This is a genomic window from Altericroceibacterium indicum (assembly GCF_009828105.1).
GTDB lineage: Bacteria > Pseudomonadota > Alphaproteobacteria > Sphingomonadales > Sphingomonadaceae > Altericroceibacterium > Altericroceibacterium indicum.
Genome location: NZ_WTYQ01000005.1, coordinates 1 through 57,671, shown reverse-complemented (window position 1 = coordinate 57,671; position 57,671 = coordinate 1). Strand labels below are relative to the sequence as shown.

Sequence of the window (57,671 nt, the reverse complement as noted above, 5' to 3'; positions counted from 1 at the left end):
CGCGCTTTCTTCGCCGCGAGCAATATCAATAATGTCCGCCATCACAGCACTCGCAGTCGGACCATCTCCGGCTCCGGCACCTTGAAAGAGCAGACGCCCCACGAAATTCCCTTCCAGCACAACCGCATTGGTCGGGCCGTCAACCGCCGCCAGGGGGTGATCGAGTGGCACAAGATAGGGCTGCACGCGCTGAAACAGGCGCAGCGGTCCGTCCGCTGCACGATCTGTATCCGCCATACCGATCAAACGAATGACATAGCCCAATGACGATGCCTCAGCGATATCAGCTGCGCGGATGCGCGTAATGCCGGATTTGTCGATCGCATCGAAATCAACCCGCGCGCCATAGGCAATAGCCGAAAGAATGGCGAGCTTATGTGCCGCATCAACGCCTTCAATATCAAATTCAGGATCAGCCTCAGCATAGCCGAGATCCTGCGCCTCTTTCAGCACATCGCCAAAATCGCGCCCGGTATCTTCCATCGTAGAGAGCACATAATTGCAGGTGCCATTAAGAATACCGTAAATGCGGTCAATCTCATTGGCCGCTGCGCCTTCGCGCAAGCCCTTCACAACAGGAATACCGCCAGCCACCGCCGCTTCAAATTTGAGCGACAGCCCACGGCTCTCAGCCTCCTCAGCCAATGACAGGCCGTGATGGGCGATCATAGCCTTATTTGCCGTCACGAGCGACTTGCCGGCCCGTAGCGCATTGCGGGCAAGAGTCAGCGCCGGGCCGTCCGATCCGCCTACCAGCTCGACCACCAGATCCACGTCATCGCGCGCTGCCATGACAGTCATATCGTCTTCCCACGCATAGGAGGACAGATCGACCCCACGATCCTTGCTGCGATCACGCGCGCTCACGGCTGTAATCTGAATCGGCCGCCCAGCACGCTTTTCAATCAGAGTGCCATTAGCCTCCAGCAGCTTGATGACGCCAGCGCCAACAGTTCCAAGCCCGGCCAGTGCGATACGAAGCGGTTCAGCCATGAAATCCCTTTCTGTTTCGGGCCGCGGATTAGGGACCGAAGCCCGCCTTGGCTAGGCCGATTTCATAGAAATGGCTCCGGAAAGTAATATTCTTTCATTTTTGACGGGATTTTGGCGCCCAATCATGCTTTCTCGTGCATTCACCGAGATCCTGCAAGATGAGCGAGTAATCCACTTCGGCCCTGTATCTTTTCGCAGTGCCTGACTGAACAAAGGCCGTATCAGGCAATTGGCGGGGAAGTGAGCAAGCCAGACGGTACCACGCAATTGTATCGTGCGCGGGCGGCTGAGCAGACTGATCTACAATCTCTGACCACGACACACCCCATCGTGGCGGCTGCCCGGGCCGGCGAACGACCGAGAGCGAAACAGGCTCGTCATTAGCTGTGTCGAGAAACATCTGCGTTTCGGATTCGCCTGCCAGATTGCCGTCGATAGACATCACTTCGCGCACGCCAGTTATCTTCACCGGTGCATCAGGAGAGGCTAGTTCCTCCAAAATAGGTCGCAGACGTGCTTCCAATTCAGGTGAAGCTGGCAATTGTGCGTCTGGAGCAACTAAGCGCAATTCACCGGGCCGATCAGGCACGCTGTCCGCAAACAGGATCACCGATTGCTTTTTAAGTTTGGGAGCCTTCCCTTTGCTGGTGAGCGGAAGGTCGACCAGATAGACGAAAGACGCTCCCTGTGCCGACGGCCCTGCCAGCAGAGCTTCGGTTTGCGCCTCTATATAGAGCCTGACATGGCCGGGTGCGAGACCTGGCGACCGTTCCGGCTTGACGGTGATCTGGTCCATAATCCGAGCGCGAATGACGAGTTCCGCCGAATCCGCAAGATCGACCAGGTCGGCATAAGTCGCACCCGAATCAGTGCTCACCGCATTGGAGTAAGCGGGTTGCGCCTGCGTTGCAGAGACACAACCAGCAAGAATCAAGGGCGTTGCGAGTAAGGTCATTACCCGATGACCGGATCGAATCGAAAAAAACATCATCTCGCCTTTCATAACCGTATAATATCTTCCAGCCTTAACGCCTGGCACCCGAATGGGCTCCTGAATCGAAAATTTAGGATACATTTTCAAATGGCCGGAGGCCGGGCTGACTGCGCTTAAAAAGCGCGGAATGCTTAGCCGTACATTAACAAACCGGTTCGCCGGTGAATACATTTTCCAGCTTAAACTCACTGAATGACGGCAATGTGAATCACTAATATCTTGACAAAGCGATTGCCCCATTCCGCACAGCTCGCTACATACAGCGCAGAAAACGGCGCTTTGACAACAATAGATAAGTCGTTCATGCCTGTCGCACCGCCCGGCATCAGCCGGTGCTTGCCCGCAGGTATTTTGGGTGGACAAGTTTCGTTAACACCTGTCAGGATGGAGTTCCTGATTGGTGTACCTCCCGGGCCTTTTCCCGTGGATGCAAATGGAGTGATGCGACTGGATGGCTTACGCTGACCAACAAATGAGCGGCAATAAGGTTATTGCCATTATCATCGTTGTTCTCATCCACCTCGCTGTCGGCTATGTGTTGATCACCGGGCTTGCCTATTCGGCTGCCCAAAAGGTCATCGAGCGTGTGACGACGGTGGATATCGATGAACCCCCCCCCCCGCCGCCGGAGGACGAACCGCCGCCTCCGCCGCCGGAACCTGATACGGCTCCGCCGCCACCGGTAGCACCTCCGCCGCCGATTAACGTGAGCACGAAGCCGCCTCAGATTAAGACGCAGATTAATATCCCTCCGCCGGCTCCGCCTGCGGTGATTGTACCTCCCCCGGCAGCCCCGGCTCCGCCACCTCCGCCACCACCTCGGTTTGACCCGAAGCCGGCGGAACCGCGGAACAATCCGGGCACATGGGCGACAGCTAACGATTATCCTTCACGCGCTCTGCGCGAAGGACGTGAAGGTGTCACTCGCTTCCGGGTTACAGTTAATGCGGATGGACGTGTGGATAACTGCACCATTGTTAGCTCCAGCGGTCATCCTGACCTTGATGAAGCGACATGTAAAAATGTTGAGCGCCGTGCGCGTTTCCGCCCTGCAAAGGACGGAAATGGCAACAACACGACAGGTAGCTATACGAATTCTATCCGTTGGGTCATCCCTGACTAAATCTTCATCTTAGCGGCTCCTTTCCCGACGAAACGGGGCCGCAAACACATCTTTACTGTTTTTGTCTTAGAGAGGACTAACCCGCATGCTTATCGACATTCTGGCCGCAGCTGGCGGCGAAGCGGCGCCCCAGAACGCCTTCGGCTTCAAAGAAGCCCTCGAACAGGGCGGTCTCATTGCGCAGACCATCTTTGGTATCATGGTCATCATGTCCGTTGGTACCTTCTTCATTCTCATCACAAAGCTGCTTGAGCAGAACAAGATCCTTCGCCAGTACAAAAGCGTTCGCTCTGGTTTTTGGAAAACCTCTTCGCTTCAGGAAGGCGCAACCAAGCTCGAAAAGAACAGCGCATGGCGTCAGCTGGTCGACGATGGCCTCGCAGCACAGTCGCAGCACACCAAGATGACTGACAGCCTTGAAGCACATGAATGGATGCACGGTTCGCTGGCTCGTTCAGAAGCTTCCATCAACTCACGCCTGTCCGGCGGCCTGCCTTTCCTCGCAACCGTGGGTGCTACTGCACCGTTCATCGGTCTGCTCGGTACGGTTATTGGTATTTACCGCGCTCTGATCAGCATTGGTCTGTCCGGCTCGGCATCGATCGATAAGGTTGCTGGCCCGGTTGGTGAAGCTCTCATCATGACCGCCATTGGTCTTCTCGTGGCTGTTCCTGCCGTTCTGGCCTATAACTGGCTGCAAGCTCGCAACAAGCGTATCGGCGAACTTCTGACTGGTTTCGCTACCGATCTGCTTGCGAACATCTCCTCCAACGGTGCTGTTCGTCCGCAAGTTATGACACAGGCTTCGACTCAGCAGGCGGGTAAGGTTGCTGCCAAGCCAGCAGCTGCTCCGGCAAAGCCGACTACGAAGGCCTGAGGCACACGCCTAAACACGTCGTCTGGGACAGGGACGGGAAATCCGGCATGCGGGCAACCCGTCCCACCCAACAGCGAAGTTTTGAGTTAGGACAGTATCATGGCCATTTCGACAGGCGGCGGCGGCAGCGAAACGCCGATGTCAGACATCAACACCACGCCCCTTGTGGACGTGATGCTGGTGCTTCTGATCATCTTCCTTATCGCAGTCCCAGTCGCTATTCAGACAATTGAAAAGCTGAAGATTCCTATTTATGCTTCAACTGAATCCAAGGATAAGGTTGAAAATCTTCTGCTGACCGTCGTCACCACTGACGCAGCTGGCCGCAATCCAGGTGAGCCTGGCTATGAAGGTTCAAGCCGTGACGGTGAATGTCGGGTATATTTTAACAATGTCACCTTGGTGAACTCGCAAGAACTTTATGACGAAGCATTCCAACGCCTCGACAGTATCGTTCAGCGCGAAGGCGGCATCGAAGCGATCATCAACAACCCGGAAAAGATCCCACAGGTCAACATCCGTGGTGACGTGAACGCTCCTTGGCGTTGTGTTGCCGGAACGATCTTTAACGTTCAGGCAGCTGGCTATCCGACCGTTGGCTTCATCTCGAACCCTGTTGATCCGAACGGTTGATCAACGTGGTTCAAGAAATTCAGGAGTAACATCTCATGGCAATGTCAGGCGGTAGCGATGATGGCTCACCGATGATGGAAATGAACACGACGCCGTTGATCGACGTCATGCTCGTGCTCCTCATCATGTTCATCATTACCATTCCCGTTGCTACCCATTCCGTAAATATCGATCTGCCAACACCATCTAATGCACCGACCAACGACGTTGATCCGGTGAAAAACAAGGTGGTATTGACCCCGCAGGACGAAATCCTCTGGAATGGCGAAGCAATCAACCAGAACCAGTTGATGGCCAATTTGCAAGAAACTCTGCGCTTCCCAGTGGAGCCAGAACTGCAATTTGAACCAGAAGCGCAAGCCAGCTACGATCTGTCTTCCAAGGTCCTTAATGTGATCAAGGGTTCAGGCGTTTCGAAGTTTGGCTTTGTCGGTAACGACAAATATCGCACATTCTCCAAGTGAATTGAGCGATCTGAAAATCAACTGACGAAGGGGCGGAGCAATCTGCCCCTTTTTCTTTATCTCGCTACCCAAGCTCACTCGACTATCCGGTCAACATGCATCGCCGCTTCCGCAAGGCTTTCCGCCTCTAGCATCAAGGCGTCTTCAGCAGAGCCTTGTGGCAGGCTTTCCCGGCCTATCGTCATCAACACCGGAACAGCCAGAGGGCTAACCCTATCAAGCGTCACATGAACGATCTGCTCAGCGGCGCTATCGAGCATGTCTCCCAAGCGGCCAATATCAGTCATACGGGCACGGGCATCGGCCCATGCCGCCTGCATCAACAGGTGATCCGGCTCATATTTGCGCAGAACATCATAGATCAGGTCAGTAGAGAAAGTGACCTGTCGCCCGGTTTTACGTTTACCGGGTTGTTGCCGTTCGACGAGCCCGGAAATCACGGCCACTTCCCGAAATGCACGCCTTAAAAGGTAGGAATTTTCTACCCATTCCACGAATTCATCTGCCAGAATATCAGGTGAAAGAAGCGGTGCTGGATCGCTGACAGGCTTCAGACCCCACACTGCAAGTGAATAATCATTGGCAACAAAGCCGAGCGGTTGCAGCCCCTGTTCTTCCATTCGTTTCGTAATCAGCATCCCAAGTGACTGGTTAGCGTTCCATCCCACGAAAGTGTAATAGACGGTGTAGTGCATCTGGGCATGAGGGAAGCTTTCAACCAGCAGGCGGCCGGGTGCTGGCATTGATGAGCGCCAATCCTGCATTTCCAACCATTCACGCACATCATCAGGGAAACGCCCCCAACCCGCACGGTCATCCAGCATCGCCAACACTCTGGCTGAAAGGTGAGCCGTCAAAGGCAGACGAAGACCGCCGTAAGAGGGAATCATCGCCGCCTTGGTGGTCGCCTTGACGATCAGATCAAGGCCCTTCACCCGCTCCACTTCAAGGCTGAGCCCTGCAAAGGCAAATGTGTCTCCGGCAGACAAAGCTGCCGCAAAGCGTTCCTCCACCTTCCCCAGCGAGCGACCGTTACGAAAACGAACTTGCACCATTTCAGAATCGACGATGATTCCCGCATTCAAACGATGGCGTGCAGCATGATCCGGATGGGTCAGCCGCCATACCCCGCTGCGATCACGCACAATCCGGCGAAACCGGTCATAGGCCTCCAGCGAATAACCGCCGGTTGCCACAAACCGGAGAACATTCTGCCACACGTCTTCCTCAACCCATGCGTAAGACAAAGATGAGCGTATCTCAGCCAGCAGCGCTTGTTCATCAAACGGGCCTGCACAAGCGCAAGCCATCACATGTTGCGCCAATACATCCAATCCGCCCGGCCGGAAATCTTCCCCATCGCGTTGGCCTTCATCTACCGCATCTTTGGCGGCACTGGCTTCGAGAAATTCAAAACGATTGCCTGGCACTAATATGGCCCGGCTGGACTGATCGAGACGATGGTTGGCGCGCCCAACGCGCTGTAAGAGGCGCGAGGAACCTTTGGGAGCGCCCATCTGCACCACACAATCAATATCACCCCAGTCAACCCCAAGATCGAGGCTGGAAGTGGCCACAAGTGCACGCAGTTCACCACGAGCCATCGCACCTTCAACCTTGCGCCGTGCTTCACGAGAAAGTGAGCCATGATGAATACCAATGGGGAGCAAATCCTCATTTGCATCCCACAACTTCTGGAAAATAAACTCAGCCAGAAAGCGTGTATTGGTAAAAATCAGTGTGGTCTGATTCCGGCTGATTTCCTCATAGATCTGGGGAATGGCCCATGTGCCAGCATGGCCTCCCCAGGGCACACGCTGCCCGTCAGGAAGCAGAATCTCGACATCCGCTGGCGCGCCATCCTCCCCCACAACCATCGTAACTTTATCGATGTCACCCCACGGAGCCAGCCATTCCCGAAAACTCTCTGGATTTCCCAGCGTTGCAGAAAGCGCTGCCCGCTTCATATTGGGCGCGAAAGATTGCAGGCGAGTGAGCGACAACGCCAGCAAATCACCACGTTTGCCGGTCGCAAAGGCATGGACTTCATCAATCACCACACGCTTTAAGCTCGCGAACAGTTCTGCACTCTCCGGGTAGCTCAGCAGGAGTGACAGCGATTCCGGCGTAGTGAGAAGAATATGTGGCGGGCGACCACGTTGGCGTTTCTTCCGGTCAGACGGCGTATCTCCGCTGCGGGTTTCAATCCGCAGCGGCAGGCCTATCTCCTCAACAGGAGCGAGAAGATTACGCTGAACATCATGCGCCAGCGCTTTCAATGGCGAAATATAGAGTGTGTGGAGTCCTTCTGGCGGCTGGGCGCCTGCCAGCCGAGAGGGCGCAAAATCCGCCAATGTTGGCAAAAAACCCGCAAGCGTCTTGCCTGCTCCGGTGTCCGCCACAAGCAAAGCATGCTGCCCCGTCTCACTAGCGTCAAACATCGCCTGTTGATGGTCGCGAATACGCCACCCCCGACCGCGAAACCAATCTGTGATTTCGTGAGGGAGTGGGCTGATAGTCATGCACTTCCCCCTCTTTGCAGCACATCGAGACCTTTAACTCTGAGCTTCAGGGTCACCCCTGCTCAAATAAGGCAAGAGCAGCAACTTCGTCCGGTGATAAGGGAATGCGCAGCACATCGTTCAGTGCCCGTTGATAGGCTTCCCGGTCTGACAAAGAACGCTTTTCCGACTGGCCGTTGCGATAGATTTTAAGATCCTTATCGCTCAGCGTTATAAAACCATCCGCCAAAGCCCGACTAGCCACATGCACAGTGCTGAAACGACCGCCAGGGACCGTGGCTGCCCAATGGCTCCCCTGTTCAAGATCAGCAGGTGCCACTTCAGCCAGATCGAAGACATATTGCTTTTGCCAGTCAAGATGGCTCTGCGTCCGGCCATCCGTGGATTCGTGAGGCCCACGGCGTTCCAATACCCATTCCCCCACCAGCGTGCCAAGCACACCCACATGCCGCAGGCGGTGCATCGCACCATCCCCGGTGCTGCATTGCGCGCCATCCTTCAGCGGCAGTGGCGGCACATAGCTTCCACCAAAGCCAGCATCCGCGATCCAATGTTCACCTCCCAGATTGACCAGAAGGCAAACATGGCTGCGGGCGGGCAATGTTCCATCAATACTGCCAAGCATCACGCGTGCCAGCAAAGGGCGATTGGGCAATCCGATCGCCGAAAGCATGTCAGAAAAGAGGCGGTTTTGTTCGAAACAATATCCGCCACGCCCGCGATACACGAGTTTATCAAACACTGCGTCGCTATCGATGGAAATACGCCGCCCCAGCATGACATCGAAATTTTCGAATGGAATAGCCAACCGATGGTCAAGCTGAAGCTGCGCCAACCCGGCAGGATTGGCTTCAGGCAATGCCTTGCAGCCAATCCTTTCGAGATAGTCTGATAGTCGTTCGTCCAATCGAAGACTCAATGACCAACCTGAGGCCCGCGCTCAAGTCCTGAGGCGGCCAATTGCCCATCGATTTGTGCCATAAGACGCTCAAGACCTGCTTCGCTCTCACTTTCCGCCCGAGCGACCAGTACATCCTGCGTGTTGGATGCCCGAAGCAGCCACCAGCCATCTGCATTCGTGACCCGCACACCATCAATCGCATTCACATCATCAACACTATCGGCCAGCCTTGCCTTGACCTCATCAATCACCGCAAACTTGCGGCTTTCATCAACTTGGAAACGCATTTCAGGTGTGTTGATCATATTGGGCATGGTACTGCGCAAGTCGGTCACGGACTTGCCCAACCGTGCGGAAGCAGCAATCAGACGGACGCCTGCATAAAGCGCATCATCAAAACCATAATATTCATCCGCAAAGAAGACATGGCCGCTCATTTCGCCTGCGAGCGGTGAGCCGGTTTCCTTCATCTTGGACTTGATCAGGCTGTGCCCGGTTTTCCACATCAGTGGTTTTCCGCCGCATTCAGCCACACGCTCAAACAGCGCGCGCGACGCCTTAACGTCAGCAATAATCGTTACGTCTTTCATCCGCTGAAGCAGATCTTCAGAGTAGATCATCAGCAGTTGATCGCCCCAGATCACCCGGCCTTCACCGTCAATCGCGCCGATCCGATCACCATCACCATCGAAGGCAATTCCAAAATCAAGGGATTTTGCGGATACTAGGCTTTGCAGATCTGCAAGGTTTTCAACCACAGTAGGGTCGGGATGATGATTAGGAAAATTCCCGTCGACTTCGGTGTAGAGCAGGTGATGCTCACCTGGCAGCTTCGCAGCGAGCTTCTCGAGAGCGGGGCCAGCGGCACCGTTCCCAGCATCCCAGCCAACCCGCAGACCGGACAAGCTTTCCTGATCGATACCATCGAGGCCAGCCATAAGCCGATCGACATATTCATCGAGGATTTCGCGGCTTTCGACTTCGCCAGTGCCATCGGCCCATGCACCAGCTGCGGCGAGTTCACCGATCTTCTGGATGTCAGCACCGAAGAACGGCCGGCCCTGAAACACCATCTTGAAACCATTATAATTGGCGGGATTGTGGCTGCCAGTTATCTGAATGCCGCCATCCACTTCTTCGCTTGATGCTTCGGCGTAATAGAGCATCGGCGTTGGGCCCATGCCCACCCGCACAACATCGCAGCCACTGGCTGTCAGCCCTTCAATTAAAGCATGTTCCAGCATGGGCGAACTAACCCGGCCGTCATAACCAACTGCGACCTTCTTGCCACCGGCTTCGCGCAGCAATGTGGCAAAGCCACGGCCAATGGCCCGCGCATCGTCAGCCCCCAGTGTTTCGCCGATAATACCGCGAATATCGTATTCTCTTAGAACTGTACGGTCGAATTGGTAGCTCATGAATGCTCCTTTGGTGCCGGTAAACGCGATAGCAACAGATCTCTTGCGGTGTTCACCGCATGAACCTGCTCACTACTCCCCCCCCTGTCAGGATGGACCGCAGCGATACGCTGCCTATGCGCATCAATAATTTCCTGACGAGACGCCCCCTCACGCAGACCCAACAGTTTGAAGGCCTGCTTTTGCGTGGGATTGCCCGTCTGCAATCCTGCATATTCCCATATCCAGCGGCCGGTAAAGCCCCGCCATGCAACTATTATGACAACGGCAAGGAGAAGGAACTTTGTCACGGCTCTATACGTCTCCGTAGAAATCTATTTGGATGAAAGACTTGCGAATGGAAGATTAAGCCCCTTCACCATGCTGCGCAATTCTTGACGTGCAACAAGATGACTTGTTCCCAGCTCTCCAAGATGCCCTTTGTCGAGCAAAGTGAGGCCTGAGGGAAACAATTCACGATAAATCACGCGCTCAGAAAGCCCGCCCGTGACTCGGAAGCCGACGCGCTTAGATAGTTCATTCAAAGCTTCATCAATACGCCGCTGGTTGCGTGCTTCGATGTGCTGCGTACGGTTGCGCACAACAACCCAGTCCATTTCGCGCCGCTGTTCCTTTAATTGCGCCATCGCCCGCTTTTTGCGCGTTTCCCAGATCAACTCTGCATAAAAGCTCAACCGTTTAACCTTGAAATTCTCTGCATCGACCTGTCCGATGAGGTCAAAATCGACGAAGCTATCATTCAGTGGTGTAATCAGAGTATCGGCCTGGGTCGCAGCATGGCGCGCCAGAGGATCGTCACGGCCCGGAGTATCAAAGATGATACAATCGCACCCTTCAGACAGCAGCGCGACTCTGGCTTCCAGCTCTTCAACATCTTCACCCGCATAAACATCGAATTTCGCGGTCGGTAATTCAGAACCCCGGCGCGATTGCGTATCCGCGCGATTTTCCAAATAACGGTACAGCGTCTTTTGGCGGTGATCGAGATCAATCGCAGCGACTTTGACGCCTTGATAGGCCAGTGCCACAGCGACATGCACAGCAGTGGTGGATTTGCCGGTGCCGCCCTTCTCATTGGCGAATACGATCCGATAGGGTGTGGTTTGCGTCACTAGCGGCGGGCTTTCTCTTATCTTGTCACAAGTCTAGGTGCGGCTTTCAACATTCCTTATCGGAGGCGCGAATCGGGTGCAAATCATCAGCCACATCAATCCACTACGCCAATCAGTGGAAGCACTACGTCAATCCGGCCAGATTGCCCTCGTGCCCACTATGGGGGCTTTGCATGAAGGGCATTTGACTCTGGTCCGCGAAGCTAGAAAACACGCCGCCCATGTCGTGGTTTCAATCTTCGTCAACCCCACACAGTTCGGACCTAACGAAGATCTCGACGCATATCCCAGACAGCTCGCCCAAGATAGTGAATTGCTTGAAGCTGAAGATGTAGCTCTCTTATGGGCACCTGAAGTGAGTGAGATTTACCCCCAAGGCTTTGCCACCAATGTATCCGTTTCCGGGGTAAGCGAAAGCTATTGCGGTGCAGCAAGACCGGGTCATTTTGATGGTGTTGCCACCGTGGTCTGCAAACTCTTCAATCAAGTTCAGCCTGATGTAGCACTATTTGGCGAAAAGGACTGGCAGCAACTGGCTGTGATTCGCCGTATGGCGCGCGATCTTGACCTGACGCGGCCTTACGCAGCAAACATCATCGGCGTGCCTATCGTGCGTGAGGAAGATGACCTCGCTCTATCAAGCCGCAATCGCTACCTTTCTGCGCAAGAACGCAAGGCTGCTGCAGCGCTTCCGCACAGCATGCGGCACGCCGTAGATCTCATCGAACAGGGTGAAAATGTTACCGCAGTTCTGGCCGACCTCGAAAACGCTCTGATCAAATCCGGCTTTGCACAGGTCGATTACGCATCGCTAGCTGATGCAGAAAGCCTGAATTTGCTTCAGAATACCCCGAAGCAAGCCGCGCGTTTGCTGGTTGCCGCGAGAATCGGGAAAACTCGCCTGATTGATAATATGGCAGTTCAGGCCCAACCTACAGATAGCTGATACCAAAGCCCTGCTCCCAGATGTGGAACGCAGGGCTTCATTCCTCTAGCTGCTCGCAAAGTTCAGGCAACTGCGTCAATATCACCCAGTGGATACAACTCGATGTCACTCAAATCTGCCGCATGGCGGCCATTCTCATCTTCGATTATAGTCGCGTGGAAAGCCTGACGAATATGACTTTGCATCACATGTTTGGCCCAGGCGCCATCGCCTGCTTCAAAAGCGAGCATAATTTCGTCATGTCCCGCATGGCTCCGCAGCAAGCCTTCAATACCATAACGTAAAGCCGTTCTTTGCAGAATAGGCTGCTCAACCAGCAAAGCGACCAAGCGCCCTAATCGCGGTGAATCTGCGATTTCCAAAATCAGATCATGGAATTCACGGTTGCGCGAAACAAAACTGTCGAAATCGGCAGGCTCTGCCACGATCGCCTGTTTAACAAGATCGTTCAGATGGCGCAGCTGCGCCATTTTTTCCGGTGTCAAACGTGTGGCAGCACGTTCCGCGGCATGACCTTCCAACATGGCCCGCAGCTCAAATATCTCGCTGATTTCTTCGTCCGACCAGACAGGCACAAATGAGCGCTGTGTATCTGTACGCAGCACCAGCATATCCGCTTCAAGCCGACGCAATGCCTCACGAACGGGAGTCCGCGATACACCGCACATTTTCGCTAAGTCTTCTTCTTTCAGCTGTGTGCGGGGTTTGATTTCTCCTGAAAGAATCCGGGTACGGATAAATTCATATGCCTTTTCGGAGGCACGAGACATGGCGTTCCTAACGTTGCAATAAATCTAATCATTAGCCTAGGGCTATATTGTACACATTTAGGCTTTAGCAAGTCACACTACAAGAATTATCGACGTAATGAGATGCTGCGTTGGGTCAACCGAAGAACAGTTTTCATGGGTGACACGTGTTCGGTTTGACCCAATTGACCACCCACGCTACCGCCAAATGGATGATTGCTCTCCTATCCCCAGCCAAAACGCTTGATTTCGAGCGGGCGCTTCCGTCAACCGATGTTTCAACGCCCTATTTCCTTGAGGAAGCACACAACCTCGCGCGATCGGCTTCGAACCTCACGCAAAAACGGCTGGCGGAGTTGATGCATATTTCCCCGCGCTTGGCCAAGCTGAATGCGGATCGCTTCCGGGACTTCGACGAGCTACCTGAACGGGCTGCGCTCTTCGCTTTTGCAGGTGACGTTTATACCGGTCTGGATGCATATAGCCTGGATGAAGAGAGCCTGATCTTCGCTCAAAATCATCTGCGGATGCTGTCCGGCCTTTATGGTCTTCTACGCCCGCTAGACGCCATTCGACCTTATAGGCTGGAAATGGGCACCCGCTGGGCGCCACGAGCCAAATCCTTAACCGAATGGTGGGGAGACCGGATTGCAAAATTGCTACGCACACAGCTTGAGGAAGAAGGCTCAGGCGTGATTCTGAACCTTGCAAGCCAGGAATATTATGCCGCTGTCCGGAGCAAACTTCCCAATGTGCGAGTAATCGAGGTGGATTTTCGTGAGCCCGGCCCGAATGGCCCGCGCTTTGTGAGTTTCAACGCCAAGCGCGCACGCGGCATGATGGCGCGCTGGTTATGCGAACACCACATCAGCGACGTTGATTCGATGCGCGGCTTCGATACGGATGGCTATTGCTTTGATGCAAATGAAAGCGAGGCGGACCGCTGGCGTTTCATACGCAGTTAAGCGCTCTCACAAGTTCAGTCCAGAAATTACAAATTTGACCAAGCCATTTCCGTAGAGGGAAAGGTAACATATCCCATATTGCATAATGTTAGCGCTACCTATAGCCTGTTTGAAATAAAACAGGGAGAGTAGTGATGATTCGTGCAATCAAACTGAAGGCAATATTTCATTTAATTAAGCCATCGCGGGCTAATATTGCCTGCATGGCCATCGTAGCCAGCTTTGCAGTGTCAGCACCAGTCTTTGCGCAAAGCGATAAAATGGTGCCGATCCCCACCCCCGTTCAGGCAGATGCGATCGATCTTGGGACAGGTGCACTGCCGAATGCCAGCGCAACGGAATCATGGCACAGCCAATATGGCAGCGTTTTCGCTCGCAACGTTACAGAAGCAACGCTGACACCCTTTTTGCCGGAACCCGGCACTGGAAACGGCACGGCTGTTGTGGTTGCACCCGGTGGTGGCTTCCAGACCTTGTCGATGGAAAATGAAGGTTGGGATGTCGCCCGCGCCTTGGCCGCCAAGGGTGTGGCAGCCTTTGTATTGAAATACCGTCTCAACCAGACGCCACAGGAATTGAACGCTTTTCAAGAAGCCTCAGCTAGGAGAATGGCACCCAATTCTGGCCAGAAAAGGCCTTCGGCAGAAGAGATGATGGCGAATCTCGCCCCGCAAATTGCCGATGCAGAGACAGCTTTTGCCTTGATCCGCAAGAACGCCGGGAAATGGAACGTGAACCCAGATCGCATTGGCATGGTCGGCTTTTCTGCTGGCGCCATGCTGACCATGGTCACCACTTTGACCAGCGAACATGCCAAGCCCGCCTTCATCGGAACCATTTATGGCTCTCTGATGCCGGTGGACGTACCCGCTGACGCACCACCGCTTTTTGTTGCTCTGGCTGCGGACGATCCCCTGTTCGGCAGCAGTGGCTTTGGCCTCATTGATAGCTGGCGCGCTGCCAAGCGCCCGGTCGAATTTCACCTGTACGAACAGGGTGGACACGGTTTTGGCATGTATCAGAAAACCACAACCAGCACCGGTTGGTTTGATGAATTCACACTTTGGATGGCCATGCATGGCCTGCTGAAACCCGCCGAATAACCGAAGATTCACGAAATGACAGACCGGTAGCAGCTCCGCTCGAGAGCTACACCGGGGGGCTGCGTATTGCCAAAACAAGGGAAGATGGGTGAATGAAACGGATCATTGGAATCGCACTTGCGTCAGTGAGTATCATAGCTAGTGCCAGCACAGGGAATGGCCAATCTTTGTCGGTCACACCCGATGAGACACTGGAAACGCAAGGATTGACGGTCATCGTCGATCAAAATCAGTTCAGCCCCATTTTCTTCGATGAAAAGAATGCGGGTATCCAGATTGTACTGCATGGGGAACGGATCGCCACAGACGGCGCTGTACGGCTCGATAAAACACCAGAACAATGGGCTCCCGTGCCTGCCTTTATCAGCCGAAAGCTCGGCGACCAGCCAAATCAGATCGTGGTGCGATCTGCCTATAAAGACATCAACCTTGATTACAGTGTCACGGTTACCGCTGAAGGCGATGGCTTTCGAATCTCTGTCGATCTCGATCAACCTTTGCCTGACAGTCTCGTAGGCAAGGCTGGCTTCAATCTTGATTTTCTGCCCACAACCTATTTCGGTAAAACCTATTTGATGGACACCGAGCCAGGTCTGTTCCCGCGCCATCCGACCGGCCCCATGGCAAAAGACGGTTCTGGCGATCCATTACCAATGGCCCAAGGAGGCAAATCACTTACTTTATCTCCCGAAGATCCGATGACGCGGGTCCGCATCACGTCAGATACCGCACCGCTGGAACTCTACGATGCACGCAATCGGGCGCAAAATGGCTGGTTCGTCGTGCGCTCCCTTATTCCCGCAGGTGCCCAGAAAAATGCCATCGTCTGGCATGTTCGCCCCAATGTGGTGAAGGATTGGGTCCGTGATCCGGTCGTTTCCTTCAATCAAGCCGGATATACGCCAAACCGTCCCAAAATCGCCTTGATCGAACTGGACCCTCATTTCAAAGCACCCGCTGAAGCAGAGCTGGTCAGACTAACAGGCGACGGCACTCAGGAAACGGTTCTAAAAGCCAGAACCCAATCGCGCGGTAGCTGGATGCGATACAATTATGCGGCTTTCGACTTTTCCCAAGTGCGCACACCCGGTGTTTACGCCATTTCCTATGCGGGCCACACTACCAACCCCTTCCGTATCTCAACCGAAGCTTACGATCACATCTGGCAGACATCGCTGGACACTTTCATTGCCGAACAGATGGACCACGTTGGCATTCGTGAACAATACCGCGTCTGGTCTGCTCCTTCCCATCTTGATGATGCTCGCCAGGCCCCACCCAACATCACCCATTTTGACGGTTACAAAATGGGCCCAGATCTCGATTCTCCTTTCAAGCCGGGCGAGCATATCCCCGGCCTTGCGGTCGGCGGCTGGCAGGATGCAGGCGATTACGACATTCAAACCCCGCAAAATGCCTCCGTCGTGCGCGACCTGGTATGGGCACGGGAATTGTTTGGTCTCGACTGGGATGAAACCAGTGTGGATGAGAAGGCCCGTGCCGTAGAAATTCGCAAGCCTGATGGTGTGGAAGACGCCATTCAGCAAATTCGCCACGGAACTCTGCAATTGCTCGCCCAATATGATGTGTTCGGCCATGCCATCGTTGGCATCGTAGACCCGAACCTTCGGCAATATGCGCACCTCGGGGATGCCGGCTCTCAAACCGATGGGCTGATATATGATCCCAGCCTGAAACCCGGCGAAACAAGCGGTTCCAGATCCGGTGTGCCAGACGACCGATGGGCTTTCACCACCGATTTACCAGCCAATAATCTGATGGTTGCAGGCGCGCTCGCAGGTGCTTCTCGCGCATTGGCCCCAAGCGACCCGGCAATGGCAGCTAAAGCATTGGAGGCTGCCCAAACGCTTTGGTCCAAGCAGCAAACCAATCTGATGAAAGCAGGCGATGGGCGCGATGATTCCGGCGCTCCGAGATTTGCAGAGATGAGCAACATCTTCGCCACCGTCGAACTGCTTATCACCAGCAAAGGTGACCCAATATATGCAGAGCGACTGAAACAGTTGCTGCCCATTATCAGGGAGAATTTCGACTGGACAGGCGGCGCTGCAGTACGTGCCGTTCCTTTTATGGATACAGATTATCGCACTGCGCTTATCCCCATGGTAAAAGCCATGAAAGCCAAGGTGGACAGCGAAACGGCTAACAACCCCTTTGGCGTCCCCATCAGCGAAGGTTCATGGGCTGGCTCCAATCAGGTCGTCAGCTTCGGCACGACTATGTATCTCTTCCATAAGGAATTTCCGGAACTGGTGGGGACCGATTACACGCTCGATGCACTCGATTATGTATTGGGACGGCATCCGGCGAACAATCTGTCGCTCGTCTCCACTGTCGGCACCCAATCAAAGCTGATCGCCTATGGCCATAACCGCGCTGATTACAGCTTTATTCCTGGCGGTCTGGTGCCGGGCGTTCTGGTGATCAAGCCCGATTTTCCCGAAGCGAAGATCGACTGGCCCTTCCTGTGGTTTGAAAACGAATACACAGTGAGCACCACATCGGCCTACATCCTCGCCGCCAGAGCAGCGATGGAAGTAGCGTCAGAAACACCTTGAAGAAATGACGTAGTTACGCGCGCATTCTTGGTCAATATTCAGGCGAGACAGATGTCTTGCCTGAATATCATCATGCGATGGTTATTTCGGCCTGCTGGAATGCTTCTGCATAGTCATCGTCTAATGCGGCATCCGTCACCAGAATATCAACAGAGCTAAGCGGCGCAGTGTGAATCAGGCCATAACGCCCGAATTTGGTTGAATCTGCGCCAAGCAGGACGCGCTCCGAAGTCGCATAGGCAATCCGGCTCATGGCAGCTTCACCGGGATGAAAATCCATCAGACCCCGCGTTTTTTCAATCGCGCCTACCGAAAGAATTGAAAGATGCGGCGTGAAGCCGGATATATATTGCTGTGCCGTATGATCTGAAAAGGCGCGGTAGGCATAGTCCATCTGCCCCGCGGCCAAGAACAAACGGTTATCATTGATTCCACCTAGATCGGTGGCGACCTGCAATGAATTGGTGATGACGGTCAGCGAGCGATAGTCCACCAGTTGCTGAGCGATGAAACAGGATGTCGTTCCGGCATCGATGAACAGGATCATACCGTCATGCACGAATTGGGCGGCGGCACGGGCGATCCGCTGCTTGGCAGCCGCATTTTCTTCCATACGCTGCATCAAAGGCCCTTCGAAAGCCTTCGCTATCAATCGCGCACCGCCATGTTCGCGCGTCACCGCCCCTTCTTTTTCAAGCAAACGAAGTTCGCGCCGGACTGTCTCGGCCGAAACGCCGAGATCACTCGCAAGAGTGCTCACGGACAGCAGCCCACCGCCACTTTGCAACAGGTTCAGAATCTCGCGTTGTCGGTCAATGCGCTTTTGAATGATCTACCCTCCCATTTTTTCTCAATGTGGCCCAACTTCCGCCACCTTGCTTACCTAAATCAACTTGCATCAAAAGCGCCGGTTCCGTCCATTGGCTCGCTCCGATCTGGCTGCCCATTCTCGAAATGTCCGGCGAGGCGCTGCTCAAATCCAGCGTGCCCCTGTGCTGTCAGACGAAGATCGTACCAGCGATGCCCTTCGGTAAGAGGAAGCGACGACACTGCTGTTCCCTGAGCGCCAAGCTCCAACTTTTTGGACTGGCCAGCCTCACTGCGAGCCGGTGCAATTGTTAATGTGACCGGCTGTTTTCCGCGATTACGGATGAGCAGGCGCACGGCAGGCTCTTGCGGCGTAAAAACGGCGACTGCTTCGATCCGGCAGGTTGCATCGAGTTGGTGATAGGCACGGTGAAATCCATTCGGCCCATACACGATAATCGAACGCCCATCGGCAGGCCAGCGATCTTCGAGAGTCTGGCCAGCGCCCACCGTATAATATCGCGCACTCCCGTCATCCTGTGCGCCATATGCCTGAAACACTGCCGCCACTGAGCCGCGATTGATGAAGCGCAAGGTCAGTTCTGCATCATGCCAATGCGGTTCCACATCGAGATCATAGGGTAGTGCTTGGCTGGTGCGCCAACCACCCTCCTGTTTCGACATCACAGGTGTTTCAGGCAGGCTTGGCTTGGTGAGTTTGCATGCCTCATCACTAGCGGCAATGTAGCCACCAACTTCAGGCAACCGGGCAAGCCAACTTGTATCTCGCCGTGCAACATCGCTCACATTAAAATCAAAGGCGCTTGTCAGATCACCGCAAACCGCGCGGCGCCACGGCGTGATATTGGGTTCACGGATACCGAAGCGTGTTTCTAGAAAGCGCAACACGGAGGTATGATCGAACAGCTGCGAATTAACGTTGCCCCCGCGCGTCCATGGTGAGACGATCAGCATCGGCACACGGGGCCCCAACCCTACCGGAACGCCCTCATAAACCTCACCACGTGTATCGACGGTGCTTTCACCAAGCGCGGATTGGGTCGCTGGGATCGGGGGTGGCATGTGATCAAAAAAGCCGTCATTCTCATCATAATTGAGAATGAAGACAGTCTTTGCCCAGACCTCAGGATTTGCTGCCAGGGCGGCAATCAATCGGCCGCTCAGTTCTTGCCCGTAAGCCGGTGGCGCATCGGGATGTTCACACATATGGAACGGCGCGACGATCCACGAAACTTGCGGCAACCGGTCAGCCATCACATCGGCCGCAAAGGCTGCAATCAGATGTTCTGCACGGGTGTCATGCGCATTTTCAGCGTTTGATCCCTTCACCCATGCCCGGCCCCGGCGATAACGCGATGAAGCCGGGTCAAGATTTCGAAACGCCGCGAAATAGCCCAGCGAATTGTCGCTGTAATTGTCATATTCCTGATAGACCTGCCAAGATATGCCAGCCGCCTCCAATCGGGCCGCATAGGGCATCCAGTCAAGCCCGACAAAGCTAGGATCATCCTTGGACATATCTGCGCCAGGATTGCTATCCGTGCCGTCATTAGTGACATTGTAAGGCCCAACATTCCCGGTCGCCAATCCATTGGTTCCGGTAAAATGGTAAAGCCGGTTAGGACCCGTTGGGCCAAAGATCGAACAATGGTAGGCATCGCAGATCGTAAACTCGTCCGCCAAAGCATAATAATAAGGCACGTCATCGCGTGTCATATGCCCCATGCTGAACGGCCCTTTTTCGGGCATCCAGACGTCCCAATGCTTCCACCGATCCTGACTGCCCTTCCAACTGTGATCGAGGCTGTTCATGCAACCAGCCGCAGTCTTTCTTGTGTCGAGGTGGAAAGGAAGAATCGTATCGCCACCATCTTGGGGAAGCTGGCGTTGCGCCCAAACCGGGCGACCATCGGGCAGCATGAGCGGACGCGGGTCGGCAAAGCCACGCACACCGCGCAAAGCGCCGAAATAATGATCGAATGAACGGTTCTCCTGCATCAGGATCACTACATGTTCAATGTCGCGGATAGAGCCTCCAGCGCCAGCATTCGCTGCCTGTGCAGGCATCGCGGCGAGCCCAGCCCCGGCAGAGGCTCCAGCAAGAAATGTGCGACGGTTAATGCTCATGACTGCAGATCGCTCCCGGCTTCTTTTGCGTTTGCGCGCTCATGAAACGACCTCTGACCTGGCCAAGTGAGCAGGCCTGCCAAATCGTCAAGCGAACACAAATGCTCCGGCCCCTTGGCGCATTTCGGTGACAATATTTGCGTGGCTGGTGGTGACTTCAAAGAAAGTGACGTGAGGTCACGCATCTGATCGAGTGTTTGCGCATGGTAGAAAAGCTGAACAAACTGCTTTCCCGAGCTCGTATCAGTCAGCAGCAGAAAGCCAAGGCCACCCCCCACAGGGGGATCGTCACGGCCATAGCTCGGTATCTGGAAAGAGGTGCCGAGCAGTGACGTAAGCGCAGCAATATTGTTGTCATGCCCCACCAGCAGCGTGACTTTAGGTTCATCAGAGCCAGTGAGGAGCGCGCGAATGCGGGGAGCCATTTCCGCCGCAGTCCGCCGCGCCATATAGGGTGAACGGTCGAAGATATCGAACAGCAAGGCGTGTAATCGCGAAATGGCTGTCAGTTTTGCCAAATCCGCGCGGCCCCAACCCACCTCAGACATTGGCATCCCTTCAGCATATTCCAGCAGAAGAACTTCTGCTGTGCCTGAAGTGATCATGATGGGGCCTGTCAGCCCGATACCATGCTCATCCGCGCTGAGCTGGGACGGCACAGCAGAGATGTCGCATTCCTGATCCGACCCTGATGGCTGCCGACAGCCGAGAATCTCTTCCAGAATACGGGTCTGCTCGCGCGTCTGTGCCGCAAGCACACCCGGCCCGCCATGGGTATAGCTGTTGATGGACCGCAGTGCCGCGTTGCCATCAAATGGTGCTGCACCGGGGGCATTCGCTGTAAATGTGAGATCGGGCGCTCCAGCTTCCTTGTGCTGAACCATGATCTGGCAGCCGGGAGCCAGCCCTTCACGCAGCTCATTACCACTACCGATGCTGCGGCTATCGCTATCGCTATAAATAAGGAGGTCATCAGAGTCAGGGCAGTTGGTAGGCTGAAGCAGGCCGAGTTTGTTAAATAATGCCCGGTCATATTGGCCCATCAGGCGCAAGGCTTCACGGCCATGCGGTGTGAGTTCGGCATTTGCCGTTGCCCAGACTGGCCAGGGTTCTTTGGAATATTCCAAGGCACCGATTTCCGTGTCGAGCGGCGCCCTCAAACCATGGCGGTAAACAATAACAACCCGATCAACCCTGTAACCATCTGCGGGAGTAAGATCCGCTTGCCTGAATACAGGGCCATTTTCCGCCAGTGCCGGAACGGCCAGAGAAGTTACGACACACGTGATAAACGCTGCCAGCGTCCTGAAAATTACCATCACCTCGTGAAACTTTCATTCTTCTTGCTTCGCATGAAATATGCAGCACTATAAGAATAATAATCCTAAAGTGCTGCATATTTATAGAGACTATTAGAACTTCAATGTCGCACTCACCTGGTAAACACTTCCGGTTTTCAGATAACCACCATTCCGATCATTCGAAATGTAGTCTTTTGATTTTCCAACAGTCGTCCAGTAGGCATGTTGGTTGAGCAGATTGCGTGCTGAAAAGCCTAGTTCAAGACTATCTGTCAGCTCGTAAGCAGCGCCGAAATCAAGCGAGCCCACTGGCTGAATATAGATGTCAGGCGCGGAGGTCTGCACGGACGCCAGAATGCGACCAGTGTAGTGGTAATTCAAATTGGCGCGGAAACTGCCGCCTGTATAGAAGACATTGGCATTATAGATAACGTCGGGTGCCTGAGGCAGGCTCGTGCTGCGCAGGTCTGTATCGGATACGGCATATTTTGCATTGGTATCCTGCAAGGTGATGCTGCCGCCCACGCCAAAGCCATCCAGCAGTGAACCGTCTTCACCATGGTAGGTATAACGGCCCGAAACCTCGATACCCTTGGCGCTTCCGCTCAGGCCATTTTCCGGCATGAAGATGGTTACATCACCATTGGTTGTAGCCCCAAGGTTTTGGGAAGCCGTTGGAACGATGATGTTCTTCAGATCCTTATAATACAGCGCGACCTGCAGATACTGACCGACATCGCCATAATATTCAAAACCGAGATCATAATTCCATGCGGTAGTAGGTTTCAGGTTCGGATTAGGCTGGGTGATATATTGCAGCTCGTCCGTCGTATCGTTGAACGAATAGGTCGATGGGCCAGCCAGATCATCAAATGCCGGGCGGGAATAGCTCGACCGGACAGAGCCGCGCAGCACAATGCGATCATTGGGGCGGAAAGCAAGGAGCAGACTGGGGTCAAAGTGATCGTAATTGCGTGAGGATGACACAAAGCCGCTCGGCCCATCTTTCACACTTGATCCCTGATAGTAATGCGCATCGAAGTGATTGTCCTCATAGCGAATGCCAGGGACAGCCTCGAGATCGCCAAGCTGGAACTTGGCGGTGGCGTAAACAGCCTTGCGAGATTCGTTGCTTTTCGTAACGCCCTTATCAAGCGTTTCCTGCGACACGCCGCTCGCAGTGCCGCCAGATGACGTTACATATTGCGCCACCTCATCTTCAATCGCAGAACGCGAGAGTACCCTGATCGGACGGGCAGGATAGGCACCGATGAAGTCGGGCAGAGTGAAGCCGGGAAATTCTGCTGCGGACAGACCCAGCACATCGCGCTGGTCAAATGGCCGCGAAAATTTATAGCGCGTGTCATCTGGAGAAAGCCGGCGACCGTCGCGATGAGAATCTTCATATAACCCGCCGATTTCGATGAACTGTAACGCATCATCACCTGCCCACCGGAGGTGCCCCTTGATGGTCTTCTTATCTTCTGAATTATAGGTCCAGCCCTGCTGAACATAATATTGCGTCGGCCGATCGAGCGATGAGACGTAAGCCGTTGCGCCATCATCCATCACTGCAACAGGCGCGCGCGGATCACTTTGATCCACAGTGACCCCGGAAGCGCCATATCCAACACCGCGCCAGGCTGCTTCGATGCGGTTCGGCTGGTTATAGGCCCCATTGGCATAGGCCGCCTCAAGCGCAGCAGAAAAGCCGCCACCCAGATCAAATTCACCGCCAAGCTGAGTGGAGAAAAGCTTCTGGTCGGTATCTTCTGTGCGGAAATAGCTGGCCGGGTTCACGCCGGTACCAACGAAAATGCCATCCGCATTGTAATCGCCACTGCCACCACCGGCGACATTCGGATTAGGCTGCTTTGAACCGTCTGCATTGTCAGTCAGCTCACTGCGCAGGCTGGTCTGATTCATAGTGTTGGTATTCTTATACCGAGCGTAATTCATCCGCAGATAAAGCTGTGTCGCATCACCATGATAATCGAACGAGCCGGTCGCACCGTAACGCTCGACCTTGTCGTTGAAGAAATTCCACTGCAGACCGCGAGCAGACAGCGCATCGCCATTATCCCGCGTGGTGCCAACATCTTGCTGGGTCGTGACATAGCTGTCCTGTGCCGCCACTGATTCCGCCGCGTTGGAACGCTTCTCATAATAGGTGGCAACATACAGGCCGAACTGGTCGTTGGAGCCGAATTTGCGCGCACCGTCGATGCCGACAGCACCACCAAGGCTGGATTGATGGTTATCCGATGCCAGTTTTGCCAACTGCCCCAATGAGCGAATGCGTGTGAAGTTGCTCGAAAAATCAAACGCCGTCGGCGTGTGCAGATTGATGGTGCCAGCAATCGAGTCCGCATCCTTATCCGCACCCGGCGTTTTGTCGGCAGAGATATTGCCGATGGCAAAGGGGGAGAACAGATTGAGTGAGATGGCGCGTGAGCTGCCCGCAACCTGCGGCAAACGCAGGCCATCCAGCGTATAGGCGTTGAAACTGGTGTCAAAGCCACGAATAGTCACGAATTGCGCTTCACCAACAGCAGTCTGGTTCGCACCCTGATCGTAACTGGAGGAAATACCCGGAAGTGAGCGTGCAATGTCGGCAATGCCGGTGTTGGAACTGATAGCAATATCGCCAGTCGAAAGGATATCGACTGTACCCACCGCGTTGCGTTCGTCTTCCAGAGCTGTCCGTTCAATGTGACCGTTGACGATGATGTCAGATGTCAGAGAATCGTCGGCTTGATTATCCGCTGCATCATCCTCCTTGGAAGATTGTACGCTCTGGTCAGACTGTGCCTCAGGAGCAGTGTCGACCGCCCGAGCCTCACTGCTGGCTGCAAAAGCAACACAGCTTGCACTCAAGCAAAGATACGCCAGTTTGCGATTCAAAATTCTCATTGCGCCCTCATGGGATAGAAACAGTTATAGTATCAGCGAGTTGCTTCGCTGATCCGCTCAGGAGCCCCACACCATGTCTCAGTTTTTCATTCTTATTGCTGAGCTGGCTGGGTCCCGCAGGCCCCGTGGCTGCCCTCGGCACTGCCCCTAATCCCGGCCTGTGAACTTTTTGCGACAATGAGAAATTTTTGGAGGAATTTTTAGAATAATAGGATTTTTCGGGCACAAACCCATCAGAATATCAACATCTCTTATAGTGAGAGCGTGAAACTTGCGGGAATTCCTATCGTGCTTGTACCGATCTCTTGATCGGCACGCAGATAAGCAGCGCGAGCATCAGGCCAATCACGGCGATTCCAGCATGCAGCGCCCAGAACAACGGAATCGCCATACGGTCGTAAAACACGCCCATCGTACCGACCACCAGATTAGCAAAGAAGCCATGAAGATAGAAAATGCCAACCGTGGCCCCGGCCCGCCCTTTGGGAGCAGCAGCCGTTACAATCGCCAGGCCAGCAGGCCATACCAAAACGATACCAAGGTCCAAAACAGCTAGCACGGCCAATGGTACCGCAATGGAACTCAACTCTAGCCAAGTGGCTATGGACAGGCCGCCATAACCGCAAACCAGTGCAAGGGACCCAAGTGCCAGCCGGTCAGCCTCACTCCACCTTGTGAAACAGCCCATCCGTGTCGTCACCATCACCATTGCGATTGTAAAGACACCATCCGCTGCTGCGAACCATGCTGGAGGGACATGAAACCCACCAACGTCCAGCCGGATATTGTTCGATATCCAGACCAGAAACAAATTCGTCACCTGCTCATAGGCACAAAAGCACAGCACGACGATGAAGATGACCAAGGCCACATATGTCAGCGATGGCACATCACCAGATGCAATATCCGTGCGTTCGCGTGTAGGTTCAGTGCCGGTGGTCCCCGATACACGCAGATAGGTTGCCAAGCCCAGCATCATGCCCAGCCCGGCAACTGCAAAGGCATATCGCCAGCCGCAGGACTGGGCCAGCCAACCACACACCAACGGCCCAAGCACGACACCAATGTTTAAAAATGCAAGATAGGCCGCGAAGGCTTTTCCGCGGCGGGTATCATCCGTCTGGAACAACTCTCCAACCTGCGCAGCGAGGTTTGCCTTTAACAGGCCGCTCCCAAGGATCAGGGCTATAAGAGCAGGCAAAAGCAGCGCCTGATCTGTCAAACAAGCGCCACCAAGAGCGATACAGCACGCGCCCAGAATGACTGCCGCACGGCGGCCCAATCGCCCATCTCCTATAGCCCCTCCCAATGGCAGGACCAAGTAGGTCAAAGCGGCATAGAAACCATAGATTTGAGAGGCAAAAGCACTGGCACTTAGGGGTCCCCAAAGCCCTTCAAGCCCATCTCGCAGCTTCGCCAAACCCCAGACGTCCGGTGCTGACCTGTCGAGGATCTGGTGCACAAGATACAATGTCAGGAGTGACTTAATGCCGTGGAGAGCAAAGCGCTCCCACAATTCGGTGCCAGCAAGATAAATAAAACGGTCGGGGAGCCGAATCATGCTTATTGGCGTCCTTTGAGTTCACCCCTTATTACGTAATATTGTTTCGCATTGGCGACAGCTTCAAGAACAGCTCAATCGAGCATAGTAGACATCTGTCAACGCAGTAGCGCTTGTTACAAGCCGCTTTATCTACGCCGTCACGATATCCCTTAAGACCAAGCCGGACATGCAATCACGCTATTCATCAACGAGTGTTTCGAGCTTCGCATGGAGCGCTGACAGAACACGTTGTGCTGCGCGAACATCCTCAACAGGCAGGCCCTCCGCCAATGCCTCCACAAGCGGATTATAGAGGCTGATCGCGGCCTCATACGTCTGTTTTCCCTTGCCAGTCAGGACAACAAGCTGCGCCCGTTTATGGTGCGGGTTAGGCTCGAAAGAAACCAGCCCTTCTTTCTGCAGGTCGTTGACGATCCGCTGCACATTCTGCCGATTGGCTCCAAGATCACGCGCCAACCATGCTACCGGCTGATGCCGGTCGGCCTGAGCGATTGCCCCCAGAATCTGCCAACGAGCACTCGTAAGGCCGAGCGGTGACACGACCCTGTCACCCCATGCAAGCGTCGCATTGTTGGTTCGAAACATGGTCAGGATCAGTTCGGTCAACCTTTCGGCTTTTGACTGTTCAAGCGGACTTGCCATATGACACCTATCTACCATCTTGACATCATAATGTCATTTATGCTTCATGGGTACATTATCGCAAACGAAAACGTGTGACCATGAAAAAGCTGATCCATCCCGTAGCGGGCGTGATTGCGCTCCTGACGATCGCGGCCTTCTGGCTTTCGACGACGCTCAGCGAGCTAATCGGCTCAAAGGCGGCGGTCGTGACTGTCAAAACTGCGATCCCTTGGGGCTTCCTGCTGCTCATTCCCGCTCTTGCTGCCGCTGGTGGCACAGGCTTTTCGCTGGCAAGGGGGCGGACAAAGGGACTGGCCGCCACCAAACTGAAGCGCATGCCTATGATCGCAGCCAACGGATTGCTCATCCTGATCCCATCCGCACTCTTCCTGGCCTCGAAGGCTAAGGCGGGAGAGTTCGATACGGCATTCTATCTCGTGCAGGCGCTCGAACTGATTGCAGGAGCGGTCAACCTGCTTCTTCTCAGCCTCAATATGCGCGACGGTTTCAGAATGACCGGCCGGTTGAAAGTCCGATCTAAAAGCCCGCAGTCATGACGACTTTGGGCTAACCTCTGTCCTGCGGTTCGGCGCTGGTAGCTTTTGAGGAGAATTGTCGTTCGGCCATATATCGGCCTGGCGACATACCAAGCGCCTTGCGAAACATCGTCACGAAGCTCGGTACGCTCTCATATCCCAGATCCGCCGCAGCTTGCTGGATCGATACCCCACCAGCCAGCCATTTCACGGCCAACACGACTGAAAGCTGCTGACGCCACCGCCCGAAACTCATACCAGTCTCCTGCGTAATAAGCCGCCCGAGTGTGCGATCGCTCATGCCGGCTTGCTTGGCCCAACTATCCAGTGTTCCACGGTCGGCGGGGTTCGCCATCATGGTGTCAACGATCTTACGCAAGCGCGGATCGACCGGCATTGGCAAATGAAGATCCTCGAACAGGCAAGGATACAGAGATGACGATATTGCCCACCGGAGCCGCTGCTAAATTTTTGGGGAAGCTGCATCAGGACGCACATGCCGCTGATGCTGCATGTATGGCCAGCATAATGGCCGATTGGGATGCCGCTGGCCTGACAATCGGTCAGACCAACATCGGCGCAGTCGTTGTTGCCTGCGAAGATATGGGCGCTGGCTTCCGGCTTCTGACGCTTGAGAGTGCGGCGCTCAAAGGTGTCAGGTGGACAGCCGGGCAGAAGATCCAGATCGCAACGGGATCACCCTCTGTTACCCGGACCTACACGCCGATCGAATGGAACACCAAAGCCGGGCGGTTCTGCATTCTCGGATATGCGCATGGCGACGGGCCGGGAAGCAATTGGCTGCGGACACTCTCGACTGGTGATGAATGCTACCTGTTCGGGCCGTGTGCGTCTCTGGATGTCAGTGACACTGCCAGTCCACTGGCCTTGTTCGGTGACGAGACATCGATGGGACTGGCCTATGCGTTGACCTACCAATATCCAGAGCGGCCAGTGACATGTCAGTTTGAAGTGGACAAGGTGGCTGGCTGCGAAAAGGTTATGACTCAAATTGGGCTCTGTAATGCAACGCTGGTGCGCCGACGCAGCAGCGATGCGCATCTTGACGAAATGGAAGCAGCCCTGACCGGATGTGTTTCAATCGCTACCACTTTCGTTCTGACGGGCAAAACCTCGACAGTCCAGCGCCTCCGGCAAAGATTGAAACTATGGGACGTACCGGCACATCGGATCATTGCCAAAGCCTATTGGGCACCCGGCAGGACGGATCTGGTTTAATCGGAGGTAAGCTGCGCCCCGATCACTTTCTCCCTCCCCGGTTCGAATGCCAACTGGCCGGTTGCTTCCGCAAGCAATCCGTCAGCCGAAGAGCTCTTTGCGGATAATCTGCGCGCCAGAGGACAGAGCATTCAGCTTGCCTCTTGCCACTCGCCGGGACAGGGGCGCCATTCCGCAATTAGTCGAAGGGTAGAGCTTTTCAGCATCAACAAATTGGAGTGCCATCCGGAGCGTATCGGCTACTGCCTCCGGAGTCTCGATAGTGTCGCTTGCCACATCAATGGCGCCAACCATTACCTTTTTCCCTCGGATGAGTTCGATCAGTTCCATTGGAACGCGGGAATTGTGACATTCAAGCGAGATGATATCGATGCTTGATGACTGCAGCTTCGGGAAAGCACGCTCATATTGCTTCCATTCCGATCCCAGTGTCTTCTTCCAATCGGTATTGGCCTTGATGCCATAGCCATAGCAAATGTGGACGGCTGTTTCGCAGTTGAGTCCTTCAGCCGCCCTTTCCAGCGCAGCGATGCCCCAATCATTCACCTCATCAAAAAAGACGTTGAATGCCGGCTCATCGAACTGGATAATATTGACGCCTGCCGCCTCCAGCTCTCTGGCTTCCTCATTGAGAATCCGGGCAAACTCCCAGGCGAGCTTTTCACGGCTCCGATAATGGTCATCATATAGCGTATCGACCATCGTCATAGGGCCAGGCAGCGCCCATTTGATCGGCTTATCGGTCTGCTGGCGCAGAAACTTGGCGTCCTCAACAAATACCGACTGCGGACGATCAACATCGCTCACCACACTCGGAACACTCGCATCATAGCGATCACGTATTCGAACGGTTTCGCGTTTCTCGAAATCAACCCCACTGAGCTGCTCGATGAACGTCGTCACAAAATGTTGGCGCGTTTGCTCGCCATCGCTGACGATATCGATGCCCGCCTGCAGCTGATCATAAAGAGACAAACGCAAGGCATCCTGCTTGCCCTCGGTCAATTCCTGATCTTTCAGTTTCCACGGCGACCAGAGCGTCTCAGGTTGTGCGAGCCATGAAGGCTTGGGCAAACTGCCCGCGGTCGAAGTGGGCAACAGAGTTTTCATGTAGAAGAACCTCGTGAGATCGACTTATCAGACTGCGCAACTTGCAGACCACTGATCAAGAATGGCCTGATATGGTTTGATGAAGTGTTCTTCAGCAAACTTCCCTTGCTCGATTGCCAATCTGCTGCGCTCTTCGCGATCATAGACAATGCGAGTAAGCGAATAATCATGATAGTTGAGGCTAGGCTTATACTGCTCCGCTGCTGCCGAATTAGCGTTGTATATCTCCGGCCGGTAAATCTTCTGGAAAGTTTCCATCGTGCTGATGGTGCTGGCCAGTTCAAGATTGGTGTAATCGCTAAGCAAATCATCGATATGGTAAAAGGCCAGTGGGGCGACGCTATTTCGCGGCATGAAATAGCGGGTTTTCATTCCCATTTTGGCAAAATACTGATCTGTCGATGAGACATCATCATTCCGGTATTCAATCCCCAATAGAGGGTGTTCATTTCCGGTACGATAATAGGTCTTACTGCTCGAAACACTCAAACAGATCACAGGTCGTTTTCTGAAATTATCCCGATAGGCATCAGAATCTAGGAAGAGCTTGAACAGGTTTCCGTGCAGATCACCAAAACCTTCCGGCACGCAAGAATTCGGGTGGTTCTTAAAGTGTTTCTGCAAAAGGACACTAAAGTCATAATCGCGGACATAAGAAGAAAAGTTATTGCCAACGATCCCGTCAATATACCCCTTGTTCTTGCCGTCGAAAATACGCGTCTGAAGCATCTCGATCAGCGGAAAAGAGTCGTTTTTGCCCGCTGCACCAATGTTCATCTCCACTGAGATGATCTTGAGTTCGACCGAATAACGCTCCCCTGTCGGATTGTCCCAATCTGCCAGCGAGTTGAAGCGATTGTCGATCATCCGCAAGGTATTGCGCAAATTCTCCTTGCGGCATTCCCCCCTCGCCAGATTAGCGAAATTGGTCGTAACACGTGTATTTTCAGCTGGTCGATAATTCTCATCGAAAGCCGTTGTCTTTATGGAAAAGGTAAAGGCGCTATCGGTCATGGCCGGGTATCCTGATGTCTGGGAGGCGCGCTGACAGGTGTTTGGCTGGAGAGGCATGGTTATACGGCCCGCAATCGGGCTGACCGGGGCTCTGCCGACCAAATAGTAACAGTCAGTGGGCCGCCGGAGAGATGCTCGACCACATTGCCGTTCAGATCGGCAGAAGCCATGAATGCGAGAACTTCCTGATCGTCAAATCCGAGCCGGGCATGCGCATGTTCGCGGCGCAACTCTTCCCTATCATGCGGTGCGACGTCGACGACGATCATCTTCCCTTTAGGTTTGAGAATACGTGCCGCCTCCGCGATCACAGCCGCCGGCCTATTCGCATAATGCAATACCTGATGCAGGATAACCGTGTCCGCAGACCCGGCAGGAAGTTCCAGAGCATTCATGTCACCCTGACGCAGTTCGGCGTTGGTGACATCCTTCTGCAACAGCTTCGCTCGCCCGAAACGTAGCATTTCGGGCGAGCGGTCGATTCCGATTATGTAATCAGCCCGGTCCGCAAGCAGATGGATCATCGTCCCCGTTCCCGTCCCGATATCGACAACTTCGCCCAGTTGATGCTCCCCGATCGCCCGGAGGGTTGCCTTGTCGACATCCTCGGTTGCGACATGGAGCGCGCGAAGCCGATCCCACTCAGCTGCATGGGCTTCGAAATAGGCTGCTGCCTGAGCAGAGCGTTCAGCGTTGATCGCCGTGAGCCGGGCCGCGTCCGCGGCAAGCCAGGGATTGTGCCCATGCACGTTCGCCCATCGGCTCAGTAGGATAAAAAGCGGGTCAACAAGCGAAGCGTCTCCGAGACGCAGGAAAACCCAGTTCCCCTCCTTACGCCGAGAAACCAAGCCGCAGTCAATCAGCGCCTTCAGATGTTTGGAAATCGTCGGCTGCCCCTGCGCAAGCGTATGAGCAAGCTCTCCAACTGATAACTCCATCTCCTGCAGAAGATAGAGAATCCGGATACGGATTGGGTCAGAAAGGGCTTGGAAAAGAACAGCGTCCTGAGTCATAATTCGTATATGCACAAATAGGAATATAGCGTCAATAGCAGTTCATAGCGAAGCGCTTCCCTTCCAAATTGGCATGGGAGAATTTCACCCTTGTCTCTCCTGGTCAGCCGCAGCAGCAGTCGCGGGGTCATTGGGATTTTTGGTCGTGGGCACGGCGAATGCTGTGGAGAATACCCTACATTATTCACCATGCAGTGGCGGCGAGAGCGATGGCGGAGAAGAAGACAGTAGGGCACCGACGGGGAGAGCCGCAAACACGCGCGATCGGGACGGCGAATGACCTGGCCCGATCTCAACGCTTACGGAAAGACACAAATCCGCGAATGCGGATTTACCCATCGGCGCGGGGGGCCGAGCGGGGCGTTGCGGGGTGTCCCCGCAGAAGGGGTAGCGGGAGACCTATGGGCTACCGGTCAGGGGAAGGCTTTCCCCTCACACTCAATTTCGTGTGGTGAGAAACGAACGGATCGTTTCTGGCGGAAATCGAAGGGCTTATGGAGGTGGAAACACCAAAGCTGGTGAATTTTGGCGACGACCAATGTGCAAAGCGGAAGATTGAAAGGTCCATATAATACTGATTTTATTGGAGATTTTGGTGCGCCGCGCCGGGTGAAGATGATAACTATGTCTACGCTACAGCCCTCTAAAAATTACGCCGAAAGCGGAGCAAAATTCGCTGAAATCGCAACAATTTTCACTCCCTCACTTCTATGGGCGCGTAAGTGCATCAGCCGAGATCCGAGGTGGCGCGATCGAAAATCGCCGGATCGCCCTGTGCGCTGGCAATCAGAATGGCACCTTCAAGGGCCGATAGAACATGGAGCGCGCGCTCATCAGAAAGCCCACCAGCAATCAAGCTTGCGATAACAGCATTGAAGAATTGCCGCACCTCATGCGCTACATCCGGCGTCAGATCGCCAACGGTGGCTCCGAGTGAGCCACACAGGCACATTTTCGCACCATCATCAAGCGCGCTGCGAAAGACGGACTTCCAGGCATTAATGACATCCTGTCCGGCAGCAATGGCATCGTCTGCGGCCTTGACAACGCGCGCATTGTAACGATGCGCAACCGCCGCCGCCAACGCGCTCTTGGTGGGGAAATGATAATGAATGCTGGCACTTTTGACACCAACATCCGCAGCAATCTCCCTGAAACTGAAACCGCTATAGCCTGCCACCCTGATACGACGCTCCGCGGCATCCATGATCGCGTCCACCGTGTCACTCACTTGGTCCATCCTTCCAGAAAATAAAATACCTATCAATTGGTAGATAGGTCTTGAAATCGCATTTAGCAAGCTGTAAATGACGACGACTAATCTATCTATCATTAGGTAAGGATATCGCAATGAACAGATTTAATGGAAAAGTCGTTGCCATTACCGGAGGCGGCTCAGGCATTGGTAAAGAAACTGCGGCACGTTTTGTTGCCGAGGGTGCCCGTGTCGCCATCAACGGTCGCAATCTCGACAAGCTCGCATCTGCGGCGCGCGACATCGACCCCAGCGGGCAAAAGGTTATCGTACTGGCAGGTGATATCTCCGATCCGGAAACCGGTGCTGCTCTGGTGGATGCAGCCGTTTCGACTTTCGGAAAGCTCGATGTACTCGTTAACAATGCAGGCGTATTCAATCCCAAGCCCTTTCTGGATCTGACCGAGAAAGACTACGACTGGTATCTCGACACCATTCTGAAGGGAAAATTCTTTACAGCCCAAGCTGCCGCCAAGGCGATGAAGGACACCGGCGGCGTAATCGTACAGACCGGATCCATGTGGGCCATCCAGGCCATTGGAGCCACGCCGTCTGCTGCTTACTCCGCCGCCAATGCTGGTGTCCATGCAATGGTGCGCAACCTCGCCATTGAGCTCGCGCCATACAAAATCCGCATCAACGCAGTAGCCCCCGCCGTTGTCGAGACCCCGGTATACAACACCTTCATGTCTGACGATCAGGTCAAGGAAGTTCTCCCGACCTTCGACGCCTTTCATCCGCTCGGTCGTAACGGCCAGCCGCAGGATGTGGCCGAGGCGATCCTTTTCCTCGCCTCCGAGCAGGCATCGTGGATCACCGGTGCCATCCTTCCCGTCGATGGCGGCGTCACCGCCGGTCACCACTAAACCGAACAAGGAGCAGAACCATGAACCACATGCAGGACTGGAATGCCTATCGTGAAGCCCTCCTCGGCCAAGTCGGTGTCTTCGCCAAGTTAAGCCCCGACGTACTTCGCGGCTTGAACACCATCGAAGGCAGCGCCACCAAGACCGGTAAGCTCGAACCGAAGATGCACGAGCTGATCGCTCTGGCCGTTGCCGTGACAACCCGGTGTGATGGCTGCATATCAATCCACGCAAAGAAGGCTGTCGAACTGGGTGCCTCACACGAAGAGATCGCCGAAGCGCTCGGCGTCGCAGTTGCGCTGAATGCGGGTGCGGCGCTCACCTATACCGCGCGTGTCTTCGACACCATCGACGCGCTGGCCCAGGCATAACACCGCCTCTCGCTGCCGGATCGGTCTGGCCGGTCCGGCAGCAGTTATGCGAACAGGGAGGCCTCAAACCGGCCCGATCTTTTAAGGAGGCGCTCATGCGCACCATTGTCGCCATTGTTGGAGGTGGGCTCGCGGGTCTCTATGCCGCGCGCTTGCTTCATACCGCCGGAATCGACTTCCAGCTGCTGGAAGCGAGGGATCGACTTGGCGGACGCATTCTCTCGCTCGATAGCGCCGGCGTGCCCTCTGCTGACGGCTTCGATCTAGGCCCCTCCTGGTTCTGGCCCGATATGCAGCCAGCCATGGGCGCTCTGGCCCGCGAGCTTGGGCTCGCTGCTTTCCCGCAGCACAGCGCGGGCGACGTCCTGTTCGAACGTATGTCGAAGGAGCCTATCCACCGCTTCCAATCGATGCGGCAAGAACCCGCTTCCATGCGGTTTTCCGGAGGGACAGGCGCATTGGTAAAAGCGCTCGCCACAACACTACCGCCAGAGAGGCTTCATCTCGGCGCGACCGTGACCAACTTGACACTCCTGGACGATGGCGTGGCCCTGACCATTGCTGGAGCAGATGCCTTAACTAAAGAGCTGATCGCCGATCATCTGATCCTTGCGCTGCCCCCACGGCTTCTGGCGCGAACCATAGCATTCGATCCGCCGGTAGAGCAATCAACAGCGTCACTTTGGCAAGGCACCGCGACATGGATGGCACCCCATGCGAAATTCTTGGCACTCTATGATCAACCGTTCTGGCGCAACGAGGGGCTCTCGGGCACGGCGCAAAGCGTGTTAGGGCCGCTTGTCGAAATTCATGATGCCACAACAGCCTCGGGTGCAGCCGCGTTGTTCGGTTTTATCGGCGTCAATGCCGATCAGCGCAGTTCCATCGGCGAAGATGCGCTTGTGCACGCCTGCTTTGCTCAACTCGGGCGATTGTTTGGGCCGGAAGCGGCACGGCCGCGTGCGACCTTGTTCAAGGATTGGGCAGCCGATCCGCTGACGGCAACGGAAGCTGATCGTGTCGGCGGTGCCCATCCGACACCAGGCAGGATGTCCTGGGTAACGGGTGCCTGGTCCAAGCGGCTGTCGCTTGGCGGCAGCGAAACCAGCGCACGCGAGCCCGGTTATCTCGCTGGCGCTGTCGATGCAGCCGAGCGCGCTGTCGCTGAAATCAGGACACGGCTCGTTGATACAAGGGAGACCATGACATGCTGAATGGAAAAACCGCACTGATCACCGGTGGCAACAGCGGGATCGGCCTTGCTACGGCAAAAAACCTTCGCGCCGAGGGTGCCCGTGTCGCAATTACAGGTACAGATGCGGACAAGCTGGAGGCCGCGCGTCAGGAAATTGGCAATGATACACTGGCAATCCGCGCCGATGTGCGCTCGATCGCCGACCTGAAGGCGATGGCAAAGACCGTGGGTACCACCTTCGGCAAGCTTGACATCCTCTTCGCCAATGCCGGGGTGGCTTACGGCACCCCGATCGACACAACCGACGAGGAAAGTTACAACCGGTTGATGGACATCAACGTCAAGGGCGTGTTTTTTACCGTCCAGTCTGTTCTACCAATCATGGCGGATGGTGGCTCGGTCATCCTCAACACGTCCTGGCTGGGACAGGTCGGCACACCGGGCCGTGCGGCGCTGTCGGCATCCAAAGCTGCCGTTCGTTCGTTCACACGGGTGCTGGCCGCTGAACTGGTCGACCGCAAGATTCGCGTCAACGCGGTCAGCCCCGGCCCGATTGACACGCCGATTCACCGCGCGCCGGGCCAGACTGAGGAGGAGTTCAGAGTTTATGCAGAGAAACTTGGGGCAAGAGTGCCCGCAGGGCGTATGGGCAAGCCCGAAGAGATCGCAGCAGCTGTAGCCTTTCTTGCGGGCGACAAGTCCAGTTACATGCTTGGTGCCGAAATTGCCGTCGATGGCGGCCTTGGGGAGATATGACAATGCTCCTGAACGACGATATAACTGTTCCAGCTGTGGTTCATGCCGCAAAGCAGGACTGGGTTGCCAGCCCCACCAAAGGTGTAGACCGGCGTATGCTATTCCGCATTGGTGACGAAAAGGCGCGTGCGACATCAATCGTGCGCTATGCGCCGGACAGCCGTTTTCCTCATCATGCTCACCCCGGCGGTGAGGAGATCTTCGTCCTAGAGGGGATCTTCAAGGACGAGACGGGTGACTTTCCGGCGGGTTCCTACATCCGTAATCCACCAGGAAGCGGCCATGCGCCGGGGTCCCAAAACGGCTGCACCATCTTCGTCAAGCTATGGCAGTTCCGACAGGATGATCAGCAACGCATTGTTCAGCGTCCCGGAGAAGGTGAGCAAACCAATTTATCCCCCGGAGTATGCGTCTCGACGGTCATCTTTGACAACGGCCATGAACAGGTCCGCCTTGAGGAGTGGGAGCCGGGTGCTCATCTTCAACTGGACAACCCGGACGGTCTTGAAATGCTCATTCTGGGAGGCAGCTTCTCCAACGGGTACGACGCATTCGGATATCAGTCTTGGTTGCGCCTTCCAGCCGGGCATCGCCTGAATGCAACGGTCGGCCCGGACGGGGCCAAGGTCTGGTTCAAAGCCGGCCTCCTGCTCCAGGACAATGTCGTGCAATTCTGAACGGAAACCTGAGGCCTGCCCGCATCGGCGCGGGTCCTGAAACGAAATCGGGACGCATCAGCAAGACCGTTCCCGACCGTGGACATATCGTGGTGTCGGCGACGAGCGACCTTACTACTAAACCTGCGCCATTTACGGCAAATTGGTGCGGCAACCGGCGGCGTTCGCAATAACAGCAAATTCAGTGGCAGTTGGCGCGCCGCACCGGGTGAACATGAGAACTATGTCTACGCTATAAGCGGATGACCGGTTTTGGGAATGCCATACCCGAGACCAAACGGCCGCTTGGAAGGCGCTTTCTCGTCGCTAATGTTGCCGCATCTGCTTTCCGAGGCCTGCCGCTCTCGGGCAGCTTGAGCAAAACGCCGCTTCCGTTGAATGTGTCTTCCGGTGCCGGTTGTCAACGTCGTTTCAGCCAAGCCTCCAGAGCCTGCCGAATCGCACGATCTGCGGCCACCGTCTGATCGAACGCCCACCAGGTGTGCGTTCCCTGCCAGAGAGCGACCATCTGCCAGCCCAGAGTATTCGCTTCCTGGGGGTCTGAAGACAGTCGTCGCCCCAGTGCTGAGACCAACGCGCGTCCCCACGCTGCGCCCCTCTCGCGAAGTCTCGGGTTCCGTATGTCTTCTCGAAGCAGAAGAAGCCCATCGGTGGCATCACGCTCGGCCGTGTCGGGAGACATCAACCGGAGTAGAAGCTTGATGGCTCCCTCAGGCGATAGATCCTCTTCGAGGTCTGCAGCCTTCGTCTCGGCATCCAACCGGTCCCACGCCTGCAGGAGGGTCGCCTCAACCAGGCGCTCACGGTTGCCGTAGCGTTGCACCAGTGTCGCCGCAGACAAGCCTGAAGCCTTCGCCGCACGCGCAAAGGTCAAACCATCGGGTCCTGTCTTCATCATTAGCTCGAACAAGGCGTCGAGAACCTGTTCATCGGGGATTGTCTTGCGTCTGGTCATTGCTAAATATAAACGTACATTCATTTATAAATCAAGGAGGCTTTGATGGCGAAGATTGTTGGGTACATAGCAACCAGTCTGGACGGCTTCATCGCAGACGAGAACGACAAACTCGACTGGCTGTTCGAATACGACGGAATGGACTTAGGCGAGCATGACTACCGCCTCTTCGTGAAGGGCATTCGCACGATCGTCATGGGTCGCGGCACCTACGACTTCATCGCGAAAGATCCAGCACCTTGGGCTTACCGCGAGCAACGGGTCATCGTTGTAACCTCACGGCCCATCGAAAATCCCAAAGGCACACTTGAGACCAGAGACAATGTTGACGATCTAATTGCCGAGCTTCGAAGGCTCGATGATGGCGATATCTGGATGCTGGGCGGGGGGTTGCTGCAGATGGCGTTCATGGAACGTGGCGCGCTCGACGAAATTGAGATCTACATCATCCCCGAGCTGCTTGGCGGTGGTCGCTCTCTTTTCCCGCCGACTGGCTTCAGATCAACCCCGAAGCTGATCAGCGCAAAGACGCTCGACAAAGGATGTGTGCGGCTGCACTACGAGCTTTCCTAGTTCAAAGCCATTCCGTTCAATGACCGGTTTTGGCGCACAGGCGACATGGCGCCGCCACGGAGATTTGTCCGCTTTCGGGTGCCAGCGATGGCAACCTTTTCGACCGAATTGAAGGCGCATACCGGACATTTAATGCCCATAGACCACGTCTGTGCAGGGTCAAAACCGACCAATCGTCCGGAAGCGATTCGAACTTTTTCACCGTCGAACGCCGTCGTTTCTACGCTTTTTCGCGCAAGGGCCATTTCACGCTCTTTGCGCGGGCGTAGTTTCGGCGATTATCGGCGGCCTTAGAGAGCAATCGGCGGAATTTGGCGCACCCGACAGGATTCGAACCTGTGACCTCTGCCTTCGGAGGGCAGCGCCTAGTTTCGATAATGGCGGAAAACTGCGGTTTCTTCTTTTCTGATACGCGGAACAATACGAGAATACAACGTGAATATCGGCTAATTTCACCGGAGATACACCGGAGCGCTTGTGGCGGCGGAAGGGACGCTTGTCTCGGCTGCGAAACGCAGATGAGCCAGCCTAACTTGGTGCCAATCCAGTTGCCGATGGCAAGTCGGAAGCCCGCCCCTGGCAAATTGATTCAACGCGCTGCACGCCATTTTAACCGTTGCAGTGCTCTGAGGGTCAGCATGAGTAATTGGTCAGTATTTTCGTGGGCTCGGGCATACGCCAAGATTGAAAAGCTCGGCGGCGTGAACGTTTGGCTCTCGGAGAAGCAGGTCAAATCGATCAGAGCCGATGATGCGCTGCCTAAAGGTGTGGTCGTCAGTCAGCACTTCCCTGAGGCTCAAATGGTGGCCAGCATTGGGAAGCGAGTATACGACGTGATCGACCATCCCATTGTGCGCGAGCATTTCGGGCCGGAGGATACGATCAAAGAGGCCTTCCTCACTGATGGCGCTGGTTTCAAGTTGGCGGATCTCTCTGTCTTTGAGGTGCGTCGGAAGCGGAAACCGAGGGGCCCCTAGCGTAACTCGCGGACACTTGAGAATAGATGCCTTTGAATATCGAGAAACGCTGAACGGATCTCCACGGTCGACCCAAGCTTCCTCTTCGCATCGTTCATACTGCCGTAGCGGCTCCGGATGAAGTGGCTGAGGCGCTGGGTGTCTAGTTCGCGGATGCCGTCTTTCACGTATGAGCCGAGGACGTAGTCGAGGAATTCGCGCATCTCTTCCTCGTATCCGCCCATCCCGTTGGCCTTCGCGGTTTCCACGCGTTCGAGGCGGGCCAAGGGCGCGAGGGTGAAACGGATGTAACCGAGCACGTCGAAGATGTCAGAGTTCGGCGCGTCGATAAGCCGGCGCATATCGGCCAGGCGCTCGCGGTCGTAGCCCATCTCCGTGAGACGTTGCAGGAAAGCGTTTCGTCGATCCGGATCGCTCCAGATCTCGCGCAGTTCGTCTTCGCTTGTGACCAGTGTGCCCAGATCGCCGAACAAGTGGTCCATGAACTCCTGTGCAGTAATTGGCCGTCCGTTGAACATATATGTGGTGGCACCGACATAGCGGATCTTGCGCTCCTTGCCGTCGGCCAGCTTCACGATGACCTTCTCGGTCGGCTCTTTCGGGTCTTCGGGGTCCTCTGGATCGTCCGCTCCATCGGGGTCGCCAGGTCTGGGACGCGGCGGCCGGGGATCTGCAGGATCTTCCGGCTCGCCATCCCATTCGGGATCGTTGAAGTGCTCGTATGCCTTCACAAAGTCGTAGATCGTGAAGAAGTCCTTCCCGTCGAAGGTGCGCGTGCCGCGGCCGATGATCTGCTTGAATTCGATCATAGACTTGATCGGGCGAAGCAGGACGATGTTGCGCACGTTGCGCGCATCGACACCGGTCGACAGCTTTTGTGAGGTCGTCAGGATGGTTGGCAGCGTCTTCTCGTTGTCCTGAAACTCGCGCAGGTGCTGCTCGCCCAGCTTGCCATCGTCGGCCGTTACCCGCTCGCAATAATGCGGGTCAGGATTGTCCTTGATCTGGTTGATGAAGTTGCGGACGCGGGCGGCGTGATCTTGGGTTGCGCAGAAAACCAGCGTCTTCTGGCGCTGGTCGATCTGGTCCATGAATTCCTGCACGCGGCTCATCTCGCGCTCGTCGATGATGAGCTTGGTGTTGAAATCGGCTTCCTTGTATTCCTTGTCCGGGTCGATCTCGCCCGCGACCACCTCGTCCTCGTCGCTGAAGGTGTAGGTGTCCATGGTGCTCGCCATCTGGCGCACCTTGAAGGGCGTTAGGAAGCCGTCGCCGATGCCTTCCTTTAGCGCATAGGTGTAAACCGGTTCGCCGAAATACTTGTAGGTATCGGCGTTGGTGTCGCGTTTGGGCGTGGCGGTCAGGCCCAGCTGCACGGCGGGCGCGAAATATTCGAGGATCGCGCGCCAGGTGCTTTCGTCCCGCGCACCGCCGCGGTGGCATTCGTCGATTACGATGAAGTCGAAGAAGTCAGGCGCGTAACCTTCAAAGGTGAATTCGGTCTCACCGTCCTTCCCGCCGGTCATGAAGGTCTGGAAGATCGTGAAGAAGATGTTGGCGTTGGTCGGCACACCGCCGCGCTTACGCACTTCCTCCGGATCGATGCGAACAAGCGCGTCGGGCGGGAAGGCGCTGAAGGCGTTGTAGGCCTGATCGGCAAGGATGTTGCGATCGGCGAGGAACAGGACGCGCGGGCGTCGGACCGGTTCGCGGCTGAGGTTCCAGCTGGACTGGAAAAGCTTCCACGCGATCTGGAAGGCGATGCTTGTCTTGCCGGTGCCGGTGGCGAGCGTCAGCAGGATGCGCTTATCACCCTTCGCAATCGCTTCGAGGACGGCGGTGATGGCGTTGTGCTGGTAATAGCGTGGCTGCCATTTGCCGCCGCCGGTCTCGAACGGCACTGCGCCGAAACGCTCGCGCCAATCATTGCCAAGCGGGAAGCAACGATGCCAGAGCTCGTCCGGCGTAGGGAAAGGTAGGTCGTGATCGCCTTCCTTACCGGTATTCATGTCTATGCCATACCAGCCGAGACCGTTGGTCGAGTAGGCGAAGCGGGTTTCGAGGCGGCGGGCATAGTCCTTCGCTTGTCCAACCCCGGCTGTGTGGCCAAGACCGGCGCGCTTGGCCTCAACAACCGCCATGTGGCGACCCTTGTAGGTCAGGACGTAATCGGCAGAGAGAGCATTGGCTCGCTCACCGCCAGCAAGGATCCGGCCAGGTGCGATCGTGTATTCGCGGGAGATCGAAGAGCCTTCGACTACGCCCCAGCCGGCATCCCGCAGGGCGGGATCGATGCGGTTGGCGCGCGTGTCGGCTTCGGTTTCCGCTTGCGGCATCTAAGCGCCTCGCTTCTTCTGGCGAGCGATATCCTCAAGAGATCGGATCATATTGTCGACACCAATTTGATAGAATTCAGCAAGATGAAATGACCAGCTATCAGATACACCCCTCTCATGCTCATGGAGTATCTTGATGATTTCATTCGCCAAGGCAATCATCGCTTCATCTGCTAGCGGGAAGTCATCCTCCACAGCCTCGGGATCAAAAAAATACTTCCTGTCCAGGTGCGCGATCACCTTGTCCCTTCGGCCCCGAATGCTCGCGATAATGTCGGAGTGAGTGGCGAGCGCGGACTTGTGCTTAAACGCTACGGCCTCGGAGAACTGACCATTCTTCCAGACAATCCTGCCGGAATTCGCTGCGCTAAAATCGAGAAACTTCTCTAGATTGCCCCAGCTGCGTTGCTTTTCCTCAAGGATCCGCGCCAAAGCCAACAGCACATCGGTTTGCATTGCCCGCGCGAAAAAATAGAGAGGGGGAGAGATTTCCCAGAGTCCATCGCCGCGCTCTCGATAATGCCGCACTACCTCCCTGAAGATGGCAAGCTTGGCTATCAGCCCTTCTTGCCCGTGCACCATCACGACGAAGCGCCTCAGTCTTTTCTCGTAATCTTCCTGCGGCGTAGGTTCAGACACCGTTACAACCGCCCTTTAAACGCCGTCGATAAAATCGAAATACGAAGATCGTTGATGTCTTCGAGAGCCTTTTCATATTGCCCAACGGCTCGGGTTGTAAGGCCCGTGAGCCGTTCAGCCTCCTCAACAATATCCTGACGAGTCGCCGCATCCGGAAACGGTATCGGGATTATGTTCAACGCCTTCTGGTTGAGCTTCGGCTGCGCCATGCCGCTTATGAACGGCTTCAGCGAGATGGACTCGAGGTAAAGTCTTACAAATTCCTGGTCGGTTCGGTCCTCGAAGCGCAGCACGTGCGCATGATTGTTCACCCAGGACTTACCGGAGATCGAGAACGCGATCGGATAGGTGCGCGCCAATAGGTTAGCCCCATCTTCCGAAACCAAAAGCAGATCCTCGTCGAAGATGTAATCTGCCACGTGATCGACTACGCCTGAGGCTCCGTAGTAGGGCACGGAACCTGCGACGCGATCGCTTTTCGTGATGGGGACCCGCTGCCGATCCAGATTTTCGCTGATATCAGGCAAGCCTACCTGCTGCCAATCCCCGCCTCGACGTTCGAAAATCAGCGCGAGCCAATTCTCGAGCACCTCTTCCGCATCGGCCAAGTTGGCTTCGGCGTTGGCACGGGCGCGGTCGAGGGCGGCGAAGGCCTGATCCAGCACCGCAACAATCCGCTCCTGTTCCTCTATGGGAGGGAGTGGGACTTCTAGGTTCGAAATGTGCCTGTAGTGCCGCGCATAACCCAAGGATGGAAACGGATTCGCCTCCAGAAAATACTTTAGGAAACGGGCATCTAAGAATTGTTTCGGCTTGAGCAGCTTGACGCCATCAGCGCCCACCACAAAGTCAAAATCGATTAGTTTGAGAACTTGGGTGTGGTCGCCGAATACGACCAACGGTTCGGAGACCTTCACTGCATCGGCTTCGTTTTCCCAATAGCCATTAATGAAGTCTGCTTCTTGTGAAACGATTGGAACTGGGCCGCTCGCAAGGAACGATTTGCGAGGGATCTTGGCGGGCACTGAGACCTTTTCAATGCATGCCGATAATGGACGGCCCTCCCAACTCACAGCATCCCCCGAATGTCTTCGAGTATCTGAGCGGTTTCGGCATCACGCGCCAGCATCGCCTCGATAATCTCCGCCGGTTCGCGCAAGGGCGCTTCCTCTGGCGCATTGGGATTGCGCAAAGACAGATCAAACGTCTCCTGATCCAGCGCATCGACGGCTACCGACCAGCTTTTTGCGCTATCGGCCTTAGTCGCCTGCAGTTCGACAAAATCCTTCAGATCGTCGTCATTGAGCGGGTTGGTCTTGCCAAGCGAACGGCCGGGATCGAGCTGGTAATACCAGATCTTCTTCGTCGGCGTTCCCTTGTCGAAGAACAGCACTACCGTCTTCACACCAGCGCCCTGGAACGTGCCTCCGGGGCAATCAAGCACCGTGTGAAGATTGCAGTTCGCCAGCAGTTCCTTGCGCAGCTCCACGCTGGCATTGTCGGTGTTGCTAAGGAAGGTGTTCTTGATCACCACCGCGCCACGCCCGTGAGAGAAGCGTCCCTCCGCCTTCAGCTTGCGGATGAAATGCTGCAGGAACAGGTAAGCCGTCTCGCCGGACTTGATCGGGAAGTTCTGCTGCACCTCCCGCCGCTCGCCCCCACCAAAAGGTGGATTGGCAAGCACGATATCATGACGGTCGGCCTGTTGGATATCCATCACGTTCTCGGTGAGCGTGTTGGCGTGGCGGATCGTCGGCGCCTCGATCCCATGGAGGATCATGTTCATCACGCCCAGCACATAGGCTAGCGACTTCTTCTCTTGCCCGTAGAAGGTGCGGCGCTGGAGTGTTTCCCATTCCTCGCCGGACAGGTCCGGACGGCGCAAATAATCCCACGCCTCGCACAGGAACCCCGCCGATCCGCAGGCGCCATCGTAGATCGTCTCGCCGATCTTGGGATCGACAACCTTAATCATCGCCCGGATTAACGGGCGCGGCGTGTAATACTCGCCGCCATTGCGCCCGGCATTGCCCATCCGCTTGATGCGGGTTTCGTAAAGGTCCGACAGCTCATGCTTGGCATCGGTGCTGCCGAAATCAAGCGTGTCGACGATGTCGATCACTTCGCGCAGCGAATAGCCGGAGCGGAACCGGTTCGCGAGCTCGGAGAAGATCTCGCCCACCTTATATTCCAGCGTATCCACATCAGCATCGCTGGCGTTGAACGTCTTCAGGTAAGGAAACAGCTTGCCGTTGACGAAGTCGATCAGGTCCTGCCCGGTCTTCGCAGCATTGTGGTCGAGCTTGCCGTCCTTGTCCTTCGGCGCGGCCCAGGTCTGCCAGCGATAGGCCTCCTCGAGAATCGGCGTGTAGTCGCGGCCTTCCAGCTCGGCCTGGTCCTGCCGCTCCTGCTCGAGATCGTCGAGATACTTGAGGAACAGCAGCCAGCTGGTCTGTTCAGCGTAATCCAGTTCCGACGACAGGCCCTCGTCATTGCGCATGGCCCGGTCGATATTGTTGAAAGCGTTCTCGAACATTGATGCCCCTTGTGTCACGCAACTGACTATTCGGATTGCCTGAATCGGGCAAGCGATAGGCGCGAATTGCGTCGTTTCCTGCGATCACGACACCCGATATACTCTGAGATGATATTTTTTTCGCAACCCTATTGCAAAGCCTGTCGAGCCTGCTATTGCTTTCTTATAGCAACCCAAACGCAATGGATTAGCAATATGATGACAAGGCACGCCGCCCATCGCAGTCAGCAGCGCAGCATTCCACCACTCGCTGTAGAACTCTTCGAGCGATACGGCGCTTGGTCCCGTCATGACGGAGCTGATGTGCTCTTTATGGACAAGCAGGCACGCAAGCGCATTGCTCGCGACTTCGGCGGGGCAAGAGCCCTTCGATACGTGGAGCCACTGCTCAACAAATACGCCGTGGTCGAGAATGGCCGGGTCATCACCCTCGCACACCGCAGCAAGCGCCTGAAGCGCTGAACGCAACCAAAATCATTGGAGATTGCCATCGTGGCCACCATTATCACCCGCACCAATCCGAAGACTGGCAAGACCGAGCGCCCCTATCGCGACAAGCAAGGCCACTTCGTCCTTGGTGACCCCGCTTTCGGAAGCGAACTGCATCACCGCAAGAACGCTGTCCTGACGACCGAATATGATGAGGCCCTGCGCCTCGTGCGCAAAGGCTTCTCAATACGCATGTCCGCAGGTGATGGCACTCCTCCGTCGTTAATCAGTGCCGGGAAGCTGACACTTACCGAGGTTAATGCGCCCTCTGCTGGCGACATTCCGGCTGAAGGTCCCCAGACGCCGTTCTCGCGTGACGATGTTATGCAGGACCTGCGCAAGGCCTTGGTCGCGGAGGCAGCAATGATCGCCCACTGGGGAAGCTACGAAGCGGCCGAAGCCTTTCTGGGGTTTCCCTCATCCGACAACGCAGGCGAACCATACGACGACGCAGATCCTTCGCAGGTCGATCTCTCGCGTTTCCGTTCTACCCCATTGATCGAGGCAAGCTACGACTGGGCGTTCCAGACCGGCAAGCCTGAGGCATTCCGTCCGGAATCGTGGGACGACCTCGGCTCCCTTATGGATGGCGCGTCCGCCGGGACTGTCAGCACAACGTCACCCATGGGTAACGCTGAGAGTCCCTTACGAGTCACCATCGGCACTGCGTTCGCTCGCTGGAAATTCGAGTTCGAAACCTGGCTTCCGTTGTCGGTTCGCGAACTTGCATACCTAGCCCAGATGAATGAAGTCGCGGCCCGCAACGCCTTGGCCAAAGCTGGCATCAAGGGGCGCGGCGGTATTGAGAACGACGTGGCCCGTTCTTGGCTGGCCGAGCGCCAGAAATTCGTCCCCACCCGGACCGAATTGCTGCCATTGACGAGCTAGAATTTCTTGCTGATCGAATGGCAACCGCCATACCAAGCGCAGCGGGCGGCGTGTCGCACCTGTCGCAGGTGCTGCTCCGGATGGGTGTGCCGTTCGACCTAGTAGCGGCAAAGCCGGGCGTGCGGCGACCCGTCAGCGCGGGCGCATGGCAAAACCTGCGGGATCACGTCGAACTCGACTGTCTGCTGCTGTCCATTGCAAAGCTCGGATGGTTGGTCGCGCAAGGCAAGGACTGCCTGAGGCTTGAGCCTGCCATCGTTGGGCTGATCGAAGGGTTCCTGCGTCGGCGCCCAGACCATTCGCTAAGCAACGAACTGCGGACCTATTCTAATCGGTTGCAACAGGAGCTTGCCAGCGGGTTCGACATCGCAGCCTAAATCACGCCTCAGAATGCGCCGGACCGACGTAATTCAAGCAGTGTCGGTCCGGCACTTTAAGTATCATCCCGCGTTTAAGACTTCAGCCCTTGTGCTATTCGGGCTCGGAGGTCAGATCCCACCCGTTTAAACCCCAGTAGTCTCGCGGTAGCACGAATAAGATCATCAGCTTCAGCGCCCGCATTGTCCGCCAGCGCGATTTTCAAAGCCGCACGGATTTCAAGCAGCGAGATCGACTCTGCTTTGAGCGTGGCGCCGGCTTCATCAGTCCGGTCTCGCACCGGCGTCTCATCACGCTGCGCCCGCGTAAAATAGAAGCCATCATCATAGAGTATCGAACCGCTGCTTTTGAGGGTCTGTAGCGCATCGAGCGCTACAGACTGGATGCGCCTGCCTGCACGTTCGCGACCGTAACAAGACGATATTCTTCGTGCTGTCTCTTCTGCAGAAATCGGCCCCTCGAATTCTACAACCTTCAATGCCAATTCGCGCAATTCATAAGGATGAGCCTCATGCGGTTCACAGTTCGATGCGATGGGGAAGTATGCCCGCTCATACCTAGGCATTTGTCGCTCTTCCACTTCGGGAAGTGGCGCGACAGGCTTGTCATGAGTCGGGGTCGGTGCAGCTTCGGGCTTCTCGATAGTCTTCGGAGGTGAACCGTTCTCTTGGTCTCGCTTGGCGCTTTCCAATGCTTCGCGGAGACGCTTGATTTCACGTTCGCGATTATAAAACCAGTCGGTGCTCCATATCCTATGGAAGCGCCATCCCAGATGCTCCAGCACGCTTTGACGGAGGCGATCGCGCTCGCGTGCCCACAGGGCCGAATGGTATGTGGCTCCGTCGCACTCAACCGCCAGCAAATAACTCCCCGGTCTGTCGGGATGGCGGATGCCCAAATCAATCTTGAAGCCTGCTGATCCCACCTGTGGATCTGCAAGGAAACCGAAGGACCGTATGGTGTCCGCGACATCCTCCTCAAAGGGGGTGTCGGCTTCCTCGCCAGTCGGCATATGCTCAACGAGCTGGCGGTGCTTCGCAAATTCGAGGAAACGTTTGAGAACGCGCGGCCCTTCCCGTGAAGCGCGACTTACATCAAGTTCGCCCGGGTCGAAGGAAGCGAAGATTTCACACCTAAGCCTAGCCCGCGTGAAAAGCACATTGAGACGACGTTCGCCGCCTTCGGAGTTAACTGGCCCGAAGCTCGCGCCGATCATTCTCCCGCCAGGTTCGGTCGGGCCATAGCCGACGCTGATGAAAATCACGTCGCGCTCGTCGCCCTGAACGTTCTCGATATTCTTGACGAAGACATCCTCAGCGCCGCCTTCGCGGAGAAAATCGTCAAGAATGGCGTCCTTGCGACGAGCAAGCTCAAGGAGTTCGGTGATCGTGTTCTTTTGCGTTGCAGAGAACGTAACTATTCCCAGTGACTGGTCCGGCATCGTCCGTGCGTGATTTGCAACGGCCTCCACCAGAGCTTCGCCCTCCAGTCGATTATCGCGACGACCACCCTTGTCATATGCGCCTGGCACCTGGGTGAAAACGAGGCCGTAAGCTGGGTCTTTCTCCAATGGCGATGGTGGGAGTATCAAGCGGTCCGCGTAGAATTCTCGGTTTGACACGCGAATGAGCGATGGATCCCGCGATCGATAGTGCCATTCGAGCAGGCGGGCACCGAGGCCCCGCGCCTCGCACAGGGTCAATATGCTTTCCAGCTCTGCCAGCTGGGCAGCGCCACCAAGCAAATCCTCGTCTTCGCGCTGTTCATCGTCGTCTTCATCTTGGTTGGCACTGGTGAGACGGTCGAAGAAGGACGTCGGTGGGAGCTGTTTTTGATCGCCGACAACAACGATCTGGCTAGCACGGGCGATCGCACCGAGCGCATCCTCGGGGCGCACCTGACTGGCTTCATCGATCAGCAATAGGTCGAAAGAAAGCGTCCCTGGCGTCAGATATTGCGCTACCGAGATAGGGCTCATCAACAGCACCGGTTTTATCCGCTGGATGGCATTCGGTGCCTCCGAAAACAGGCGACGAAGCGCTTTGTGGCCACGTTTCTTCCCCATTTCGCCGCGCAACACCTTCATTTCTCCCAACGCACCGCGCGGCAGCTGCCCAAGATGGTTGGCGACGATATGCGTTACATTGTCCCGCAGATGCTGTTTCTCGAGTTTGGTGAAGTCTGCGACCAGGAGGTTGCGATCGACGCTGCTGAGGTCCCGCAATGCCGGTTCGGCGCCGAGTCCACGTTCCCAAATCGCTTCCGCCCTTGCAAATTTGAGTTCAACGACAGCTGCATCGGCATCGCATTCACCGGACGCCATACGATCGGCGAGAGAGCCAATGCCGGCGGCGTCCGCCTTTGCGCGAGCATCAACGAGGGTGGCCCACTCTGGATATCGTTCTATCGCCTCCGACATCCTTGCCAGAGCGCCGGTGATCTCGGCTAGTTGCGCATCGTCCCATCCTTCTTCGAAACGGTCATCAGCTATCCCGAGTCGATCGCGCACAAGCGCGACTGATGTCCGTGCCGGGCCAGCCAACCGTTTGATCTCATCGGCCCAGTTTTCGCGCTCCCCAGCTAAAGCAGTGGAGACGAGGAATTCGGGTTCGGCATCAAGATCGGCATTGGCTGACGACACTCGCGCGGCCCATGCCTGGACAGCCTCGATGCCCTCCCAATCGGTCCGCTCGCCGCGCCAATTTTCGCCAAGCGTAGTCCGACAAAATTCCTCCTCTTGGCCCCATTCGTTGCGCAGGCGGGAGACTTGCAACAGGCTATCCACCAGCTCCACACGCTCATCCGCGAATTTCGGCAACTGATCAGTTAGCAAACCCGCAAGTTCACGCGACGCATTGCGGTAGGCACTGCCCCAGCGAGCGAAGAATGATGTTGTCCCTGCGATAAGCGGGGCACGAAGGTGCGCCACATCAACCGTGAAGGCGTGATCGATAAAGTAAGCACTGGCCGCATCGCGTTCTTCGCGCCACCGGCGACCAGATGCGAGAGCTTGAGACAGGCGGTCCATATCGCGGCATTGCAGAAGCTCTTTGGCAAGATTGCCTTCGCCCTCGTTCAAACCGGAAAGCGCACGCAGAAGTTCTTCGACCGGCGCGACCAGGTCGAACCAGCCGCCTTCAGCCAGCCCGAGAGAATCCAAAGCGACATTAAGGGCATTATCAAGGGCCGTTACCGCTTCCCGTGCCTCATCCAGCATCGACCGCAATCTTGCTTGATCGACCGGCTGAAGCTGTGTCACGGTTACTGACCGAAACGGATGCTTGGCGGGATCACCAGCCTCTTTCAACGCGGCACCATAAAGCTTGAGTGCATCCACCGCCTGGTTTTCGGCAGCTCGATCCATTTCAGCCAGGCTATCTGCAGCGAAAGTCGGCGGAGGAGCATTCAAACCCATGAAGCGCGCTTGGCGACCCAGCATCCCGAACGCAGTTTCGCCTGTGTCGCCGATAGGCGAATGGAGAGCCTTGGTAATAGCGTTGAGCTTGTCTCGGCTATGCTGCAGCGCTTCTGGCCTTGCGGGAATTGCAGGCACGGCGGCACCTGCGTTGAGGGTTCGCTTCAGCTCCTCGAGCACCTGGCGTTTGTTCGCGCTACGGGAATGCAATTCAAGACAGATGTCTGCCAAGCCGACTTTCACCAACCGATCGTGCACGACCTCCAGTGCGGCCATTTTTTCGGCCACGAACAGGACCGTCTTCCCTTCCTGCGCAGCAGCGGCGATGATGTTGGCGATGGTCTGGCTCTTGCCCGTGCCCGGCGGTCCTTGCACCACGAGGTTACGACCAGACCGGGCCTCTTCGATTACCCGGGCCTGACTCGCATCAGCGTCGACAACGTGAAAGATTTTTTCAGGCGGCAAGACATCATCAAGCTTGTCCTCTTCGCCAAAAATTGCGTCGTCGTCGCCCTCGAAACCTTCGTAAAGAAGGCCTTTGACGAGCTCGTGGGTTTCCAGCGCGCTATCGGGCCATACATCGATATCAAGGTCGCGATACATGAGCAGTTTCGAGAACGAGAAGAAGCCCAGTTGAATGGCATCACGGTCGATTTCCCAGCGATCACGTTCATCGACAATTTCGTCGACTTGGTCGAAGTATTGCGATGGCTGCCAGTCCTCTCCGAATTCAAGTTCGGGAAGAACCAACCCGAAATCGTCTTGCCATCGCTGCTGGAGAGGAAGGTTCGTGATGAGATCCTCACCGCGCATGCGAATGTCGTAAGTTGAAGTGCGCTGGTTGCGGATAAGCTCCACCGGGAGCAGAACTAGGGGCGCCTCTCGGCGAATGTCAGATTTTTCATCTTCAAACCAGGAGACGAAGCCGAGGGCCAGGTAGAGAATGTTTACCCCTTGCTCCTCCTCGGCCGTGCGCGCATCCCGCGCGATCTTCAGGAGCTTTTTGGCAAGTGCGTCCGGCCCTAGCGGGCTTTCCAGCAAGTTGTCGGTGTAGCGGTTATCGTCGAAGGTCTCCGCGTTAGCAGTATCGTCTGCGAGCAGGATCTCACCTTGCTCGTGCTTGTCCTTGCCAAGGGCGCGAAAGCGCATCGTTTTGCCACTTGCAAGGATGGCATAGACGTCATCTGAGCGTTCATTGATGATGTTGACGACCGCGCCGCGGGTGTTGGCTCTGTTGACGTGCACTAGCCTGTTGCGCGTTCCAGTTTCCACCAGGCGACGTCGCGTTTCGTCAAAAAGCTTACGCACCTGTGGACTGGCTTCGATATTCAATCTGATTCTCCCCGGCCTGTGTCGCCAAACTATTGACTTATCGTATCGTAAAGCAAGCGGGGTCACTCATCACGATGAGGGAAATCTAGTCGTTTGATGCCGGCACGAGTATTTCGAAGTCCAAGAAGGTCTCTGGCGGGACAACACCGAAATATGTCCGCTTCCGGGTCGTTCAGGGCGATCCTCGAAGTCGGACATTGGGGTGGAAATCGGTCAATCGATGCCCGCGATTAGAACGACAGCTTCTGGGCCGGTTGCAGATTGTCAGCTTACGAGAAGCAAACTGGCCATAGCAGCCGCAATCAGACATTCGCTCGTTGCCATAGTCTGATGCGAAGTCTTTGAACTTGCATCGATGGTCCACTCCATGGTCTATGCGTCGAGCGGCGGGGGATAATCAATCGACGCGTCGGCGCTAATGTCTCGCTAGTCTACAGCGGGCGGTCTCTTCCGTTAGGGGAATATTGATGGCACTGCCACCCGCAGCGACGATTTCGGTTCGTGCCACTCTCGCAATGCTTGACGATGAGAAGCGCGAAATCGCAGACGGTGTTGCCAATGATCAATATGTCTTCTGGCTTGGATCAGGGATTTCTCGCGAGCGGATGCCGGACTTGCGCGATCTGGCGAAACGCGTCCTCGGCACCTTACAGGGTCTGATCGTTGCGGGAGATCCCGATTGCCGGTTCCGCAAGGCGTTGAATGCGGTAGTCGTCTTGGCTCAGCCCAGCCCGGATGAATGGGCACGTATCGACTTTGACCAAGAGCCAGCGTCATGGCCAGACTATGAGGCCCTCGCGGCCCGGCTCGTCAATAACTATTCGCGAATGCTGAATGTCACCGTCGACGGTGAGCAACCGGATTTCCTATTATGGAATGTGCTGGATGCGGCGCATGTATATGCGGATCCTGCAACTGAGCCCGATGCCGAGCATCTCTGTCTGGCGGCATTGGCCATCGAAGGCGTAGCGTCGGAAATGCCGACGGCAAATTGGGACAATCTCATCGAGCGGGCGATGCAGAGCCTCGCTGGCGCTCAACCTGTGCTTCGCGTCGTGGTCGCACCCAATGATGTCCGGTGGAACCGACTTCGCGCGAACCTTTACAAGTTTCATGGGTGTGCCCAGGCGGCGCTCGACGATCAAGGCCAGTTCCGCGGCCTGCTCGTCGCCCGATCGAGCCAAATCAATGGCTGGGCAGCGCAGAATCCTGTCATGGCACCTTTCCTGATCAATTTTATAGTGACTCGCCCAACCTTGATGCTTGGCTTGTCCGCGCAGGACTCGAATATCCAAGGTCTTTTTGCGACGGCCCAGGCGACCATGGCTTGGCCTTGGCCGTCGCACCCTCCAGCCTACGCCTTTTCGGAAAATGCGCTGGGCGCCGACCAGGAAGGCCTGCTTCAGAACGTCTATCATCAGGATTTTTCGCCCTCGAACCGGCCACAAATGGAAAAGGAAGCGCTGGTTCAAGCCTATGCCAAGCCCTTGTTGCTGGCGCTCTACCTTTACGTCGTGACCGCCAAGCTCAAGGAACTGATTGGTATTGGGGCTCCGGGCTTAACGCAGAACGATCGCCGCATGCTCCACGATGGGCTCGAGCATGCCCGCAATTTCGTGGCCGATAGTGTCAGCCCAGACGCAGAAATTGTAGGCGAAATGTTCGCGCAATTTGGACGGGCTGTCGCAATGCTACGCAACGGAGGCCTGCCCGATCCGGCCAACGGAATCTATTCGCCTATCACCACCGAACCGCTTCATCGCATGCCCGCCGATATGACTTTGTCCGGTAGCGGCATTTGTCAGTTCGCAATCGCATCCGCTTTGATTGGCCTAGGCCTCGCGCGGGGCTTATGGACGGCGGCCAAAGCGGACCTAGCCGACGATACCTCTGGTGCCTTTGTGCTGGATGGTCGCAGTGGCCCGGCAAAATTCTTCTTTGCTGCCAGCGCCCAGGCGGCGATCCGCCTCAACACGAACGGCCTCATCGCGGACAATGACGATGCGGTTATCATCCATAGTCACGAGAATCCGCCTCCAATGCCGCGCTATCCACGTCGCGCGCCTGGGCGCACCGGGCTTGCGAAAGTCCGTGATGTTAGCATTGAAACTCTAATGGGTGACGGAACCGACGTCGAGGACTTGCTCGCGCGATTTCGCAGTCGGGTGGCGTTATGACGATGGGCTTACCCGCCGAACGCGTCGCCGCGCTTTTGGTCGAGGCGGGCTATCGCCGGATCGACTTGCCACTGGAGATGGCCGGCCTGACCTTTGATATTGCGGGTGCATTCGTAGGTGTTGGACACTCAGCAGACCTAGTCTTGATCGGCGACATGGCAGCCGATGGAGAGAGGAAGGTAGTTCAACAGGTCGAGGGCATAGCGCGCGCCTTGGATGTCATGCGCTCGCATCGGCCTCTTAGCACGATAATCGTAGGACCGCGCCCGATTGGAAAGGCGCTTGAGGCTCTCGCACAGGTCGGGCGCATTTTGTCGGTCGACGAAGCGCTCGATCCAGCCGAACTTCGCGATCAACTCGCTGTTCTCCTCCCTCTCGAACTTCCTGCTACCCTATTGGCGAACCGGGATTTGGGCGGGGAAGATGCGTTCGCCCTTCCTGATGACCCGCTCGCGGGAGCCCTGATGGAGGCATCGAATTTTGGCGAGGAAGCGGTCCGCGAATGCTTCCACAATGCGCTGATTGCTGCGCTCGCCAATAATGGGAATTACGAAGGCGGAGATACAGATGGACTTGGGGAGGTTGATGGATGATGCGTCTGAAATCACTCTACGTGAAGGATTTTCGGAGCATAGATGGCGAGGTCAATGTTTCGCTCGATGCCCCAATTGTTCTGATCCATGGGCCAAACGGGGCAGGCAAGACGAGCTTGCTATCTGCTATCGAGCTAGCGCTGACCGGCACCGTCCCGTCGCTGTCGCGCGCCGAGCCCGACTATCTGGCCTACTTGCCCCACAAAGGCCGGCCCTTCGGTGAAGTCCGGTTGGAGGCAGCCGGAAGCGATGGGGCGCCGCTGCAGTCCAATCTGCAAGTCACAACCACAGGCGTCACCGGGAACGCACTGCTAGGCGAGGGCGATGCGGGTTTCTTCAGCGAACGGAGCTATCTTGCTCAATCCACGCTAGGACGCCTCCTTGAGATTTATCAGCACGCAGACAAAAAGAGCGATTCTCCGCTTACCAAATTCGTTAAGGAACTACTCGGTCTCGATCGGATGGAGGCGCTGATCGGGGGCTTGCACAGCGCGGGCAATATCGCTCGTCTGAAAGTGCCGGTGCCTGTATACGGAGAATTCCGGGACCAGATTTCTGAGGATGTTGCTGAACTTCAGCGGTTGCGCGACGAAATGGCGCAAGACGAGGCTGCGTTACGAACCGGAACCGAAACTCTTCGGATCCGGTTAGCTGAGATAGATCCGCAGCTTAAGGATTTGGAGCCTGCAGAAGCCAAGAGGCGCCTTGACCAAGTCTCCGAAGACAACAACCTGGCTGCGCTAGTTCGTCTGCGCCGCGAACTCGAAGTATCGGAGGCAAGTTGGCAATCGGCGACATCACAAAATGCAGCTCTCGACAAACGCAAGGATATCGAGGCTACAAACCAAGCCGATCGCAGCGCGTTGGACAAGTGGCTTGTTGAACACGGCCAAGTATTGGAGGCTTTGCTGGGGCGCGCAGCCGGCTTTTTTAACGATATCACTCTTTCGAGCGAGTCTGGCTACGCGGAGCGCGCGAGGGCTTTAACAGCGCGCATTGCGCAGGATCGCGAACGCGTTGAGGGGGTTCTCGCAGCCCACGAAGTCGCGTTGTTGAAGCGCAGCGGCCTCGAACGCCAGCTTACGGAGGCGCGAACTCGTCTTCAACGGCTCGACCATGAGCTTGCTGCGGTTTCGAACGCAAATGAAGCGTTCGGTCGAGGGCTGTCGGACCTCATGACGCACGTCGAAGGGGACATCTGCCCGGTCTGTGATCGCGACTATTCCGAGGTGTCGGATACGCCGCTTTCGGCTCATGTCGCCGCCAAGGTCGCAGTGATGATCGAACAGGCAGGACGGCTTCAGTCACTTCTCAGCTCACGCGGCAGCACTCAGACCGAAGTATCACGCCTCGATCGCGAGCTTCAGGCGGCGGCTAGCGGTATGGTTTTGGATGCTGAGCTAACCGCCTTGAAGAAGCGCTCGGTGGATTTGACCGAGGTTGAGCGTCAACTTGGCGATGCTACAGTAAGGCTTACAGAAGGCGACCGCTATGTGGACGCTGCGAACCGATCTGCCCGAGCACTGGCAGCCGCACAGAAAAGTGATCAGACCGCCATCGTTCTTCGCAACAGTGTCGAGGATCTGGCGCGCCGCCTCGACCTGGATTTCGAGTCCTATATCTCAACCGAACAGTTGCTGGCATCGCTCAGCACGACGATCCAACAACAGGAAGCAGTGCTGACCGCCCGTCAAACTGCACGACTTGACGCAATTGAATCGGCACAGTTCCTTGTCATCTTGGCCGAAAAGCAAAGCACGCTGGCAGCGAAGATTGACAATCTTGAGGCGGAACTCCGAGGGCGCAAGGAGCGCAAAGAGCAGGCGGATTCCATCATCGAGGTCGCAAAGGATATAACGCGCAGAACCCGCGAGGCGCGCGGACGCGTCGTGCGGCGTGTCTTCAACGATGAATTGAATACGGTTTGGCGCGATCTCTTCGTGCGGCTCGCCCCGGAAGAGCCCTTCATCCCTGCATTTGCGATCCCCGAATCGCCCAATGCTGATGTCGAGGCTGTGCTTGAAACCCATCATCGCCGAGGCGGAAAAGGTGGCAATCCCCGAGCCATGCTAAGCGCTGGGAATCTCAACACTGCGGCATTGACCCTTTTTCTGGCACTTCATCTGTCGGTCAAGCCGAGGCTGCCTTGGCTGGTCATAGACGATCCCGTGCAGAGCATGGACGAAGTGCATATTGCGCAGTTCGCGGCGTTGCTACGGACCTTGTCCAAGCAAATGCAGCGACAGGTTATCGTCGCTGTTCACGAGCGGTCGCTCTTCGATTATCTTGCTTTGGAACTGAGTCCGGCCTTCGAAGGAGATCGCCTCAACATCGTCGAACTCGGGCGGAATGCCATGGGCGAAACCACTAGTCGTTGGGACTCTCGCCTTTTTGTCCCCGACCGCGCGATCGCGGCATGACGCAACTGGCGCACAAATGACAGAGAATCGTAGATGGCTGAATTATCCTTAGGCAGACCGCTTGAGCCACCTCGCCGAGAGAGTTGAACAAATGGCAGGGTTACAGACTCAGCCGGTGAGCCTTCGAGCGACCGGTATGGGGCGCAAAACGGACATCTAACCAGCCTTCATACGAGTTAAAGGCTAACCGATTGATCGTTTATGAACGAATTTTATCAGTTGCGATGAATGACACGTCTGCTGCAAGCGTATGCGAGGACTTCCTTCTCAGCTGGTATAACGTCCGAGCGTGGGGCGGCTGGGCTCCGCAGACGATCGCGCATCTTGATCGCGCAAATGCGACAGCTATTCTTGCACTGCTGGCGTCGATAAAAGAGGCGACCTGGTATCCTAATTCTAAGGATATCGACCGCCTAGGCGGCGTGGACAAATTGGTTGACGTTGCGATGGCGGGTTGATTCAAGGCTGCCTTTTGGAGGCGGGCTTGAGTCGGGGTGATCTTACCGAAGCAGAATGGCGTGTTTTGAAGGGGTTGCTTCCGATTGATGCGTCGAACCGTGGGCGCGGACGACGTCCTGAAGAGAACCGTGCGATCATCAACGGCATTCTCTGGCGACTTCGCTGCGGCACACCCTGGCGCGACGTTCCGCCAAAATACGGCAACTGGAACACGATCTATCGGCGGTTCAGGCGATGGAGCGATGCCGGGGTTTGGGAGGCCGTGTCGGTTACACTGGCCGAGATCATGGCGGACAGCGGCCACTACAGCATCGACAGCACTACGGTTCGCGCCCATGTTTCGGCGGCGGGCGGAAAAGGGGGACTCGTCGAAGAGCTCTTGGCCGCTCGCGGGGCGGGTTCACCAGTAAACTTCACTGTCTGGCTGATGGACGAGGGCGACCGCTCGCCCTCCACCTGACAGTCGGCGAAGCCGCTGATTGCAAGGCCTATGACGCCCTGATCGCTATGGCAGACCAAACACCCAAGGCGCTACTGGCTGATAAGGGATACGATGCCGACGCCATTCGCGCCGATCTTGCCGAACGCGGTATCGAGGCCGTCATTCCCGGACGATCAAACCGCCGTGTGCCGATCGAGCACGACAGGAAACTCTACAAGCAGCGCAACCAGATCGAGCGCTTCTTCGGACGCCTCAAGATCAACCGCGCCATCGCGACACGCTATGATCAACTCG

Annotated in this window: 48 protein-coding genes and 1 pseudogene (1 of these 49 running past the window's edge); 25 read left to right on the top strand and 24 right to left on the bottom strand. The window is 55.9% G+C overall.

All coding sequences use genetic code 11. From position 1 onward, the window contains the following. Positions 1-993, bottom strand: partial view of a homoserine dehydrogenase gene (locus GRI39_RS12450; protein WP_160740058.1) — the 5' portion only. 318 nt of this gene lie to the left of the window's left edge; only the first 993 of its 1,311 coding nucleotides appear in the window; its start codon is at positions 991-993; its stop codon lies off the left edge, out of view. A gap of 94 nt (positions 994-1,087) precedes the next feature. After that, entirely contained in the window at positions 1,088-1,948 is an 861-nt protein-coding gene (locus GRI39_RS12445) for a hypothetical protein (RefSeq protein WP_160740218.1), read from the bottom strand. Between the two features lie 490 nt (positions 1,949-2,438). Between GRI39_RS12445 and GRI39_RS12440 the strand changes: the two genes are divergently transcribed. From GRI39_RS12440 to GRI39_RS12425, 4 genes are all read left to right on the top strand, one after another. Beyond that, the gene (locus GRI39_RS12440) at positions 2,439-3,110 is read left to right on the top strand and encodes an energy transducer TonB (RefSeq protein WP_160740057.1); all 672 of its coding nucleotides are present in this window, start codon (positions 2,439-2,441) and stop codon (positions 3,108-3,110) included. A gap of 85 nt (positions 3,111-3,195) precedes the next feature. Beyond that, positions 3,196-3,987 carry a MotA/TolQ/ExbB proton channel family protein gene (locus GRI39_RS12435; protein ID WP_160740056.1) on the top strand — a complete coding sequence of 264 codons (792 nt, stop codon included), beginning with the start codon at positions 3,196-3,198 and terminating at the stop codon, positions 3,985-3,987. A gap of 99 nt (positions 3,988-4,086) precedes the next feature. Then, positions 4,087-4,620 carry an ExbD/TolR family protein gene (locus GRI39_RS12430; RefSeq protein WP_211371599.1) on the top strand — a complete coding sequence of 178 codons (534 nt, stop codon included), beginning with the start codon at positions 4,087-4,089 and terminating at the stop codon, positions 4,618-4,620. 35 nt (positions 4,621-4,655) lie between these two features. Continuing rightward, positions 4,656-5,084 (top strand): ExbD/TolR family protein, encoded by a 429-nt coding sequence (locus GRI39_RS12425; RefSeq protein ID WP_160740055.1) that lies wholly within the window; start codon positions 4,656-4,658, stop codon positions 5,082-5,084. 74 nt (positions 5,085-5,158) lie between these two features. On the opposite strand, the gene GRI39_RS12420 is transcribed toward GRI39_RS12425, so the two are convergent. The 4 genes from GRI39_RS12420 to GRI39_RS12405 all read right to left on the bottom strand — a co-directional run bounded on the left by GRI39_RS12420 (position 5,159) and on the right by GRI39_RS12405 (position 11,037). Then, positions 5,159-7,606, bottom strand: a complete 2,448-nt coding sequence (locus GRI39_RS12420) for a ligase-associated DNA damage response DEXH box helicase (protein ID WP_160740054.1) — start codon at positions 7,604-7,606, stop codon at positions 5,159-5,161. Between the two features lie 52 nt (positions 7,607-7,658). After that, entirely contained in the window at positions 7,659-8,513 is an 855-nt protein-coding gene (locus GRI39_RS12415; protein ID WP_160740053.1) for an arylamine N-acetyltransferase family protein, read from the bottom strand. An 8-nt stretch (positions 8,514-8,521) separates the two neighbouring features. Beyond that, positions 8,522-9,925, bottom strand: a complete 1,404-nt coding sequence (pgmG, locus tag GRI39_RS12410) for a phosphoglucomutase/phosphomannomutase PgmG (protein WP_160740052.1) — start codon at positions 9,923-9,925, stop codon at positions 8,522-8,524. Positions 9,926-10,239: 314 nt separating this feature from the next. Further along, positions 10,240-11,037 (bottom strand): division plane positioning ATPase MipZ, encoded by a 798-nt coding sequence (locus GRI39_RS12405; protein ID WP_160740051.1) that lies wholly within the window; start codon positions 11,035-11,037, stop codon positions 10,240-10,242. Positions 11,038-11,113: 76 nt separating this feature from the next. Here GRI39_RS12405 and panC point away from each other — a divergent pair, with 76 nt between their 5' ends. Further along, the gene (panC, locus tag GRI39_RS12400; RefSeq protein WP_160740050.1) at positions 11,114-11,983 is read left to right on the top strand and encodes a pantoate--beta-alanine ligase; all 870 of its coding nucleotides are present in this window, start codon (positions 11,114-11,116) and stop codon (positions 11,981-11,983) included. Positions 11,984-12,045: 62 nt separating this feature from the next. On the opposite strand, the gene GRI39_RS12395 is transcribed toward panC, so the two are convergent. Continuing rightward, a complete protein-coding gene (locus tag GRI39_RS12395) occupies positions 12,046-12,753 on the bottom strand; it encodes a GntR family transcriptional regulator (RefSeq protein WP_160740049.1) in 708 nt (235 codons plus the stop codon). A gap of 191 nt (positions 12,754-12,944) precedes the next feature. Here GRI39_RS12395 and yaaA point away from each other — a divergent pair, with 191 nt between their 5' ends. From yaaA to GRI39_RS12380, 3 genes are all read left to right on the top strand, one after another. After that, positions 12,945-13,697 (top strand): peroxide stress protein YaaA, encoded by a 753-nt coding sequence (gene yaaA / locus GRI39_RS12390; protein ID WP_160740216.1) that lies wholly within the window; start codon positions 12,945-12,947, stop codon positions 13,695-13,697. A gap of 203 nt (positions 13,698-13,900) precedes the next feature. After that, positions 13,901-14,800, top strand: a complete 900-nt coding sequence (locus GRI39_RS12385) for an alpha/beta hydrolase (protein WP_246205081.1) — start codon at positions 13,901-13,903, stop codon at positions 14,798-14,800. 92 nt (positions 14,801-14,892) lie between these two features. Continuing rightward, complete coding sequence (locus tag GRI39_RS12380) at positions 14,893-17,379, top strand: glycoside hydrolase family 9 protein (RefSeq protein ID WP_160740047.1); 2,487 nt, start codon at positions 14,893-14,895, stop codon at positions 17,377-17,379. Positions 17,380-17,449: 70 nt separating this feature from the next. Here the strand turns inward: GRI39_RS12380 and GRI39_RS12375 are convergent, their stop codons facing one another. From GRI39_RS12375 to GRI39_RS12350, 6 genes are all read right to left on the bottom strand, one after another. Beyond that, a complete protein-coding gene (locus tag GRI39_RS12375) occupies positions 17,450-18,178 on the bottom strand; it encodes a DeoR/GlpR family DNA-binding transcription regulator (protein ID WP_343033348.1) in 729 nt (242 codons plus the stop codon). A gap of 89 nt (positions 18,179-18,267) precedes the next feature. Then, positions 18,268-20,334, bottom strand: a complete 2,067-nt coding sequence (locus tag GRI39_RS12370) for a phosphocholine-specific phospholipase C (protein WP_160740046.1) — start codon at positions 20,332-20,334, stop codon at positions 18,268-18,270. Next, positions 20,331-21,653: a histidine-type phosphatase gene (locus tag GRI39_RS12365; RefSeq protein ID WP_160740045.1), complete on the bottom strand. Its 1,323-nt coding sequence runs from the start codon at positions 21,651-21,653 to the stop codon at positions 20,331-20,333. Before GRI39_RS12365 ends, GRI39_RS12370 begins: the two co-directional genes overlap by 4 nt. A gap of 93 nt (positions 21,654-21,746) precedes the next feature. Further along, positions 21,747-24,548, bottom strand: coding sequence for a TonB-dependent receptor (locus tag GRI39_RS12360; RefSeq protein WP_160740044.1), 2,802 nt, complete (start codon positions 24,546-24,548; stop codon positions 21,747-21,749). Between the two features lie 283 nt (positions 24,549-24,831). Continuing rightward, complete coding sequence (locus GRI39_RS12355) at positions 24,832-26,109, bottom strand: MFS transporter (RefSeq protein ID WP_160740043.1); 1,278 nt, start codon at positions 26,107-26,109, stop codon at positions 24,832-24,834. A gap of 180 nt (positions 26,110-26,289) precedes the next feature. Further along, the gene (locus GRI39_RS12350) at positions 26,290-26,754 is read right to left on the bottom strand and encodes a MarR family winged helix-turn-helix transcriptional regulator (protein ID WP_160740042.1); all 465 of its coding nucleotides are present in this window, start codon (positions 26,752-26,754) and stop codon (positions 26,290-26,292) included. A gap of 80 nt (positions 26,755-26,834) precedes the next feature. Here GRI39_RS12350 and GRI39_RS12345 point away from each other — a divergent pair, with 80 nt between their 5' ends. Then, complete coding sequence (locus GRI39_RS12345) at positions 26,835-27,293, top strand: hypothetical protein (RefSeq protein WP_160740041.1); 459 nt, start codon at positions 26,835-26,837, stop codon at positions 27,291-27,293. 10 nt (positions 27,294-27,303) lie between these two features. Here GRI39_RS12345 and GRI39_RS12340 read toward each other — a convergent pair whose 3' ends face one another. Next, positions 27,304-27,669 (bottom strand): helix-turn-helix domain-containing protein, encoded by a 366-nt coding sequence (locus tag GRI39_RS12340; protein ID WP_211371598.1) that lies wholly within the window; start codon positions 27,667-27,669, stop codon positions 27,304-27,306. A 38-nt stretch (positions 27,670-27,707) separates the two neighbouring features. Here GRI39_RS12340 and GRI39_RS12335 point away from each other — a divergent pair, with 38 nt between their 5' ends. Beyond that, positions 27,708-28,511 carry a siderophore-interacting protein gene (locus GRI39_RS12335; protein ID WP_160740040.1) on the top strand — a complete coding sequence of 268 codons (804 nt, stop codon included), beginning with the start codon at positions 27,708-27,710 and terminating at the stop codon, positions 28,509-28,511. Positions 28,512-28,592: 81 nt separating this feature from the next. Here GRI39_RS12335 and GRI39_RS12330 read toward each other — a convergent pair whose 3' ends face one another. The 4 genes from GRI39_RS12330 to GRI39_RS12315 all read right to left on the bottom strand — a co-directional run bounded on the left by GRI39_RS12330 (position 28,593) and on the right by GRI39_RS12315 (position 32,879). After that, a complete protein-coding gene (locus GRI39_RS12330; protein ID WP_246205071.1) occupies positions 28,593-29,609 on the bottom strand; it encodes a methionine synthase in 1,017 nt (338 codons plus the stop codon). A 39-nt stretch (positions 29,610-29,648) separates the two neighbouring features. Next, positions 29,649-30,635, bottom strand: coding sequence for a DUF1852 domain-containing protein (locus GRI39_RS12325; RefSeq protein ID WP_160740038.1), 987 nt, complete (start codon positions 30,633-30,635; stop codon positions 29,649-29,651). Positions 30,636-30,694: 59 nt separating this feature from the next. Further along, the gene (locus GRI39_RS12320) at positions 30,695-31,648 is read right to left on the bottom strand and encodes an ArsR/SmtB family transcription factor (RefSeq protein WP_160740037.1); all 954 of its coding nucleotides are present in this window, start codon (positions 31,646-31,648) and stop codon (positions 30,695-30,697) included. 727 nt (positions 31,649-32,375) lie between these two features. Beyond that, positions 32,376-32,879, bottom strand: coding sequence for a TetR family transcriptional regulator (locus tag GRI39_RS12315; protein WP_160740036.1), 504 nt, complete (start codon positions 32,877-32,879; stop codon positions 32,376-32,378). Positions 32,880-32,998: 119 nt separating this feature from the next. Here GRI39_RS12315 and GRI39_RS12310 point away from each other — a divergent pair, with 119 nt between their 5' ends. The 5 genes from GRI39_RS12310 to GRI39_RS12290 all read left to right on the top strand — a co-directional run bounded on the left by GRI39_RS12310 (position 32,999) and on the right by GRI39_RS12290 (position 36,768). After that, a complete protein-coding gene (locus GRI39_RS12310) occupies positions 32,999-33,769 on the top strand; it encodes an SDR family NAD(P)-dependent oxidoreductase (protein ID WP_160740035.1) in 771 nt (256 codons plus the stop codon). A gap of 20 nt (positions 33,770-33,789) precedes the next feature. Beyond that, positions 33,790-34,140, top strand: coding sequence for a carboxymuconolactone decarboxylase family protein (locus GRI39_RS12305; protein WP_211371597.1), 351 nt, complete (start codon positions 33,790-33,792; stop codon positions 34,138-34,140). A gap of 95 nt (positions 34,141-34,235) precedes the next feature. Beyond that, entirely contained in the window at positions 34,236-35,354 is a 1,119-nt protein-coding gene (locus GRI39_RS12300; RefSeq protein ID WP_160740034.1) for a flavin monoamine oxidase family protein, read from the top strand. Beyond that, the gene (locus GRI39_RS12295; protein ID WP_160740033.1) at positions 35,348-36,091 is read left to right on the top strand and encodes an SDR family oxidoreductase; all 744 of its coding nucleotides are present in this window, start codon (positions 35,348-35,350) and stop codon (positions 36,089-36,091) included. The genes GRI39_RS12300 and GRI39_RS12295 overlap by 7 nt, the downstream gene beginning before the upstream one ends. 2 nt (positions 36,092-36,093) lie before the next feature. After that, positions 36,094-36,768, top strand: coding sequence for a cupin domain-containing protein (locus tag GRI39_RS12290; RefSeq protein ID WP_160740032.1), 675 nt, complete (start codon positions 36,094-36,096; stop codon positions 36,766-36,768). Between the two features lie 400 nt (positions 36,769-37,168). Here the strand turns inward: GRI39_RS12290 and GRI39_RS12285 are convergent, their stop codons facing one another. Continuing rightward, a complete protein-coding gene (locus GRI39_RS12285) occupies positions 37,169-37,747 on the bottom strand; it encodes a TetR/AcrR family transcriptional regulator (protein WP_211371596.1) in 579 nt (192 codons plus the stop codon). A 21-nt stretch (positions 37,748-37,768) separates the two neighbouring features. Between GRI39_RS12285 and GRI39_RS12280 the strand changes: the two genes are divergently transcribed. Together GRI39_RS12280 and GRI39_RS12275 are read left to right on the top strand one after the other, a co-directional pair. Further along, on the top strand, positions 37,769-38,296 hold the full coding sequence (locus GRI39_RS12280) for a dihydrofolate reductase family protein (protein ID WP_160740031.1): 528 nt from the start codon (positions 37,769-37,771) through the stop codon (positions 38,294-38,296). A 638-nt stretch (positions 38,297-38,934) separates the two neighbouring features. After that, positions 38,935-39,273 (top strand): hypothetical protein, encoded by a 339-nt coding sequence (locus GRI39_RS12275; protein WP_160740030.1) that lies wholly within the window; start codon positions 38,935-38,937, stop codon positions 39,271-39,273. On the opposite strand, the gene hsdR is transcribed toward GRI39_RS12275, so the two are convergent. The 4 genes from hsdR to GRI39_RS12255 are packed head-to-tail and all read right to left on the bottom strand — an operon-like array spanning position 39,270 to position 44,784. After that, entirely contained in the window at positions 39,270-41,609 is a 2,340-nt protein-coding gene (gene hsdR / locus GRI39_RS12270; RefSeq protein ID WP_160740029.1) for an EcoAI/FtnUII family type I restriction enzme subunit R, read from the bottom strand. The two genes, GRI39_RS12275 and hsdR, sit on opposite strands and share 4 nt — an antisense overlap. Further along, a complete protein-coding gene (locus tag GRI39_RS12265) occupies positions 41,610-42,248 on the bottom strand; it encodes an AbiU2 domain-containing protein (RefSeq protein WP_160740028.1) in 639 nt (212 codons plus the stop codon). 2 nt (positions 42,249-42,250) lie between these two features. Beyond that, entirely contained in the window at positions 42,251-43,273 is a 1,023-nt protein-coding gene (locus tag GRI39_RS14780; RefSeq protein ID WP_211371595.1) for a restriction endonuclease subunit S, read from the bottom strand. Between the two features lie 44 nt (positions 43,274-43,317). Beyond that, a complete protein-coding gene (locus GRI39_RS12255; RefSeq protein ID WP_160740027.1) occupies positions 43,318-44,784 on the bottom strand; it encodes a class I SAM-dependent DNA methyltransferase in 1,467 nt (488 codons plus the stop codon). A 195-nt stretch (positions 44,785-44,979) separates the two neighbouring features. Between GRI39_RS12255 and GRI39_RS12250 the strand changes: the two genes are divergently transcribed. From GRI39_RS12250 to GRI39_RS12240, 3 genes are read left to right on the top strand one after another with little or no spacing between them, the layout of a single operon-like run. Then, complete coding sequence (locus GRI39_RS12250) at positions 44,980-45,246, top strand: hypothetical protein (RefSeq protein WP_160740026.1); 267 nt, start codon at positions 44,980-44,982, stop codon at positions 45,244-45,246. 30 nt (positions 45,247-45,276) lie between these two features. Further along, positions 45,277-46,161, top strand: a complete 885-nt coding sequence (locus GRI39_RS12245; RefSeq protein WP_160740025.1) for a hypothetical protein — start codon at positions 45,277-45,279, stop codon at positions 46,159-46,161. 17 nt (positions 46,162-46,178) lie between these two features. Next, the gene (locus GRI39_RS12240) at positions 46,179-46,538 is read left to right on the top strand and encodes a hypothetical protein (protein ID WP_160740024.1); all 360 of its coding nucleotides are present in this window, start codon (positions 46,179-46,181) and stop codon (positions 46,536-46,538) included. 74 nt (positions 46,539-46,612) lie between these two features. Here GRI39_RS12240 and GRI39_RS12235 read toward each other — a convergent pair whose 3' ends face one another. After that, positions 46,613-51,286 (bottom strand): DUF3320 domain-containing protein, encoded by a 4,674-nt coding sequence (locus tag GRI39_RS12235; RefSeq protein WP_211371594.1) that lies wholly within the window; start codon positions 51,284-51,286, stop codon positions 46,613-46,615. A 515-nt stretch (positions 51,287-51,801) separates the two neighbouring features. On the opposite strand from GRI39_RS12235, the gene GRI39_RS12230 reads away from it, so the two are divergent. The 5 genes and pseudogenes from GRI39_RS12230 to GRI39_RS14610 form a co-directional block, all read left to right on the top strand. Then, entirely contained in the window at positions 51,802-53,463 is a 1,662-nt protein-coding gene (locus GRI39_RS12230) for an SIR2 family protein (RefSeq protein ID WP_160740023.1), read from the top strand. Beyond that, positions 53,460-54,056: a hypothetical protein gene (locus tag GRI39_RS12225; RefSeq protein WP_211371593.1), complete on the top strand. Its 597-nt coding sequence runs from the start codon at positions 53,460-53,462 to the stop codon at positions 54,054-54,056. The genes GRI39_RS12230 and GRI39_RS12225 overlap by 4 nt, the downstream gene beginning before the upstream one ends. Beyond that, positions 54,053-56,476, top strand: coding sequence for an AAA family ATPase (locus GRI39_RS12220; protein WP_160740021.1), 2,424 nt, complete (start codon positions 54,053-54,055; stop codon positions 56,474-56,476). The genes GRI39_RS12225 and GRI39_RS12220 overlap by 4 nt, the downstream gene beginning before the upstream one ends. Positions 56,477-56,667: 191 nt before the next feature. Next, positions 56,668-56,934: a DUF7673 family protein gene (locus GRI39_RS12215; RefSeq protein ID WP_160740020.1), complete on the top strand. Its 267-nt coding sequence runs from the start codon at positions 56,668-56,670 to the stop codon at positions 56,932-56,934. Then, positions 56,931-57,671 (top strand): annotated as a pseudogene (locus GRI39_RS14610) (IS5 family transposase); the annotation flags it as partial. The gene GRI39_RS12215 and the pseudogene GRI39_RS14610, both read left to right, overlap by 4 nt.

Excerpts from the sequence above, each read along its gene's own strand:
- GRI39_RS12445 (WP_160740218.1), bottom strand. The coding sequence starts at position 1,948 with ATGACCTTACTCGCAACGCCCTTGATTCTTGCTGGTTGTGTCTCTGCA.
- GRI39_RS12440 (WP_160740057.1), top strand. The coding sequence starts at position 2,439 with ATGGCTTACGCTGACCAACAAATGAGCGGCAATAAGGTTATTGCCATT.
- GRI39_RS12435 (WP_160740056.1), top strand. The coding sequence starts at position 3,196 with ATGCTTATCGACATTCTGGCCGCAGCTGGCGGCGAAGCGGCGCCCCAG.
- GRI39_RS12430 (WP_211371599.1), top strand. The coding sequence starts at position 4,087 with ATGGCCATTTCGACAGGCGGCGGCGGCAGCGAAACGCCGATGTCAGAC.
- GRI39_RS12425 (WP_160740055.1), top strand. The coding sequence starts at position 4,656 with ATGGCAATGTCAGGCGGTAGCGATGATGGCTCACCGATGATGGAAATG.
- GRI39_RS12420 (WP_160740054.1), bottom strand. The coding sequence starts at position 7,606 with ATGACTATCAGCCCACTCCCTCACGAAATCACAGATTGGTTTCGCGGT.
- pgmG (WP_160740052.1), bottom strand. The coding sequence starts at position 9,925 with ATGAGCTACCAATTCGACCGTACAGTTCTAAGAGAATACGATATTCGC.
- GRI39_RS12395 (WP_160740049.1), bottom strand. The coding sequence starts at position 12,753 with ATGTCTCGTGCCTCCGAAAAGGCATATGAATTTATCCGTACCCGGATT.
- yaaA (WP_160740216.1), top strand. The coding sequence starts at position 12,945 with ATGATTGCTCTCCTATCCCCAGCCAAAACGCTTGATTTCGAGCGGGCG.
- GRI39_RS12385 (WP_246205081.1), top strand. The coding sequence starts at position 13,901 with ATGGCCATCGTAGCCAGCTTTGCAGTGTCAGCACCAGTCTTTGCGCAA.
- GRI39_RS12380 (WP_160740047.1), top strand. The coding sequence starts at position 14,893 with ATGAAACGGATCATTGGAATCGCACTTGCGTCAGTGAGTATCATAGCT.
- GRI39_RS12370 (WP_160740046.1), bottom strand. The coding sequence starts at position 20,334 with ATGAGCATTAACCGTCGCACATTTCTTGCTGGAGCCTCTGCCGGGGCT.
- GRI39_RS12365 (WP_160740045.1), bottom strand. The coding sequence starts at position 21,653 with ATGGTAATTTTCAGGACGCTGGCAGCGTTTATCACGTGTGTCGTAACT.
- GRI39_RS12360 (WP_160740044.1), bottom strand. The coding sequence starts at position 24,548 with ATGAGAATTTTGAATCGCAAACTGGCGTATCTTTGCTTGAGTGCAAGC.
- GRI39_RS12355 (WP_160740043.1), bottom strand. The coding sequence starts at position 26,109 with ATGATTCGGCTCCCCGACCGTTTTATTTATCTTGCTGGCACCGAATTG.
- GRI39_RS12350 (WP_160740042.1), bottom strand. The coding sequence starts at position 26,754 with ATGGCAAGTCCGCTTGAACAGTCAAAAGCCGAAAGGTTGACCGAACTG.
- GRI39_RS12345 (WP_160740041.1), top strand. The coding sequence starts at position 26,835 with ATGAAAAAGCTGATCCATCCCGTAGCGGGCGTGATTGCGCTCCTGACG.
- GRI39_RS12340 (WP_211371598.1), bottom strand. The coding sequence starts at position 27,669 with ATGCCGGTCGATCCGCGCTTGCGTAAGATCGTTGACACCATGATGGCG.
- GRI39_RS12335 (WP_160740040.1), top strand. The coding sequence starts at position 27,708 with ATGACGATATTGCCCACCGGAGCCGCTGCTAAATTTTTGGGGAAGCTG.
- GRI39_RS12325 (WP_160740038.1), bottom strand. The coding sequence starts at position 30,635 with ATGACCGATAGCGCCTTTACCTTTTCCATAAAGACAACGGCTTTCGAT.
- GRI39_RS12320 (WP_160740037.1), bottom strand. The coding sequence starts at position 31,648 with ATGACTCAGGACGCTGTTCTTTTCCAAGCCCTTTCTGACCCAATCCGT.
- GRI39_RS12310 (WP_160740035.1), top strand. The coding sequence starts at position 32,999 with ATGAACAGATTTAATGGAAAAGTCGTTGCCATTACCGGAGGCGGCTCA.
- GRI39_RS12305 (WP_211371597.1), top strand. The coding sequence starts at position 33,790 with ATGAACCACATGCAGGACTGGAATGCCTATCGTGAAGCCCTCCTCGGC.
- GRI39_RS12300 (WP_160740034.1), top strand. The coding sequence starts at position 34,236 with ATGCGCACCATTGTCGCCATTGTTGGAGGTGGGCTCGCGGGTCTCTAT.
- GRI39_RS12295 (WP_160740033.1), top strand. The coding sequence starts at position 35,348 with ATGCTGAATGGAAAAACCGCACTGATCACCGGTGGCAACAGCGGGATC.
- GRI39_RS12290 (WP_160740032.1), top strand. The coding sequence starts at position 36,094 with ATGCTCCTGAACGACGATATAACTGTTCCAGCTGTGGTTCATGCCGCA.
- GRI39_RS12285 (WP_211371596.1), bottom strand. The coding sequence starts at position 37,747 with ATGAATGTACGTTTATATTTAGCAATGACCAGACGCAAGACAATCCCC.
- GRI39_RS12280 (WP_160740031.1), top strand. The coding sequence starts at position 37,769 with ATGGCGAAGATTGTTGGGTACATAGCAACCAGTCTGGACGGCTTCATC.
- GRI39_RS12275 (WP_160740030.1), top strand. The coding sequence starts at position 38,935 with ATGAGTAATTGGTCAGTATTTTCGTGGGCTCGGGCATACGCCAAGATT.
- hsdR (WP_160740029.1), bottom strand. The coding sequence starts at position 41,609 with ATGCCGCAAGCGGAAACCGAAGCCGACACGCGCGCCAACCGCATCGAT.
- GRI39_RS12255 (WP_160740027.1), bottom strand. The coding sequence starts at position 44,784 with ATGTTCGAGAACGCTTTCAACAATATCGACCGGGCCATGCGCAATGAC.
- GRI39_RS12250 (WP_160740026.1), top strand. The coding sequence starts at position 44,980 with ATGATGACAAGGCACGCCGCCCATCGCAGTCAGCAGCGCAGCATTCCA.
- GRI39_RS12240 (WP_160740024.1), top strand. The coding sequence starts at position 46,179 with ATGGCAACCGCCATACCAAGCGCAGCGGGCGGCGTGTCGCACCTGTCG.
- GRI39_RS12230 (WP_160740023.1), top strand. The coding sequence starts at position 51,802 with ATGCTTGACGATGAGAAGCGCGAAATCGCAGACGGTGTTGCCAATGAT.
- GRI39_RS12225 (WP_211371593.1), top strand. The coding sequence starts at position 53,460 with ATGACGATGGGCTTACCCGCCGAACGCGTCGCCGCGCTTTTGGTCGAG.
- GRI39_RS12220 (WP_160740021.1), top strand. The coding sequence starts at position 54,053 with ATGATGCGTCTGAAATCACTCTACGTGAAGGATTTTCGGAGCATAGAT.